The 49,561-nt window shown below is 68.2% G+C and carries 46 protein-coding genes and 1 riboswitch; of the genes, 13 read left to right on the plus strand and 33 right to left on the minus strand.

Going from position 1 to position 49,561, the window contains the following annotated elements:
* Positions 1–98: 98 nt before the first annotated feature.
* From AC5WS7_RS39450 to ftsH, 16 genes are all read right to left on the minus strand, one after another.
* A complete protein-coding gene (locus AC5WS7_RS39450; RefSeq protein WP_495959770.1) occupies positions 99–722 on the minus strand; it encodes an FHA domain-containing protein in 624 nt (207 codons plus the stop codon).
* Between the two features lie 229 nt (positions 723–951).
* A complete protein-coding gene (locus tag AC5WS7_RS39455; RefSeq protein WP_067898947.1) occupies positions 952–1,317 on the minus strand; it encodes a histone-like nucleoid-structuring protein Lsr2 in 366 nt (121 codons plus the stop codon).
* 115 nt (positions 1,318–1,432) lie between these two features.
* Positions 1,433–2,899 carry a lysine--tRNA ligase gene (gene lysS, locus AC5WS7_RS39460; RefSeq protein WP_495959806.1) on the minus strand — a complete coding sequence of 489 codons (1,467 nt, stop codon included), beginning with the start codon at positions 2,897–2,899 and terminating at the stop codon, positions 1,433–1,435.
* A 295-nt stretch (positions 2,900–3,194) separates the two neighbouring features.
* On the minus strand, positions 3,195–3,617 hold the full coding sequence (locus AC5WS7_RS39465; protein WP_495959807.1) for a rhodanese-like domain-containing protein: 423 nt from the start codon (positions 3,615–3,617) through the stop codon (positions 3,195–3,197).
* Between the two features lie 10 nt (positions 3,618–3,627).
* Entirely contained in the window at positions 3,628–4,320 is a 693-nt protein-coding gene (locus AC5WS7_RS39470; protein ID WP_495959771.1) for a cysteine dioxygenase, read from the minus strand.
* 185 nt (positions 4,321–4,505) lie between these two features.
* Complete coding sequence (locus tag AC5WS7_RS39475) at positions 4,506–5,327, minus strand: type III pantothenate kinase (RefSeq protein WP_495959772.1); 822 nt, start codon at positions 5,325–5,327, stop codon at positions 4,506–4,508.
* Positions 5,328–5,577: 250 nt separating this feature from the next.
* Positions 5,578–5,997: an aspartate 1-decarboxylase gene (panD, locus tag AC5WS7_RS39480; RefSeq protein ID WP_495959773.1), complete on the minus strand. Its 420-nt coding sequence runs from the start codon at positions 5,995–5,997 to the stop codon at positions 5,578–5,580.
* Positions 5,998–6,010: 13 nt separating this feature from the next.
* The gene (gene panC, locus AC5WS7_RS39485) at positions 6,011–6,967 is read right to left on the minus strand and encodes a pantoate--beta-alanine ligase (protein WP_495959774.1); all 957 of its coding nucleotides are present in this window, start codon (positions 6,965–6,967) and stop codon (positions 6,011–6,013) included.
* Positions 6,967–7,947 carry a Rossmann-like and DUF2520 domain-containing protein gene (locus tag AC5WS7_RS39490; RefSeq protein WP_495959775.1) on the minus strand — a complete coding sequence of 327 codons (981 nt, stop codon included), beginning with the start codon at positions 7,945–7,947 and terminating at the stop codon, positions 6,967–6,969. The genes panC and AC5WS7_RS39490 overlap by 1 nt, the downstream gene beginning before the upstream one ends.
* Positions 7,948–8,654: 707 nt before the next feature.
* Positions 8,655–9,524 (minus strand): DUF6779 domain-containing protein, encoded by an 870-nt coding sequence (locus AC5WS7_RS39495; protein ID WP_495959776.1) that lies wholly within the window; start codon positions 9,522–9,524, stop codon positions 8,655–8,657.
* Positions 9,525–9,597: 73 nt separating this feature from the next.
* Positions 9,598–10,065, minus strand: a complete 468-nt coding sequence (locus tag AC5WS7_RS39500; protein ID WP_495959808.1) for a DUF3180 domain-containing protein — start codon at positions 10,063–10,065, stop codon at positions 9,598–9,600.
* Between the two features lie 136 nt (positions 10,066–10,201).
* On the minus strand, positions 10,202–10,738 hold the full coding sequence (folK, locus tag AC5WS7_RS39505; protein ID WP_495959777.1) for a 2-amino-4-hydroxy-6-hydroxymethyldihydropteridine diphosphokinase: 537 nt from the start codon (positions 10,736–10,738) through the stop codon (positions 10,202–10,204).
* On the minus strand, positions 10,735–11,112 hold the full coding sequence (gene folB, locus AC5WS7_RS39510) for a dihydroneopterin aldolase (RefSeq protein WP_495959809.1): 378 nt from the start codon (positions 11,110–11,112) through the stop codon (positions 10,735–10,737). The genes folK and folB overlap by 4 nt, the downstream gene beginning before the upstream one ends.
* 536 nt (positions 11,113–11,648) lie before the next feature.
* Positions 11,649–12,485: a dihydropteroate synthase gene (gene folP / locus AC5WS7_RS39515; protein ID WP_495959778.1), complete on the minus strand. Its 837-nt coding sequence runs from the start codon at positions 12,483–12,485 to the stop codon at positions 11,649–11,651.
* A 335-nt stretch (positions 12,486–12,820) separates the two neighbouring features.
* Positions 12,821–13,453, minus strand: a complete 633-nt coding sequence (gene folE, locus AC5WS7_RS39520) for a GTP cyclohydrolase I FolE (RefSeq protein WP_495959779.1) — start codon at positions 13,451–13,453, stop codon at positions 12,821–12,823.
* A gap of 77 nt (positions 13,454–13,530) precedes the next feature.
* A complete protein-coding gene (gene ftsH / locus AC5WS7_RS39525) occupies positions 13,531–15,861 on the minus strand; it encodes an ATP-dependent zinc metalloprotease FtsH (RefSeq protein ID WP_495959780.1) in 2,331 nt (776 codons plus the stop codon).
* A 384-nt stretch (positions 15,862–16,245) separates the two neighbouring features.
* Here ftsH and AC5WS7_RS39530 point away from each other — a divergent pair, with 384 nt between their 5' ends.
* The gene (locus AC5WS7_RS39530; RefSeq protein ID WP_495959781.1) at positions 16,246–17,181 is read left to right on the plus strand and encodes a hypothetical protein; all 936 of its coding nucleotides are present in this window, start codon (positions 16,246–16,248) and stop codon (positions 17,179–17,181) included.
* 1,015 nt (positions 17,182–18,196) lie between these two features.
* On the opposite strand, the gene AC5WS7_RS39535 is transcribed toward AC5WS7_RS39530, so the two are convergent.
* A complete protein-coding gene (locus AC5WS7_RS39535) occupies positions 18,197–19,018 on the minus strand; it encodes a DUF1266 domain-containing protein (RefSeq protein ID WP_495959782.1) in 822 nt (273 codons plus the stop codon).
* Between the two features lie 329 nt (positions 19,019–19,347).
* Here AC5WS7_RS39535 and AC5WS7_RS39540 point away from each other — a divergent pair, with 329 nt between their 5' ends.
* Entirely contained in the window at positions 19,348–19,599 is a 252-nt protein-coding gene (locus AC5WS7_RS39540; RefSeq protein ID WP_495959783.1) for a DUF2277 domain-containing protein, read from the plus strand.
* 116 nt (positions 19,600–19,715) lie between these two features.
* On the opposite strand, the gene AC5WS7_RS39545 is transcribed toward AC5WS7_RS39540, so the two are convergent.
* Both AC5WS7_RS39545 and AC5WS7_RS39550 read right to left on the minus strand, forming a co-directional pair.
* Entirely contained in the window at positions 19,716–21,044 is a 1,329-nt protein-coding gene (locus tag AC5WS7_RS39545) for a PucR family transcriptional regulator (RefSeq protein ID WP_495959784.1), read from the minus strand.
* A gap of 91 nt (positions 21,045–21,135) precedes the next feature.
* Positions 21,136–21,963, minus strand: a complete 828-nt coding sequence (locus AC5WS7_RS39550; protein ID WP_495959814.1) for a hypothetical protein — start codon at positions 21,961–21,963, stop codon at positions 21,136–21,138.
* A 67-nt stretch (positions 21,964–22,030) separates the two neighbouring features.
* Between AC5WS7_RS39550 and AC5WS7_RS39555 the strand changes: the two genes are divergently transcribed.
* From AC5WS7_RS39555 to AC5WS7_RS39565, 3 genes are read left to right on the plus strand one after another with little or no spacing between them, the layout of a single operon-like run.
* Positions 22,031–23,557: an aldehyde dehydrogenase family protein gene (locus tag AC5WS7_RS39555; RefSeq protein ID WP_495959810.1), complete on the plus strand. Its 1,527-nt coding sequence runs from the start codon at positions 22,031–22,033 to the stop codon at positions 23,555–23,557.
* A complete protein-coding gene (locus tag AC5WS7_RS39560; protein ID WP_495959785.1) occupies positions 23,554–24,393 on the plus strand; it encodes an SDR family oxidoreductase in 840 nt (279 codons plus the stop codon). Before AC5WS7_RS39555 ends, AC5WS7_RS39560 begins: the two co-directional genes overlap by 4 nt.
* Before the next feature lie 25 nt (positions 24,394–24,418).
* Positions 24,419–25,294 (plus strand): PfkB family carbohydrate kinase, encoded by an 876-nt coding sequence (locus tag AC5WS7_RS39565; protein ID WP_495959786.1) that lies wholly within the window; start codon positions 24,419–24,421, stop codon positions 25,292–25,294.
* Here AC5WS7_RS39565 and AC5WS7_RS39570 read toward each other — a convergent pair.
* The gene (locus AC5WS7_RS39570; RefSeq protein ID WP_495959787.1) at positions 25,279–25,962 is read right to left on the minus strand and encodes a nucleoside/nucleotide kinase family protein; all 684 of its coding nucleotides are present in this window, start codon (positions 25,960–25,962) and stop codon (positions 25,279–25,281) included. The two genes, AC5WS7_RS39565 and AC5WS7_RS39570, sit on opposite strands and share 16 nt — an antisense overlap.
* A gap of 46 nt (positions 25,963–26,008) precedes the next feature.
* A complete protein-coding gene (locus AC5WS7_RS39575; protein ID WP_495959811.1) occupies positions 26,009–28,372 on the minus strand; it encodes a serine/threonine-protein kinase in 2,364 nt (787 codons plus the stop codon).
* A 190-nt stretch (positions 28,373–28,562) separates the two neighbouring features.
* On the opposite strand from AC5WS7_RS39575, the gene AC5WS7_RS39580 reads away from it, so the two are divergent.
* A complete protein-coding gene (locus AC5WS7_RS39580; protein WP_495959788.1) occupies positions 28,563–29,996 on the plus strand; it encodes an amidase in 1,434 nt (477 codons plus the stop codon).
* A 190-nt stretch (positions 29,997–30,186) separates the two neighbouring features.
* Here AC5WS7_RS39580 and AC5WS7_RS39585 read toward each other — a convergent pair whose 3' ends face one another.
* From AC5WS7_RS39585 to AC5WS7_RS39605, 5 genes are all read right to left on the minus strand, one after another.
* Entirely contained in the window at positions 30,187–31,047 is an 861-nt protein-coding gene (locus AC5WS7_RS39585; protein ID WP_495959789.1) for a LysR substrate-binding domain-containing protein, read from the minus strand.
* A gap of 641 nt (positions 31,048–31,688) precedes the next feature.
* On the minus strand, positions 31,689–32,246 hold the full coding sequence (hpt, locus tag AC5WS7_RS39590; RefSeq protein WP_495959790.1) for a hypoxanthine phosphoribosyltransferase: 558 nt from the start codon (positions 32,244–32,246) through the stop codon (positions 31,689–31,691).
* 50 nt (positions 32,247–32,296) lie between these two features.
* On the minus strand, positions 32,297–33,271 hold the full coding sequence (gene tilS, locus AC5WS7_RS39595; RefSeq protein WP_495959812.1) for a tRNA lysidine(34) synthetase TilS: 975 nt from the start codon (positions 33,269–33,271) through the stop codon (positions 32,297–32,299).
* A gap of 8 nt (positions 33,272–33,279) precedes the next feature.
* Positions 33,280–34,377 carry a zinc-dependent metalloprotease gene (locus AC5WS7_RS39600; protein WP_495959791.1) on the minus strand — a complete coding sequence of 366 codons (1,098 nt, stop codon included), beginning with the start codon at positions 34,375–34,377 and terminating at the stop codon, positions 33,280–33,282.
* Positions 34,378–34,392: 15 nt separating this feature from the next.
* The gene (locus tag AC5WS7_RS39605) at positions 34,393–35,877 is read right to left on the minus strand and encodes a D-alanyl-D-alanine carboxypeptidase/D-alanyl-D-alanine-endopeptidase (RefSeq protein WP_495959792.1); all 1,485 of its coding nucleotides are present in this window, start codon (positions 35,875–35,877) and stop codon (positions 34,393–34,395) included.
* A gap of 203 nt (positions 35,878–36,080) precedes the next feature.
* Between AC5WS7_RS39605 and ppa the strand changes: the two genes are divergently transcribed.
* Positions 36,081–36,572, plus strand: coding sequence for an inorganic diphosphatase (ppa, locus tag AC5WS7_RS39610; protein WP_495959793.1), 492 nt, complete (start codon positions 36,081–36,083; stop codon positions 36,570–36,572).
* A 286-nt stretch (positions 36,573–36,858) separates the two neighbouring features.
* Here the strand turns inward: ppa and AC5WS7_RS39615 are convergent, their stop codons facing one another.
* The gene (locus tag AC5WS7_RS39615; protein ID WP_495959794.1) at positions 36,859–39,807 is read right to left on the minus strand and encodes an AfsR/SARP family transcriptional regulator; all 2,949 of its coding nucleotides are present in this window, start codon (positions 39,805–39,807) and stop codon (positions 36,859–36,861) included.
* Between the two features lie 35 nt (positions 39,808–39,842).
* On the minus strand, positions 39,843–40,664 hold the full coding sequence (locus AC5WS7_RS39620) for a crotonase/enoyl-CoA hydratase family protein (protein ID WP_495959795.1): 822 nt from the start codon (positions 40,662–40,664) through the stop codon (positions 39,843–39,845).
* A gap of 174 nt (positions 40,665–40,838) precedes the next feature.
* Between AC5WS7_RS39620 and AC5WS7_RS39625 the strand changes: the two genes are divergently transcribed.
* From AC5WS7_RS39625 to AC5WS7_RS39635, 3 genes are all read left to right on the plus strand, one after another.
* Positions 40,839–41,171, plus strand: coding sequence for a 2-oxo-4-hydroxy-4-carboxy-5-ureidoimidazoline decarboxylase (locus AC5WS7_RS39625; protein WP_495959796.1), 333 nt, complete (start codon positions 40,839–40,841; stop codon positions 41,169–41,171).
* A gap of 40 nt (positions 41,172–41,211) precedes the next feature.
* On the plus strand, positions 41,212–41,685 hold the full coding sequence (locus AC5WS7_RS39630) for a YbaK/EbsC family protein (protein WP_495959797.1): 474 nt from the start codon (positions 41,212–41,214) through the stop codon (positions 41,683–41,685).
* Between the two features lie 128 nt (positions 41,686–41,813).
* Positions 41,814–42,377 (plus strand): flavin reductase family protein, encoded by a 564-nt coding sequence (locus AC5WS7_RS39635; protein WP_495959813.1) that lies wholly within the window; start codon positions 41,814–41,816, stop codon positions 42,375–42,377.
* A gap of 48 nt (positions 42,378–42,425) precedes the next feature.
* Here AC5WS7_RS39635 and AC5WS7_RS39640 read toward each other — a convergent pair whose 3' ends face one another.
* Complete coding sequence (locus tag AC5WS7_RS39640) at positions 42,426–43,064, minus strand: LysE family translocator (RefSeq protein ID WP_495959798.1); 639 nt, start codon at positions 43,062–43,064, stop codon at positions 42,426–42,428.
* 90 nt (positions 43,065–43,154) lie between these two features.
* Positions 43,155–43,268: riboswitch (SAM riboswitch) on the plus strand.
* A 47-nt stretch (positions 43,269–43,315) separates the two neighbouring features.
* Between AC5WS7_RS39640 and AC5WS7_RS39645 the strand changes: the two genes are divergently transcribed.
* Positions 43,316–44,629 (plus strand): aminotransferase class V-fold PLP-dependent enzyme, encoded by a 1,314-nt coding sequence (locus AC5WS7_RS39645; protein ID WP_495959799.1) that lies wholly within the window; start codon positions 43,316–43,318, stop codon positions 44,627–44,629.
* Between the two features lie 8 nt (positions 44,630–44,637).
* Here AC5WS7_RS39645 and AC5WS7_RS39650 read toward each other — a convergent pair whose 3' ends face one another.
* The 4 genes from AC5WS7_RS39650 to AC5WS7_RS39665 all read right to left on the minus strand — a co-directional run bounded on the left by AC5WS7_RS39650 (position 44,638) and on the right by AC5WS7_RS39665 (position 46,584).
* Positions 44,638–44,826 carry a hypothetical protein gene (locus AC5WS7_RS39650; protein WP_495959800.1) on the minus strand — a complete coding sequence of 63 codons (189 nt, stop codon included), beginning with the start codon at positions 44,824–44,826 and terminating at the stop codon, positions 44,638–44,640.
* Between the two features lie 38 nt (positions 44,827–44,864).
* Positions 44,865–45,302 (minus strand): DUF2752 domain-containing protein, encoded by a 438-nt coding sequence (locus tag AC5WS7_RS39655; RefSeq protein ID WP_495959801.1) that lies wholly within the window; start codon positions 45,300–45,302, stop codon positions 44,865–44,867.
* 250 nt (positions 45,303–45,552) lie between these two features.
* Entirely contained in the window at positions 45,553–45,927 is a 375-nt protein-coding gene (locus AC5WS7_RS39660) for a glyoxalase superfamily protein (RefSeq protein WP_495959802.1), read from the minus strand.
* Between the two features lie 9 nt (positions 45,928–45,936).
* Positions 45,937–46,584 (minus strand): TetR/AcrR family transcriptional regulator, encoded by a 648-nt coding sequence (locus AC5WS7_RS39665; protein ID WP_495959803.1) that lies wholly within the window; start codon positions 46,582–46,584, stop codon positions 45,937–45,939.
* 174 nt (positions 46,585–46,758) lie between these two features.
* On the opposite strand from AC5WS7_RS39665, the gene AC5WS7_RS39670 reads away from it, so the two are divergent.
* Positions 46,759–47,547 carry an SDR family oxidoreductase gene (locus tag AC5WS7_RS39670; protein ID WP_495959804.1) on the plus strand — a complete coding sequence of 263 codons (789 nt, stop codon included), beginning with the start codon at positions 46,759–46,761 and terminating at the stop codon, positions 47,545–47,547.
* 9 nt (positions 47,548–47,556) lie between these two features.
* Complete coding sequence (locus AC5WS7_RS39675; protein ID WP_495959805.1) at positions 47,557–48,621, plus strand: NAD(P)H-dependent amine dehydrogenase family protein; 1,065 nt, start codon at positions 47,557–47,559, stop codon at positions 48,619–48,621.
* Positions 48,622–49,561 lie beyond the last annotated feature (940 nt).

The raw sequence follows: 49,561 nt of genomic DNA on the forward strand, positions 1-49,561 counted from the left end.
CGCATGGCCGAAGGCCGAGTCTCGAGGGCTGAACGACGAGCCTTACAGCGCCGAAAACCCGCCGCAGCGAAGCGGAGACCAAAAATACAGCTACCAAGTTACAGATCGCGGTCGGCGATGATTCCGCTCTGGAGCGCCAGGCCCGCCAAGCGGACTCGCTTCTGGTTCTGCGGGAGGTCTTCCACGCCGAACTTCGAAAACAGCGTGCGCAGATGGGTTTTGATGGCATCGACGCTCAGGAACAGTTCGTCGGCGATCTGCTGATTCGATGCGGGCGTGGCGAATCCGGCGTTGTTCTTGTACGGGCGGCACAGCGCGATGAGCACGGAGCGTTGGGTATCGGTCAGCGTGCGCAGCGTGGGGAACGTGCCGGAGGAGATGCGCGTCGCGTCGTCCGCGGTACCGCTGTAGTCGTGGAAGGAGACCAGCGAGGTACCCACCCGGATCCGGTCGCCCGCGGTCAGGCGGCGGCGGCCCGCCAGGCGCTCGCCGTTCACGAAAGTGCCGTTGCGAGAAAGACCGTCGTCGACGATCGTCCACTGCGCCCCCAGATACTCCACGGCCGCGTGCACCCGCGAGACTTCGGCATCCCAGGACAGCGTCAGATCCGCCTGCGGGGAGCGGCCGATGGTGATGCGCTGTTGTTCGGGATCGAGTGTCAACTCCTGCTGACGGCCCGTGTCGTCGGCGAAGCGCAGGAACGATCCCCGGAAATCGCTCACCGCGGGGACACCTCGATCATCGGAACCAACGACGTATTCTGCACAGTTTCCATGGTGCCGCGCCCTCCCAACACGAGCAAGATCGTAAAGTTGATACCCCCCACAAGTTGGGGGTATCGGTTATATCCGATATGCATGAAAACGCCGCCGCTGTCCGGATGTCGCACGATTCCTCCGGACCGCGGCGGCACAATGGGAACAACCCCTCGGCCCCCCGGCGGCCGATCTACTAGCTGGCGCGGCCGACTTCCTTGTTGTACGCGTCGGTAATTTCCGCGGAGATACGTCCGCGGGCGGAGACCTTGTGGCCCTTGCGGCGCGCCCATTCACGAATTGCCGCACTCTGCTCACGATCCATCGACACGCGGCTCTTCGGCGCGCCGGTGTTCACGCCCGCGGCCTTACCGCGCCGACGACCGCTCACCCGACGCGCGCTGGCGACCCAGGTTTCCAGGCCGTCACGCAGCTTCGCCGCGTTTGTCGTGGACAAGTCGATCTCGTACGAAACACCGTCGATCGCGAACTCGATGGTCTCATCCGCGATGGACTCCCCATCGACATCATCGATCAGGCTAACGGTGACCTTCTTTGCCATGAGATGAACGTCCTCTCGAAATCGTGCGACCCGCATACTAGGCCGATACCCGAGTCGAGAATACCTCGAATTCGGAAATTTCCAAGCCGGGGTCAGTGGAATGAATCGGTACCACTCAGCGCGCCGCGGGACGCACAATTGGGAACAGTATCGTTTCCCGGATTCCGAGACCCGTCAACGCCATCAGCAAGCGATCGATTCCCATACCCGTTCCGGTGGTCGGCGGCATACCGTGTTCCATCGCGGTGAGGAAGTCCTCGTCGAGCCGCATCGCCTCGTCATCACCGGCCGCGGCCAATCTCGCCTGATCGATGAACCGATCGCGCTGAATGACCGGATCCACGAGTTCGGAATAGCCCGTAGCCAACTCGAAGCCGCGGACGTACAGATCCCACTTCTCGGTCACGCCCGCCTGGCTGCGATGCTGCCGGGTCAGCGGTGAGGTCTCCACCGGGAAGTCACGCACGAATGTCGGCGCGTACAGCTTGTCGCCATAGACGTGCTCCCACAGTTCCTCGACGAGTTTGCCGTGTCCGTAGCCCTTGCCCGGCGGAATTTCCAGACCGACCTGTTCGGCCAGCGCCAGCAATTCGGGTACGGTCGTTTCCGGAGTGACCGGCACACCCAACGAGTCGGACAGCGACGGGTACATCTCCACGGTGTTCCACTCGCCGCTCAGATCGTATTCCGTGCCGTCGGCCAAGGTCACCACCTGCGTGCCGAAGACCTCCTGCGCGACCTCCTGGATCAATTCCCGCATCATCAGCGCGGAATCGTCGTAGGTACCGTACGCCTCGTAGGTTTCCAGCATCGCGAACTCGGGGGAATGCGTGGAATCCGCGCCCTCGTTACGGAAGTTGCGGTTGACCTCGAAGACCTTCTCGATACCGCCGACCACGCACCGCTTGAGGAACAGCTCCGGCGCAATGCGCAGGTACAGATCGATATCGAGGGCATTGGAATGGGTGATGAACGGCCGCGCCGCCGCACCGCCGTGCAGAGTCTGCAACATCGGCGTCTCGACCTCGAGGAAACCCCTGCGCTCCAACGCATTTCGCACCGCGCGAACAACTTTTACCCGAGTGCGCGCCATTTCCCGTGCCTCCGGGCGCACGATCAGGTCCACATAACGCTGCCGGACCCGGGACTCCTCGCCCATCTCCTTGTGCGCGACCGGGAGCGGACGCAGCGACTTGGCCGCCATCGACCAGGAATCGGCCATGACGCTCAATTCACCGGTGCGCGAGGAGATCACCTCACCACGTACGAATACGAAGTCGCCGAGGTCCACATCGGCCTTCCAGGCCGCCAGCGCGTCGGCGCCGACGCCGTTCAGGCTGATCATCGCCTGCAGCTTGGTTCCGTCGCCCTCCTGGAGCGTGGCGAAGCACAACTTGCCGGTATTGCGCACGAATATGACGCGGCCGGCGATACCGACCGTGAGGCCGGTGGTGGTGTCGGGTTCCAGGTCGGGATACGCCGCCCGGATTTCCGCGAGGGTATGCGTGCGCGGAACAACCACCGGATACGGCTGCACTCCCTGCTCGAGCAGCCGCTCCCGCTTGTCCCGGCGAATCCGCATCTGCTCGGGGACATCGACTTCCGCTGCGGCAGGACGGCTTTGCCCCGCGGGTTTCGAGTCCGCGGCGCGGCCGGATGACGGGGTGTTCGGCGTGCTCACAGCACATACCCTAGCCTGCGCGGGAAATGGTTCGGCGCGCCGCCCGAACACTACCGGGGCGTAACCCGCGTGGACGCATTCCGGGTACGCCGGCCGGCATATCCGGGCACGACGAACCGGGCCGGAATCACGATATTCCGGACACCTGACCGAAATCTATTGCGCCGGTCCGCCGTTCGTCCAGGGAACGGGAGAATTACAGGGAGACCAGCGCGCCGACCTCACGGCTGAAGTGCGTGGCGCCCGCCGCCACCGACAGCAGCCCGGCCGCCTTCAGCGCCTGATATCCACCCACCAGATCGGTGGCCCGGCGCAATCCGAGCCGCTGCAGCGAGGCCGCGGCCAGGCTCGAGGTATAGCCCTCCGAGCACACGATGATCCATTCCACGTCGTGATCCGCGGCCAGGGCCAGGCGTGCGGAACTGGTCGGGTCCAGCCGCCATTCCAGCACGTTGCGTTCGATCACCAGCGCGCCCGGCAGGGTGCCTTCCTTACCGCGCTGCGCCTGCGGCCGGATATCGACCAGCAGCGCACCACGCTCGATCGCCTGCGGCAATTCGAATGCGTAGATCCGCGTCAGCTGGGCGCGAGCCTCGTCCAGCATGCCGTCGATCGTCATATGGGTCATTTCACATCGCCTTCGGGGTATGTGCGGCCGGGCCCGGATTCGACGGCAGGACGCCGCTGGTGACCGTGTCGGGCTCGGGCTCGTCGGTGAGTACGGTCCGGCTCCGGCGCAGCGTGCCGTGACCGGTGACCTCGTAGTAGGACATGGCGGTGAGCGGTGGGGAGTACGCGTGCACGGACAACGTCGGATCCAACGGCCCCAGTTCGGGTTTCGCGCCGAGCGCGAGGTCCGGAGCACGCACGACGTCGTGCACCCAGCCGAGCGGGAACGACGCCTGATCGCCCGCGGTCAGCGTGCGCTCGCGTAATTCCCTTCCGTTCCAACGGAATTCCGATAACGCGCCGCTGAGCACGGTGAGCGCGCCCAGCGACCCGGCATGATCGTGCAGTTCGGTCGAGTGGTCCGGCACCCAGCTGATCAACCAGACGTCGACCTCGTCGTCGGCGAGCAGCCTTGTGGCCCAGCGGTTCTCGGTCGGCCACACGCCGCCTGCCGGAAACAGGTGATCGTACCGGCCGGCCAGCACGTCCTCGGCGCCCTCATCGGTCAGGCGCAGCAGATCGGCCGGGCGCAGCCGGGTCGGCAGTGCCGAGGCCACGGCGCGGTCGGTGATATCGGCGGACAGCCGGGAACTCGGTGCCTGGAAACGCGGCGAGACGACGCGTGCGGGACGAGTGATACCTGCGGAACGCATGAGGGAGGCTCCAGGAGAAGTGGCGGTCGGGGGCGGATACGAAGCCCCGACATCGGCCGAGGCGAATCAGCCTCGACAACACTCCTGGATGCTCACGCGGTGCGACACGAGCGCAATAGTAGCAGCGGATCGCGGAGGCGCACACCACCGTGTGGCCGACGCAACAACCACGGCGCGACCACCCGCTACTTGGCCGGTCGGGTCCGCGCCGAACCGCTCGCCCGCTGCTGATTGCGCTCGTAGACCAGACGCAGGCCCTCGTGCGTCAGATGCGGCTCATGATGATCGATGGTCTCCGATTCGGGCACGATCAGCGGCGCGCTGGGCCCGGTGGCGACGATCGCGACGTCATCTCCCGCGAAGGCGTCCAGCTCGTCCCGAATCCGGTCGATCAGGCCGTCCACCAGGCCCGCGAAACCGAAGATCGCACCGGACTGCATGCATTCCATGCTGTTCTTGCCGACCACCGAGCGCGGACGGGCGAGTTCCGCGCGCCGCAGAGCCGTGCGCGCGACCAGCGCCTCGGTGGAGATCTCCACCCCGGGCGCGATGCTGCCGCCGAGGAACTCCCCCTTCGCCGAGACCAGATCCACGCAGACCGCGCTGCCGAAATCGACCACGATCGCGGGGGAATTACCGAAACGGTGATATGCCGCAAGGCAATTCACGATCCGGTCAGCGCCGACCTCCTTGGGGTTGTCGACCAGCAGCGGAATTCCGGTCCGTACGCCCGGCTCGACCAGCACGTGCGGGAGATGACCCCAGTACCGGCTCATCATCTCGCGCAGTTCGCGTAGCACCGGCGGCACCGTCGAGAGCGCCGACACCCCCACGACCTGCTCGATCTGCTCACCGACCAACCCGCGCACCTGCATCGCGAACTCGTCCGCGGTCAGCAGCGGATTGGTATGTGTGCGCCAGGTCCGCACGAGGTTGGCGTGGTCCCCGCTACCGGAGAACAGGCCGACCTCGATACTCGTATTGCGCACATCGATCGTCAGCAGCATCGGATGGCCGATCCCTTCTGTATTTCTGCCTCCGCTTCGCTCCGGCGGGCCGCGGCCCCCGAAGGGCCGATTCTTCCCTCCTGGCGCTCCTCCGCTCCGTCAGTCCAGAATCGATCCGGGCCGCGGCCTTGGGAGTTGGGTTGTTCGGTGTAGGCGGAACCGGGCGAAAGCACTTCGGCGGTTGGTGTTCCGAAGTCGTGTTGCGAGGGGAACCATGCCCGGGAACGAGCATTCAGCCCTCGACCGAAACTCAGGCCGGAGTCAGCGAACGCGGGGACGTCAGGCCCGACCCCTCCGGGGCGTGCGCCGGATCGGCGCCGAGATGAACCTGGCGGTTGTGTTCGTCGACGAAGACAACGCGCGGGGCGTACTCGCGCACTTCGGCCTCGTCCATCATGCCGTACGCGATGAGGATTACCAGATCGCCCGGATGTACGAGATGCGCTGCGGCGCCGTTGATTCCGATCACTCCGGAGCCGCGTTCACCGGCGATCACATAGGTCTCGAGCCGGGCGCCGTTATCGATGTCGACGATGCAGACCTGCTCGCCCTCGAGCAGATCCGCGGCGTCCATCAGATCCGGGTCCACGGTCACCGAACCGACGTAGTGCAGGTCGGCGTGAGTCACCGTGGCGCGGTGGATCTTCGACTTCATCATGGTGCGCAACATCGTGGTGGTCTTCCTATGCGGTCGCCGGAGCGTGGTCGGGAGTGGTCGGATGGCCGTCGATCGGGACACCGATCGTGAGCGGCATGTTGTCGATCAGGCGCGTCGCGCCGAGGCGGGCGGCGACGAGCAGGCGGGCGTTACCGTTCCATGCGGTATTCCCCTGTGCCGCACCGGGTTCCGGAATCGGGCGCAGATCCGCGGTGCGCAGTTCCAGATAGTCGACCTCGACACCGGAGACGCTGTCCAGCACCGCGTGCGCGGCCGCGAGCACCGCGTCGGCGCCCAGGCCCGCGGCGTGCCGTCCGGCGGCCAGCGCCGCGGACAGCGTCACCGCCAGATCGCGCTGCACCGGATCCAGATAGCGATTGCGCGAGGACATCGCCAGCCCGTCCGATTCGCGGACCGTGGCCACCGGAACGATCTTCACGTCGAAATTCAGATCCCGCACCAGCTGGCGGATCAGCGTGAGCTGCTGATAATCCTTCTCGCCGAAGAACGCCTCGTGCGGTCGGGTGATCTGCAGCAGTTTACTCACCACGGTCAGCACGCCCGCGAAATGCGTTGGGCGGCTTGCACCTTCGAGTTCCGCGCCGAGCGGGCCGGGATGCACCGAGGTGCGCGGGCCGTCCGGGTACATATCCGCGGCGCTGGGCGCGAAGACCAGTTCCACCCCCTCGCCGCGCAGCAGTTCCACATCGGCGTCGAGGGTGCGGGGATACTTGTCCAGATCCTCGTTCGCGCCGAATTGCAGCGGATTGACGAAGATCGAGACGATCACGACCTGATTGGTGCGCCTGGCCTGCCGAACCAGCTCGAGGTGCCCGTCATGCAGCGCGCCCATGGTCGGCACCAGCGCGACCTTGCGGCCCACCGAACGCAGCGCGTTGGACACCGCGGTCACCGTCGCCGGATCGTGCAGGACGGTCAGCTCCCCAGGGGCGTACGCGCCGCGCAGTTCGGGATCGAACATCAGCTGTGCCTTTCTTCCGCCTGATCGGTTCCCTCGGTGGTCGCGTGATGCGGCCCACTAGGTTCGCAATCTTTCAGCAAATCGATCATGACCTGGTCCGATCGCACTCGTTCGGCCGTGCGCAACGACAGTGCGCGGTAGCCCTCGGCCACGCGGGGATCGGTTTCGCGCAGCGCTGTCAGGTGGGCGGCCACCGCGTCGGCGTCACCGCGCGCCACCGGACCGGTCAGTGCGGCCTGCCCCCGGCGCAGTGCGTTGTCCAGCGCGGCCGACGCCAGCGGTGCGAGCATGCGCTCGGCAAGCCCGTTGGGCTCCTCGCCGACCAATTCCTGACCGAGCAGTCCCGGACCGGCGAGTGCGGCACGCAGGGCCGATACCGCGTCGAGGACCAGGGTGAGCAGATGATTGCTGCCGTGCGCGAGCGCCGCGTGGTAGAGGGTGCGATGTTCCTCGGCCACCCGGACCGGTTCGCCGCCCATCTCGATCACCAGCGACTGCGCGATCGCGTAACCGATCTCGTCGGCCGCGGTGATCCCGAAACAGGCGTTGGCCAGGCGGGTGAGATCCTCGTCGTGGCCGGTGAACGTCATCGCGGGGTGGATCGCCAGCGGTAGCGCACCGCGCTCGGCCAGCGGCCCGAGCACGCCGACGCCGGTGGCGCCCGAGGTGTGCGCGACGATCGTGCCCGCCCGCACCGCCTGCGCGGCCGCGAGCCCGGCCACCAGACCGGGCAGCTCGCTGTCCGGCACCGACAGGATCAGCAGCTCACTGCGCCCGGCCACCTCCTCGGCGGGCATGATCCGCGAATCCGGCAACCGGGTGCGGGCACGCTGGATCGAGGCATCCGAAATCGCGGATACCCCGAAAACGATGTGACCGGCACGTTCGAGTGCCGCACCCACCGCCGAACCAACGCGTCCCGCCGAGACGATTCCCACCGTCAACCGTGCGGGCGCAGGGTCGGCCCCTGAGACAGGCATGTCCGAGGTCACCATTGTCCTCTCGAAGTCGTTCCAGTCCCGCGACTGCGGCGGGTACCGGACGTTACGTTCCCGAGAATAGAACCCCGCTGCTCACGCGACCAGATCCACACCCGGTGACATTCGCCGCACTATTTCCCGATCGGCGCGGCTCGCGCCGCGGCCCGCCCAGCTGAACCACCCCTCGTAGCCAACCAGACCGCTGACGCGAAACAACCGAGGCCCGCCGCAGAACCCGGTGATTCGGCGAGGGCGGCCGGTCACCCACCAATCCAGCCCGAATCGGCTCAACCTCCGGCCAGCCCGGCTCGACCACCCCCTCACAGCCAACCGACCTGCGACTCACAACGCCCGAATCGCCGCGCAGACGACCGAGATCGCCCCATGCGGATCAGCGCGGCCGGCGGCATACCAACCGAACACGCGCCGACCCAACCCGAATCGGCTCACGCTGCGGCCAGCCCCCTCACAGCCAACCCACAGCGACCGAATCTCGACGCAGCCGACCGAGATGGCCCCATGCGGATCGGCGCGGCGGCCGCGCACCAACCGAGCCACAATCGGCCCACTCTCCGGCCAGCCCGGCCCGACCACCCCTCACAGCCAACCGACCTGCGAACCCACAACGACCGAATCTCGACGCGGGCGACCGGGGTGCGGATCGGCGCTGCCGGGCGGGAAGGCCGAGCACTTGCCGACCGGGCGGGTCAGCTGGCGCCGCGCTCGGACTGCAAATTGGCCATGATCTCGGCGACGGAGAGCTTGCGGCCGTCGCCGGATTCGGCGCGGCGCCGGCGGCGGCTGGCGGTGGTGCCGATGGGGGTCGGGCCGGGCGGGGTGTCCGCGGCGTGGGCGGAATGCTCGTGGGACGTGTCGGCATCGCCCTCGGCGGCTTCGGCGGCGGCCAGGTCCTCGGCGGTCACCACCGAGGTCTCCGCGGTGACGGGATCGTCGTACGGGCTCGCGAAGGAGGGGGGTTCGGGGTGGTCGGGTTCGAAGACCGGAGTCACCGGATAGCGGGCGACGACCGGGGAACTCCAGGCATCCCAGGTATCGGTTTCCTCGGGGTTATCGTTCGCTCGGTGGTCCGCCGCGTCGAATGCGCCGGGCAGTTCCTGCAACCGGATCGCGTCCGCGCGCAACGCCGGGCGCTCCGCGAGCAGATCGCCGTCGAAAAGCCGCTGCAGACTCTCGCGCAACACGGTCAGTTCCGCGCGCAGAGCGGCCATCTCACCGGCCTCGGCGGCGACCTCCTGCCGCACCCGGGCCTCGACGCCGAGTTCGTACTCACGCCGGGCGGTGATCTCGCGCTCGAGTTGCAGTTTGTAGACCGTCTGCAGATTGCGCACCTTGGCCTGGTCGACCGCGGCCTCACGGCGGTAGCGGGACGCGGCGAGCGCGCCGACGACCGCGGCCCACAACGCCACGACGAGACCGACGCGGATCAACTGCACACTGCTGCTGAAAACCAGGAAAGCGCTGGCGATCAGTCCGAGCAGAACCAGACCGCCGATGATCAATTTTCCCGCGTCACCCCGTCGACGGCGGGAAGTACTGCTTCGGGCGGGTGGCACCATGCCCGACAGGGTAGCTCGCGCGCGGAGTTCCGGCTCGCAGCTCAGGGGGTGATTCCACCTGGTAAGTTTGCTGTCAAGTTGCCGGTTCATCGGGTGGTTCACTGGGCGCTCGGCAGCAATACTCCAGCCACAGAGCCGCCGCGACGAGCACCACTCCGGCGATCAATCCGACGATCGCACCCGGGGTATCCGAGCCCGCCGCGCGCAACGTCGAACGCTGCGGCAGCGTCCAGATCAGGAACCCCAGCCATACCCCGGCGGCCAGCGAGCCCACCTGCGCCGAGGCCTTCGCCAGCGCCACAGCCCGCGCAGCGGTGATCGGATGCAACTGCTTGGGCCCGTCACCGATCCGCTGATCGCCGACCCGTGCCCGAATCACGAAGGCCAGCACCGCATCCAGCGCGGCCACCGGATACAGCGAGGCGCCCGCGATCACCGTGATCGGCGGGAAGCTCGAATACGCCCAGCGCGTCGCGATCCAGGCGACCACCGCGGCGACGAAGACGTTCGCGAGCAGATCGAGGATCTTGGTCGGCTTCATGACGTTCATGCCGCGGCCTCACTCACCACTCGCCGCGCACCCGCCGTCGCCCCGCTCACCACTCCACCTCGCCGGCGCTCGCCTCCGTCGGGCGCGATACCGCATTGTGTCCATGGTTCGCTCCGCTGTGCTCCGCTCACGACACCGCCCGCCGCAGCGTCAGCTCGGTCGGTCGCACCCCGTCGCGCTCGGCGGGGTCCAGCGCCGCCAGCAGGTCGCGCACCGGAGCCGGGCGACCCTGCACCTCGAGGATCGCGTCGGGTTCGATTTCCACCCAGGGCACCAGGACGAAGGCACGGTTGTGCGCCTGCGGATGCGGCAGCGTCAGGGTCGGGTCCAGGCTGCGGCACACGCGCAGCCCCTCTAGTCGGTGCTCCGCGCACCAGATCATGTCGACGTCCAGAGTCCTTGCACCCCAACGTACTTCGCGAACTCGCTGCGCGGCTTGTTCGAGCTTCTGCCCGCGCCGCAACCATTCTCGCGCATCTGCGGCCGGATCTTCTACCAGCACAATGGCATTCAGATAGTTATCCTGCGGAACACCGCCCCAGGGCGCGGTCGAGTACACCGAGGACACCTCGACCAGCCAGGGCGCGAAGGCGTCCACCACGCTGCGCAGATGAGCAAGCCGATCGCCCAGATTCGAGCCGATCGACAACACCGCCCGGCTCATGCCGCCCCCGTCCCGGCGGATATGTCCGCACGAGTCCGGGTGGCGACCACGCGAACGTCGGCGAAGGTGTGCGGGATCGGCGCGGACGGCTTGTGCACCACCACTTCGGTCGCGGTGACCCGCGGATCGGTCATCACGTCGTCGGCGATCTCGCAGACGACCGTCTCGATCAGATTGCGCGGCGGCCCCTGCACGATCGCGACCGCCCGCTCGGCCAGCTCGCCGTAGTGCACAGTGCGCGAAAGATCGTCCGTCGCAGCGGCTTCGGTGAAATCCAGCCACAACGTGATGTCCACCAGGAACTCCTGCCCCTCACGTCGCTCGAACTCGAAGACCCCGTGATACCCGAACGCCCGCAACCCCCGTAGCTCGATGCGGTGTTCTCTGGCCTCCGCTTCGCTGCGGCGGGGTGTGGCGTTATCTCGGGTGAATGCCCCGGGTGACCGATCCCCGGCCTGCCCTCGTTCAGCCCCTTGCCAGGCCGGCGTGCTCAACCCGGAATCGACCCAGGCCCCAACCTCGGAGGCGGCGTTGTCCGGGGTGAGAAAGCCGGGTGACCGACCGGAGTCCCGTTCGGGCCCCCGCTCATTGTCCTGATCCGACTTGTTCGCCCCAGCATCAACTCCGGCGCCGACCTCGAAGCCGGCGTCATCTGGAGTGGACGAGCCGGATGACCGACCGGGGACACGCTCTTCTCCGAGCCGAGCCGCCGTGATCGCTTCGGAATCGCCCCGGGCCCTGGCTCGGAAACCGGCGTTATCCGGAGTAGGCGAGCCGGATGACCGACCCGGGTCACGCTCGTCCCCCCGCTGAGCCGTGTTCACCCCGGAATCGACCCGGGCCGCGGCATCGACACTGCTCGAGGTGGGCGAATCGACTGGGCGCCTTGGGTTTCCATCGATTTCTCGCGTCATGGGGTGGGTGCTCCATCCGTGGTACCGGGACGATCGGCGGCGCGGGACCAGGCGTCGGTCACGGCGATGGCGTCCAGGGAGGCGCGCACATCGTGGACCCGGACGCCCCAGGCGCCGTGTTCGGCGGCCAGCGCGGAAATGGTGGCGGTCGCGACCTCGCGGCCGTCGGGAGGACGGAGGTCGTCGCCCTCGGCCAGCAACGCGCCGAGGAAACGCTTGCGGGAGGCGCCGATCAGGATCGGCAGTCCGGCGGCGGCGTAGCGCGGCAGGGCGGCGAGCAGGGCCCAATTGTGGGCCGCGTTCTTGGCGAAACCCAGTCCGGGATCCAGCACCAGACGGCCGGTGTCCACACCCGCCGCCACCGCGAGATCCACCTGGGTGCGCAGTTCGTCCCAGACCTCGGCGACCACGTCGTCGTAGTGATCGGCCGGACCGGTGTGCCGGTAGTCCGCGCCCGCTCGCCAGTGCATCAGGATCCACGGCACCCCCGCCGCGGCGACCACCTTCGCCATATCCGGATCGGCGCGTCCGCCCGACACGTCGTTGACGATCCACACCCCCGCCTCGATCGCGGCCTCGGCGACCCGCGCGCGCATGGTGTCCACACTCGTCGGCACACCCGCCGCGGTCAGTTCCCGGATCACCGGCACCACCCGTTCGGCCTCGGCGGCCGGATCGACGCGCACCGCACCGGGACGGGTGGACTCACCGCCCACGTCGATGATGTCCGCGCCCATCTCGTGCAGCGCCAGACCGTGCGCCACCGCCAAACCCGGATCGAGATAGCGCCCCCCGTCGGAGAACGAATCACTCGTCACGTTGACGACGCCCATCACCACACACGATCGCCCGTTCCGCGGTAGCACCGTGTCCAGTTGCCTCCGCTTCGCAACGGCGGGCCGCACTTCCCCGAGGACCGGTTCTGCCCTCCTGCGCTCACCCGCCCGCTCCGTCGATCCGGAATCGTCCCGGGCCGCGCTCTCGGAACTTGCGTCATCCGTCGCGGGCGGAACCGGAAGCGGCTCTGCTTCACTTCGACGCCGGGCCCCCTCGGGGGCAGCGGCCTCGCGGCCGGCGGCGACCGCGAACCCGGCGCCGGTCTCGGCACGTGGTGTGACCCGGTCCTGCCGCACGCCCCGGGCGGGCTCGCGATGTGTGGCCAAGGCGCTCACTTCCGGAGTATCAGATCCAGTGCCTCGGCGCGCGAGCTGGCGCTGCTCTGCAACAGCCCGCGCACCGCCGATGTGGTGGTGCTGGCGCCGGGCTTGCGGATGCCGCGCATCGCCATGCACAGATGTTCGGCCTCGACGACCACGATCGCGCCGCGCGGGTCCAGCTTGCGCATCACCGCGTCCACGATCTGACTGGTCAGCCGCTCCTGCACCTGCGGGCGTTTCGCGTACAGATCCACCAGCCGGGCCAGCTTCGACAGTCCGGTCACCCGGCCGTGCGGGCCCGGGATGTACCCGACGTGCGCGACCCCGTGAAAGGAGACCAGATGGTGTTCACAGGTCGAATACATCGGAATGTCGCGCACCAGAACCAATTCCTGATGTCCCTCGTCGAACGTCGTGTTCAACACCGAGTCGGGCTCGATGTAAAGGCCCGCGAACATCTCCTTGTAAGCCCGTGCGACCCGAGCCGGGGTATCGAGCAGCCCGGGACGATCGGGATCCTCGCCGACCGCGAGCAACAACTCCCGCACCGCGTTCTCGGCCCGTGCCTGATCGAAACCACGTCCGGTGCCGATTGCGATCGGTTCGGTACTTACCCCGGAGAACCCATTGTTATCGGCCGACACTCGAGGACACCTCCACAAAATCCTTGGGTACCGGGCAAACTTCCGGTACCCCGACCGTCGAGCCTAACGACCACCGGTCAGTTCCGGCCGTTCGGTCCGTCCCATTCGCCGCCCTCGCCCTCGCGCGGGATGGTGTACCCGGCGTCCTCGGGATCGCCCTGCTGATGCTGCGGCCGCCCATAGCGCTGTCCGCCCGCGGGAGCCCAGCCGCGGTTCTGCTCACCGCCGTAGCCCGGCTGCTGCTGGCCCTCCTCCTGCGGCGGCCAGCCCGGAGCCGACCAACCCGCCGGAGCGCCGTAATCGGGCCGCGAGCCGTGTGTGCCGCCCTGGTTGGGATATCCAGCCGGCGGGCCCTGGTAGCCCGGCTGCGGCACGGGATGCCCCGGCTGCTGATCGCGGTACGCCTCCTGCGGATATCCGTTGGCCGGAACCGGCTGCGGCGCAACGGGTTTCAGCGCCTCGTCCGGCCACGGCTCGCCGCGCTCGGCGGCCAGCTCGCGCGGAGTCTTCACCGGCGGACGATCCGAGGGCACGCGCTCGCCGAAATCGTTGAACGCGGTGATCCGCGGCCGCTTGATGACGGTCGTGAGCACCTGCTCGAGTTCCTTGCGGTGCAACGTCTCCCGCTCGAGCAGCGCGGTGGCCAGCGAATCCAGCTCGTCGCGGTACTCGTTGAGAATCGCCCAAGCCTCGGTGTGCGCGGCCTCGATGAGATTGCGCACCTCCTCGTCGATTTCGCGGGCGACCTCGTGCGAGTAGTCCGAATTGGTTCCCATCGACCGGCCCAGGAACGGATCGCCCTGCTCCTGGCCGTAGCGCACCGCGCCAAGCCGGGCGCTCATGCCGTATTCGGTGACCATCGCGCGGGCGATCTTGGTCGCCTGGTCGATATCCGAGGACGCGCCCGTGGTCGGCTCGTGGAACACCAGTTCCTCGGCCGCGCGGCCGCCCATCGCCATCACCAGACGCGCGATCATCTCCGAACGGGTCATCAGGCCCTTGTCGTCCTCGGGCACGGTCATGGCGTGACCGCCGGTGCGGCCGCGGGCCAGGATGGTGACCTTGTAGACCGGCTCGATATCGGGCATCGCCCAGGCGGCCAGGGTGTGCCCGCCCTCGTGGTACGCGGTGATCTTCTTCTCGTGCTCGCTGATGATGCGGCTCTTGCGGCGCGGGCCGCCGATGACGCGGTCCACCGACTCCTCGAGCGACGGCCCGGTGATGACGTTCCCGTGCTCACGCGCGGTCAGCAGCGCGGCCTCGTTGATCACATTGGCCAGATCCGCGCCGGACATGCCGACGGTGCGCTTGGCCAGGCCGTCCAGATCGGCGTCGGGCGCGATCGGCTTGCCCTGCGAGTGCACCCGCAGAATCGCCCGGCGACCGGCCAGATCCGGATTGCTGACCGGGATCTGCCGGTCGAACCGGCCCGGTCGCAACAGCGCCGGGTCCAGGATGTCGGGCCGGTTGGTGGCCGCGATGATGATGACGCCGGTGCGGTCGCCGAAACCGTCCATCTCGACCAGCAGCTGGTTCAGCGTCTGCTCGCGCTCGTCGTGGCCACCGCCGAGGCCCGCGCCGCGCTGGCGGCCGACCGCGTCGATCTCGTCCACGAAGATGATGCAGGGGCTGTTCTGTTTGGCCTGGTCGAACAGGTCGCGCACACGCGAGGCGCCGACACCGACGAACATCTCGACGAAGTCCGAACCGGAAATGGTGAAGAACGGCACACCCGCCTCGCCCGCGACCGCGCGCGCCAGCAGCGTCTTACCGGTGCCGGGCGGGCCGTACAGCAGCACGCCCTTGGGGATCTTGGCGCCCAGCGCCTGATAGCGCGCCGGATTCTGCAGGAAGTCCTTGATCTCGTACAGCTCTTCGACAGCCTCGTCGGCGCCGGCCACATCAGCGAACGTGGTCTTCGGCATATCCTTCGACAGCTGTTTGGCCTTGGATTTGCCGAAGCCCATCATGCCGCCGCGGCCACCGCCCTGCATGCGGGCCATCACGAAGACGAACACGATCAGCAGCGCGACCATCGGCAGCACGAACAGCAGCACCTGGGTGAGCCAGCTGTCCTGTTTGACCGTCGTGTTGTACGGCGCGCCGGATGCCTGCACATCCCGCAGGATCTGCGCGGACACCTCGCTGCCGCCCGGATATTTCGCGATGATCTGGGTCTGGTTGCCGGTCGCGTCGTTGCCCTTGTTCAGGGTGATGCGCAGCTGCTGCTCTTTGTCGTCGATCTGGACCTGATGGACGTTGGACTTGTCGGCGAGCTGAGTGAGCGCCACCGATGTGTCGACGTTCTTCCAGCCGCGCGTGTCGTTGCTGAAATAGCTGACCAGATAGATCACGAGCAGGATGCCCGCGACTATGGCCAGGTTGCGAAACACTGTCTTGCGGTTCATAGAGCGTCGGCCGGCGGGCCAGTCCTTTCCGGTGATTCCGGTATGTGCCTGCGTGCGCGCGGTGCCTCCGCACCACCAACCCGCCCCGGTCGGAGCGAACGGATGCGGACACGCCACGTTACCGCGTACGGTCTAACCGATACATCGCGCAGTTCGGCAGCTAATGCAGTTCAACAAGTAAACGGTCGGAGAACGCAACTGGTTCCCCGGCTCGCACTCGGGCAGACACCCCGCGGCGTCTGCCCAAGCAGTCACAATCATGGCATGCACCACCTATTGTGAGCGACAACACAACCCTGTGGTGTGAGCGATGGCTCCGGCGGTAGCTTGACCTCCCGCCACCGGGACCCGCGAGCACCGCAAGTCAGACAGAGCGCAGGGGGTATGGACATAGTCGAGCTACGGACACCCACAGCGATACTGCGCCACGGCGCCGGGCGGCTTCAGGTCCTGCGACCGGGCGCCGAAGGCGAGCGCGTGCTCGATGTTCCGGTCTCCGACCTGCTCAAGGTCCGGCTCAACCGGCGTGTCGACGACGCGGTCGTCATCGAGATCTACCTCCGGTATCCCAGCCCGGTCCTGACCGGCGTACCAGCCGACCGGACCCCGCTACCGGTACTCATCGCCGAACACGACATGCCGACCGCGATCGTCATCGTGGAGCGGATCAACAACCAGATCCTGGAGACCCAGCGCATCGACATGTCGGTGCCCGATCTCACACCGCCGGCCCCGGCCTGGGGCAAATCCGGCCCGACCCGCGCCGATGTGGACCGCGCGGTCCGCCGGATGGCGCCCCGCCGCGAGGCCAAGCCGGCGATCGGCGCGTTGCACCAGATGGTCGGACCCGACGAGTTCGCGCTGGAAACCGCATTGGTCGCCGCGACACCACCTGCCGGGCGCGGACGCGGCCTGCTCGTGGTCACGACCGAGCGGCTGCTGTTCCTGTCCGTCGGATCGACCGACCGCTACGCCCACGAGGTGCCGGTTTCGGCCCTGCTCTCGGCGCGTCAGGTGGACCATCAGGCGGATGAGGACGGCGGTGACCCGACGGCCGAATTCGGCATGGCCGTCCACGACGGCAATCAGACCATGTACTTCACCGGCGTGGACCGGGCCGATACCGATCGCGTCATCGGGGCGCTCAACTTCGCCATCCAGCGCGAAGCCGCGGACGGTGCGGTCGCCCCGCCCGATCCCGGTGTGGCGCAACTGTATTCGGAGTGGGAACTGCTGGTCGAGCGGCATTCGCTCGGTATGGTCGACGATGCGCAGTTCCAGCGGTACGGCCGAGGAATCCTCCGCTCCCTACCGGACTGAGCTGTGTTTTTGGTCTCCGCTTCGCTCCGACGGGGTTTTCGGCGCTTTAAGGCTCGTCGTTCAGCCCTCGAGACTCGGCCTTCGGCCATGCGCTTCGAGGGCTGAACGACGAGCCCGCGCCGAAAACCCTTGGAGCTGGCGTTGCTGAACCTATCGCTTCGCGGGCGACTCCCAGCGGGACGGAGACGCTTCGCCGCTGGGCACGTCAGCCTTTCGGCCTCGCTTCGCTTCGGCGGGCATCGGGTGCGGTGCGCGCGGAAACCCTTTGTGGCTGGGGTTGCTGAACCTATCGCATCGCGGGCGAGTACCAGCCGGAACGGAGACACTTCGCCGCTGGACACGTCAGCCTTTCGCCTCGCTTCGCTTCGGCGGGCATCGGGTGCGATGCGCGCCGAAACCTTCGTGGCTGGGGTTGCTGAACCTATCGCATCGCGGGCGAGTACCAGCCGGAACGGAGACACTTCGCCGCTGAGCGCGTCAGCTTTCGGCTTGCTTCGCTTCGGTGGAAGTGGCGTCTGCTTTCGGCTCGCTTCGCACCGGTGGAAGTTCGGCGGGATCCGCGACGAAAGCCATTGAAGCTGGCGTTATCGACCTCTCGCTTCGCGGCGCTCGCAGCCGGACCGAGACGCAGTTCGGTAAAGTTTCCGGCGCAACCCGCACCGCAGGCCCGTGGGGCTGTCTGGTCTTGCTGTACCTCTCGCTCTGCATGCGACTTCCCGTGAGGTTCGCAACCGCGCCGAACGCCATTGAGGCTGGTCTTGCTGCGCTTCTGCGCTCCGCAGTCAACTTCCCGCAGACGGAGCGCAACCCGCACCGGAGGCCGTTCGGGCTGGTCTTGTCGCACCTGTCGTTTCGCCGGCGGCTTCCTGCGGGCGAGGACGGTTTCGCCATCGAGGGTGTCGGTGGCGGCCTGGGCTGGGTTTCGTTGATGCGGGTTACGAGAATTGGTCGCGAGTCGGCTGTCCGGGCGGGTGTAGCCGGTGGGGATTCACACGGATTGGGCGTAAATCGCGGCTCACTCCGATTGCAGGGTGACGCGGCGCCAGGGCGAGGTTTGCCGCCGCCACAGGCGGATGAGTTCCAGGCGGCGGTCCACGCCGCCGGATTTGAGTTCGGCCAGGTCTTCGCAGGCTTGCCAGTACGTCCAGCCGGTCAGGTAGGCGTCGCCGAACTGACGCCAATTGCGGTAGCGGCGTTGGGCGGGGGTCAGGGCGCGCATCACGTATTCCCAGGCGACGTCCGCGTCGAGGTATCCGGCGGTGAAGGCCATTCTGGCTACCGCGACGACGCGGGCCAGATCCCATGCCTGGATATCCGCGGGCAGCGGCTGCACCAGGTGGTCGACCAGGTCCAATTTGATCGCCTGTGACCAGATGTCGTAGTCGCGCACGAGCGCCTCGGGGTTGTCCATCCCCCGAAACGCACCGACCTGACGCAGGAACGCTCGCTGCCGGTCGGCCCGCTCACCGAAACGGTCCCGCTCGGGCGAGTTGAGACCGGCCATGACCAGCGGATGCACCATCGCGTACAGCGGGGAGTGCATACCGTCCAGCAGCTGTTCCATCGAGGCCATCGCCTCGGCTCCGTCGGTGATGCCCCACGCGCCGGTCAGCGTGTCGATCGCCAGCTCGCGGCGATCGCCGAGGGGGTGCTCGCGCTCGGGCCCGAGCAGCAGCGCGTCGTGGAAGGCGTCCCAACGCGCCGAGTAGAACGCGCCCAGTGACAGGGCCCGCAGCTCGTCGTCGGAGATCTGCGCGCCGGACCAATGATCGTCCTCGCGCCGATCTAGTTCTTCGTACGGGAATGTGGTCAGTGTCGGCAGGTCGCGGGCAGCCATATCTCCGATTGTGTCCCATCGATCTCGGCGCGGCCCGTTATTTGCCGGACAGTCTCCGATTGCCTCGGATTCGCTTCTGTCACAAATGCGCCTTCGAGCAAACTGTGCCCGCCTGGTGACACCGAGAGCAGCCGGCCGGGCCCATTCGAACGACATCGCTCCGGAAAAACACGCAGGCCCGTTCAGCCTGGACAACACCGACTGCGAGTCTGCGGTCCGGTCCGATTTCGGACCGGCGGAACTGCCGCCGAAGATCAGCAACACAGAGTTTTCACATTGGCCGCTCGTTGCGCTGTCATGCGGGCTGAGCGAGGGCTAGTCTCGGCGCCATGTGTAGGAACATCACCGTCCTGCGTGGGCTGGAACCTGCCGCGACCGATCAGGAGATCTACGCGGCGGCACAGCAGTACGTGCGGAAGGTCGGTGGGCTGACGGGGCTGTCCTCGACCACGAAACCGGCCTTCGACAAGGCGGTCGCGGCAGTCGCGGCGGCGACGACCACGCTGCTGGCCGAACTGCCCGAGCGGCGGGTGGCCCCGACGACCGAACCGCCGCTGCGCCGCCTCGCCGCCACCGACTGACGCCGCCGCCGGCGAACCGGGCACGCCGCACCCGCTGTGTCGCGGGCCGCTGTCGTATGCCCGCACACCCCGTTGCCGAACGGCGTCGCGGCCCGGCCGGGTCGCGCGATCCGCGTTCAACCATATCCCCGGACCCCGTACACCGCCGCGCAGTCCAGGGCGATCTCCAGGTGCAGGCCGCGCTCCTCGATCGGCCGCCCGAGTAGTTCGGTGATCCGCTGCAGCCGATAGCGCACCGTATTCCGGTGCACGCCAAGCTCTTTCGCCGCGGCGTCCGGGCTCCGGCGACAGCGCAGATAGGCGTGCAGCGTCTCGCGCAGGCGGGCGGCGTTCCCGCCCGGCCGGGCCAGCGCCCCCAGTTCCCGGTCGATCAGCGCGCGCATCGCGGCCTCGTCGGCGCCGGCCAGATAGGCCACCTCGACCTGCGGATACCGCAGTATCCTGCCGAGATCGGCGACCGCGCGCTCGGCGACCTGACGCGCGGCCATCGCCTCGCGGTGACTTTCCCGGAACCCCGCGATATGCGCGGCGGGACCGCCGACCGCTACCCGCACGGGGGGTTCGACCGCATCGGGCAGCAGGTCGAGACCCACCTCCGACTCGACACCGATCCACGCCCACAGCGCGCTCGCGCCGGAGGGAATGGTGAGCGCGCCGCCGCCCAGTGCCGCGGCCAACCGCGCGACCACCCGGTCGAGGGTTCCGAAGGTCTCGGTGTCACCGGGGTCGGCCGAAGACGCGTCGGCGTCGCCGACGAGCCGGCCGACCTCGCCGCCGGGTACGAGAGCCCCGCTGCCGGGTGAAAAGATCTGCGGCTGACGCTCATCGGTCCACAGCACACAGGCGATATGCCGTCCGGAGAGGCGGTAGCCGAGCCGCGCGGAGGTGGCGTCGACGTCCGGGTCCGCGCCGGCCAGCAGAGCACGCACGATTTCGGTGCGCTGATTCAGTGCGGCGCGCAGACCGCACTCGCGCTCCTGCATATAGGTTCCGGTGAGCGCTTCGACCGAACTGCTCACCCACAGACTGGACCGCTCGAACAGTCGCAGCAGCACGGCACGTTCGATATCCGGTGGGGGATGGCGTTTTTCGAGCGTCTCGGTCAGGTAATCCAGCACGGCTTCCTGCCCGAGGTGGTAGACACGAAGCAGCAGTCGCAGATCGTGACCGCGGCGGGCGACCGTGCGCGCGAAGGCGTGCGCCTCGGGCGGTACCGGATAGTCCATCCGATCCTGGGTCAGACCGCCCAGCATCACCAGCGCGTGCGCGCGGGTACTGGCGGCCAGATCGTGGCGCATATCCCGATCGGCGAGTTCGGGCAGCCGGCCGATGATCGCGGCGTCCAGCCGGTGCACGACCTGATCGAGGGTTTCGGTGCGCAGCGTTTCGGCGACGAAATCGGCGATCCACTGCCGGACCACCACGGCGGTCTGCGCACTTATCACGACGCATCCTCCGATTTTGTCCGCGATGCACAAAAACGCCGGTAATAGTTGACCGTAACTGCCAAGAACTCCGCAGTCGATTGTGCCACGATCATAGGCCAGTGAACTGATTCACATTTGCCCTGAAGTAGCCCACCTGGGAGAACCGAATCGTGTCCGAATCCGAACCGCGCAAGTCCGCGGCCCGCAAGTCCACCGGCAGCACACCGGCGCGGAAAACCACCAAAGCCACAACCGCCAAGAAGACCGCCGCCAAAGCCACCCAACCCAAGTCCGCGGTCGCCAAGCGCGCACCGGCGAAGAAGGCCGCGACGAAGCGCACGGCCGAAAAAGTAACGGCCACAACAAGTAATGAAGAAAAGGCAGTCACAGACATCGAAACCACCGCTGCCACAGCCACAACCGGCTCGACGGACGACATCGCATCCGGCACCACAGCGAAAGCAGAGTCGGCATCCGCGATAGCCGATGCGAATGATGCGTCCCCCGAGACCGCAACGGCCGCAGATATTTCCGCGGACTCCTCGGCAGGCGCGAAGACCGGATCCGACAGCGAGCGAGCCGCCGCGTCCGCCTCGCAAGCCGGCGCGACCGTCGAGAAAACAGCGGCCGCCGGAGAGTCGGCATCCCCAGCAGGGACTGTTACCGGCGATGACGCTGCAACCGAGAAGGCAACGACCGCTCCCGGGGAAGCTTCCACCGCTGCGACCTCGGATGCCCCAGCCCCAGAAGCGATCGCAACCCGCGAACCGGCGAGCCAGGGAACTGCCGCCGAGAAGATCGCAGCGGACGAAATCCCCACTGTCGATGGCGACTCCCGACCCGACAGCGCCGACGCGAGCAGCCCAACCGAGGCCGGGCCCGCCGTCGATGAGCAGACTGCCGCACCAACCACGCAGGATGCGAGCGAGAAGGCCACCGCCACAAGCGAATCGAGCGCGGACGCCGCTGCGGACGGGCCAGCCGCTGACGGGGAGCGGGACGAGATCGCGGTACACAATCCGGCTACCGGGGAGGTCGTGGGAGCTGTTCCGGCGCAATCGGCGGGTGAGGTCGCGGCGGCGGTTCGGGAGCTGCGGCTGTATCAGGCCGAGTGGGAGGCGCTCGGCGCCTCGGGGCGTAAGAAGTGGCTGCTGAAGCTGCAGGATTGGCTGATCGACCACACCGACCGGCTTGCCGACGTGGTGCAGTCCGAGACGGGTAAGCCGCGGGTGGACGCGCTCATCGACTCGAGTTTCGCGGTGGATCTGCTGGGCTACTACGCCCGCCGGGCCGGGAAGTTCCTGGCCGACGAGCATCCTTCGCCACACAGTCCGCTCGCCCGGGTCAAGCGGCTGACCACGGCGTATCGCCCGTATCCGGTGGTCGGAGTGATCACGCCGTGGAACTTCCCGCTGGCCATGCCCGCGCTGGACGTGATTCCCGCGCTGGCGGCCGGAGCCGCGGTGCTGCTCAAGCCCTCGGAGGTGACACCGCTGTCGGCGCTCGAGCTGGCGCGCGGCTGGGCCGAGATCGGCGCTCCGCCGGTCTTCACCGTGGTCACCGGAGCCAGGGAAACCGGTGCGGCCGTGGTGGATTCGGTCGATTACGTGCAGTTCACCGGATCCACCGCGACGGGTAAGCGGATCGCCGCGGCGTGCGTCGAGCGGCTCGTGCCCTACAGCCTCGAGCTGGGCGGCAAGGATCCGGCGATCGTGCTCGCCGACGCCGATATCGACCGCGCCGCATACGGAGTCGCGTTCGGCGGACTGTTCAACTCCGGTCAGGTGTGCATCTCGGTGGAGCGGGTGTACGTCGAGGCTCCGATCTACGACGAATTCGTCGAGAAGCTCACCGCCCACGTGCGCGAGCTACGTCAGGGCGCGGACGGCCGCGAGCCGGAGAACGAACTGGGCGCGATGGCGAACGAGGCGCAGAAGGCCATCGTCGCCCGGCACATCCAGGACGCGATCACCAAGGGCGCCAAGGTTTTGACCGGCGGCAAGGCAACCGGGGTCGGCACATTCTTCGAACCCACCGTACTGGTCGAAGTCGATCACGAGATGGCGTGCATGACCGAGGAGACCTTCGGCCCCACGCTGCCGGTGATGAAGGTCGCGGACGAGGCCGAAGCCATTGCGCTGGCGAATGATTCGATCTACGGCCTGTCCGCGTCGGTGTGGACCGGGGACAAATCGCGCGGGGAACGCATTGCGCGGCAGTTGAATGCGGGCGCGGTCAACATCAACGACGTCTTCGCCAACCTGTTCAACTTCGCCCTGCCGATGGGCGGCTGGCAGCAGTCCGGCGTCGGCGCGCGCTGGGGCGGTGCGGAGGGCCTGCGCAAATACTGTCGCAAACAGGCGATTACCACGCCGATGCTGCCGACCCAGCAGAAGGAACCGTTCTGGTTCCCGTACAGCCCGGGCAAACTCGCCTTCGCGCTGTCCGCCATGCGAGCGGCGGGTGCGCGCGGCATGCGCCGGCTGGGCGTGCTCGACGTGATCAATACCGTTGGAGGTAAGGGCAAATGACCGATGTGAGCATCATCCGCGGCAAGGTGGTGGTGATCACCGGCGGCGCGCGCGGCATCGGCCTGGCCACCGCGAAGGCGTTGCAGCAGCTCGGCGCGCGGATCGCCATCGGTGACATCGACGAGACGGCGGTCAAAGAGTCCGGCGCCGCATCGGATTTCGAGCACTACGGCCCGTTGGACGTGACCGATCAACGGTCCTTCGGCGACTTCCTGGACGAGGTCGAACGGCAACTGGGCCCGATCGACGTGCTGATCAACAATGCCGGAATCATGCCCACCGGCAAGTTGATCGACGAGCCGGACGCGCTGACCCGGCGCATCCTGGAGATCAACGTCTACGGCGTCATCCTCGGCTCCAAGCTCGCGCTGGCGCGCATGCTGCCCCGGCACAGCGGGCACATCATCAATATCGCCTCGCTGGCCGGTGAGACCCACATTCCGGGACTGGCCACCTACAACGCCAGCAAGCACGCGGTGCTCGGCTTCACCGATACGCTGCGCGAGGAATATCGCGGCAGCGGGGTCGCGATCTCCTCGGTGCTGCCGACGTTGACCAATACCGATCTGGGTTCGGGCGTCACCGCGCCGAAACTGCTGCGCGCGGCCGAGCCGGAGGAGATCGCGGCGGCCATCGTCCGAATGCTGGTCTCGCGGCGATCGAAGGTCCGGGTTACGACCGTGGCCGGGGTGATCTCGGGGATCGTGGGCATGCTCCCGCAATCGGTCGGTGACGCGATCGGCCGCTCGCTGGGTTCGCAGCGCGCGTTCCTCGACGATGTCGACGCGACGGCGCGCAAGAAGTACGAGGACCGGGTGCGCGGAACCGGGGAGTAACCGGTCCGCGCGCTAGGGTCGTGCCATGGCAACAGCGGTGTTCGTCGGGTTGTCCACACTCGATATCGCCTACTCGGTAGCGCGATATCCGGACGAGGACTCCAAGACCCGGGCCCAGGACCAGTTCCTGGGCGCCGGGGGGCCCGCCGCCAATGCGGCGGTCGCCTACGCGGCCCTGTCCGGGCGCACGCCGGCGCTGGTCACCGCGCTCGGCGAACATCAACTGGCGCAACTGATCCGGCACGATCTCGACGAGTTCGGCGTCGCCACGATCGATGCCACACCCGGCGCGCGACATCGCCCGCCGGTGTCCTCGATCGTGGTGGCGACCGAAACCGGCACTCGCACAGTGGTTTCCCTCGACGGGTCCCGGATAAGCGCGCCCTTCGATCCGGCCCACGCGGGTCCGGTCAACGACGCGTCGGTCGTTCTGATCGACGGCCACTACCCAGAGCTGGCCTTGGGCTTCGCCGCGGCGGCCCACATCCGCGGCGGCACCGTGATCCTCGACGCCGGACGCTGGCGGGACACCCACGCCGAACTGCTGCCCCTGGTCGACATCGCCATCTGCTCGGCGGATTTCGCCCCGCCGGACAGCACCGGCGACCTGTTCGCCCACCTGCACGCACAAGGCGTCCGCTACGCCGCGGTGACCCGTGGTGGCGAGCCGATCGCCTATTCGATGCCGGGTGAGCGCGGCACCGTCGAGGTGCCATCGGCCGCGGCGGTCGACACCCTCGGCGCCGGAGACATCCTGCACGGCGCCTTCTGTCACTATCACATTGCGGGCCAACCTTTTCCGCAGGCACTGCGCAGTGCTGCCGCGATCGCCAGCCTGTCCTGCGCGTACCTGGGCACGCGCGAATGGATTCGCGCCGTTCCCGATCACGCGAAGTGGTAGTGCTGCCCTTCGCCGTAGAGGACCAGATCCGCGCGGTCGCGAGTCGCGGCGACCAGCTCGGCATTCACCAGATCGCTGCGGTCGACCTTGGCCGCGGCGTGCCCGGCGCTCTTGCCGCCGCTGATATGCCTGCGTAACAACCGCTTTCGTAGCGTCTCGGCCGGAACGTCCAGATACCAGACCTCGTCGAGGCAGTCCCGCACCGCCGACCAGCGCGCCGGTCCGACGTCGTCGAGCAGCAGGTAGTTTCCCTCGGTGATGACGATCCGCTGCCGGTCGAACACCACCCCGCCGGGCACCGGATCATGCCGCTTCCGGTCGTACAGCGGCCACGAAACCGGTTGTCCCGGAGGCGTTTCCCGCAACCTGCGCAGGCCCGCTAGATATCCGGCGACATCGAACGTATCCGGCTCCCCCTTGCGCGCCACGGCCCCCGCGCTCCGCAGTTCGGCATTGCTCAGATGGAATCCGTCCATCGGTGCGACCTCGGCAACCGAATCCCCGGCCAGCGCGTTCACCGCATCCCGCAGCGCGCCGGCGAGCGTGGACTTACCGGCCCCCGGCGGCCCCGCGATCCCGAGCACGAACCGCCCGCCACACTCCTGGGCCCGCCCCCGCAACCGCCGCGCCAGGCCGTCGAGTGATATCTCGGCACCGTCGCGGGTCATACCGCCCGACCCTACCGGCCTTTCCGGAGCCGAGCGCCGAGCACTGTCACCGCTGATCGGAGGCCGGCGCCGAGGGCCCCGGCGCACACGTCGCCACGGCCGGGTCCACCACGCGCTGCAACGCCTGCAGGTCGGCCTCCAGCGCGCGGAACAGCACGTAGGCGATCAGGAAGGCGATGATCGCGCCGACGCACAGCACGCGCACGGTCGGAATCACCGATTGCATGTCCTGGGAGGACAGGAAGGTCAGGCCCGCGACGGCCAGCAGCGGGATCGACGCGGCCACCGCCAGGAAGGCGGCGCAGCGCCGGCCGAGTCGACGCAGATGGTCGGCTTCCCCGGTGGCGATATCGCCGTGCCGCAGGAACATCGGATAGATGGAACGAACCGTGTAGAAGTTGACCAGGAGATACGGATAGGCCACGGCCATCGCGCCGCAGATGAGCACCGAGGCCAGGAAGTGCACCACCACCGAGGTGGTGACCTCGCCGGTCGCCAACTGCAACGTGATCGGGAAAGTTATCGCGGCCAGCGCCCACAGCGAAAAGCACACCAGCACAGCACGATCCCCCAGTAACAGGGCCGCGGATCTGGCCTCGGCCAGAACCTTCGGATCCACATCACGCCCCTTGCGCAACTTGCGCGGGACCGAGAACAACCGCCGCGACAGGTACACCACCACCACGATTCCGACCGGGAAGAGTATCGAGTTGACGATGGTGGTCAACCCGATGAAGTAGTGCTGCACCGGAAGGCTGAGCCGATCGATGATGAGCATCCGGTTGTGCTGAATATTGAAGACCGAGGCGACCACGTTCGGCACCCCGATGGCCAGCACCACCACGGGTACCAGCCAGGCCCGCAGCCGTCGCCGCCAGCTCGCCGGCGGCGGGTCGACCAGATCCCGGCCGCGCTTGTCCAGGCAAAGTTCGAACTGCTGGGCCAGTTCCGCGCCGTCGTTCCAGCGCCGCTCGCGATCGGGTTCCAGGCAGGTCAGCAGGACGCGGCGCAGCGCCGCCGGGCAGTCCGGCGGAATCCGGTCGATGGCCGGGCCGCCCACTCCGGCGCGGCGGCGCTCCAGCATCGCCGACAACGTGGTCGCATCGCCCGCTTCCCCGGGCGTGGTATCATCGAAAGGCTTTGCGCCGGTGAGCAATTCCCACAGCACCACGCCGAGGGAGTAGATGTCCGAGCGGGTGTCCAGGTCCGCGGCCGTGCGCGCACGCTCCGGATGACACGCCTCGAGCTGCTCGGGCGACATGTACGCCAGCGAGCCGCCGAAGTAGGCGACCGGACTGTCCCCGGCGAGCGTGCGGCTGAAACTGATGTTGAAGTCCGCCAATTTGGGCACGGCCTCCGCGGTCAGCAGCACGTTGGCGGGTTTCACGTCCCGGTGCAGCACACCCTGCGCATTGGCATAGCACAGCGCCTCGGCGAGCCGGCGACCGAGCCATGCCACCGTCTCCGGCCAGGACAGCTTCGAGATCTGCGCGCGCACAGACGAATCCGCGGGCCGGATCTCACCCTTCTCCTCCATCGCCGCGTCCACCGCGTCCAGCAGCAACTGCCCGGTCCGCTGTTCGGGCGGGGTGGCCCGGACCCAGCGCAGCACGCCCAGCAGCGTCCCGCCGGGCAGGAACTGCATGTAGAGCAACCGCAGGCGCCGCGAGGCCGGATCGCCGATGCCGGGATCCTCCAGCAGCCGCTGGTCGAAGACCCGAACGATGTAATCGTGGTCCAGCTGAGCCAGGGTCTGCGGTTCGGTACCGCGATCGGCGGAGATCTTGACCGCGACCAGACGTTGCATGGTGCGCTGCCTGGCCAGGAAGACGCGCGCGAACGCCCCGCTGCCCAATCCGGTCAGCAGATCGAAATCGTCCACCCGCTGGCCGATTTCGAAACGATCCAGGACGTCTCCGGAGGCGGCGGGCGGCGCGGCGGTGAGGCCGGCGGTGGTGCGGGTCGCCGCGTCGTCCTGGAAACCGGTGGCCGTCAGCTCGGGGCTCGCCCGGCGGGTGCTGCGATCCTCGTCGTCGGCATTGAGCAATTCCCGGAGCTCGGCGGCCTGATCGGGATATTCGCGCAGGCATTGCCGGGGATCCACCCGATCACCGCTGTGCCGCCGGATGACGAACTCCTCGTACACCAGACCGGCCGGAATGGCACGCGGCGCGAGTTCGGGGAATTCGGAACAGTAGTCGCGCAGCCGCTTGGGCGCGGCCTGCGGAGTTTCGCCGTTCCGGCCGCCCGGCGGAGTGCGCAGCCAGCGCTGCCGCAGATCGACGCGGATCAGTTCGATCAGTGCGACCAAGCGCAACGTCTGCGCGTCGGGCAGATAGTCCGCGATGCGCGGCGGCTGCTCGGCGGATTCCCAGGCCTCGGCGAAGTCGGCCACGGTGGTGAATTCCATCGCGGCTGCGACCGGACCGAACCGGTCGGCGGCGTCGGAACTGTTACTCATCTGTACACCTAACACCCGGACCGAAGCGAGATTCCGCCACACCCCACATCATCATCCCCCTACCGCCGCCGAAATGATAATTTGCGCATCAGCACCGAATCAGCCCATACCGACCACGACGCGACGGGGGCTCGACAGTATGCACAACGAGGGCTCCGCGATAGCGGACGCTACCCCGGCCACATCGGTGTCCCCCGCCTCGCGGGCGGGATCGACCGATCTTCCGCAAACCGCCACCGACATCGCGGCGGCCATTCGCGACGGCGCCGCCGAACCCGAGCAGGTCGTCGCGACGGCCCTCGAACGCATTCGCGGCGCGGATCCGAAGATCAACGCTTTCACTGTGGTCCGGACCGAACAGGCCGCCGCCGAGGCTCGCGCAGTGGCCGAACATGCCGAACTGGACGCGCTACCGCTGGCAGGTGTGCCGATCGCGGTGAAGAACAATATCGACGTCGCCGGTGAGGTGACCCGGAGTGGTTCGCTGGCCGCCGGCGAGCGTCCGGCCGCGGCCGATCATCCGGTGGTGCATCGGCTGCGCGCGGCGGGCGCGGTGGTCGTCGGCTTGACCGAAATGTGCGAGTTCGGCTTGTTCGGCACGACCGACGCACCGGAGCGCATCACCCGCTCTCCCTGGAACACCCGTTACAGCGCGGGCGGTTCGTCGGGCGGAGCCGCGGCGGCGGTGGCGGCCGGGCTGGTCCCGGTGGCGCACGGGAACGACGGGCTGGGTTCGGTCCGCATCCCCGCCGCGGCCTGCGGAGTGCTCGGGGTGAAGCCCGGCCGGGGCGTGGTGCCGGCCGAGATCGGTCTCGACTCCTGGGGCGGTATGACCGAGAACGGCGTCCTCGCGACGACCGTCGCCGATGCCGCGCTGGTGCTGTCGGTACTGGCCGATCAGCCCGCGCTGGCTGATCTGGAACCGCCAACCGGACTGCGGGTCGCGCTGGCCACGGGTTCGCCCTCGCCGCTGATCAGGGTCGACGAACAGTGGGTGCGAGCCGCCTGCGATGCCGCGCTGACCGCTCGGGCGGCCGGGCACACCGTGCAGGAGGTGCGGCTGCCCTATTCCGGTGCCGCGCTCGCGCTGGCGTTGCGCTGGGTCGGCAATGCCGCCCGGGAGGCGGCCGCGATCCCTCATCCGGAGCGACTACAACGGCGCACCCGCACACATGCTGCCGTGGGCCGTGCGGTGTTGCGCGCAGGATTGATCCGTCCCGGTCAGGTCGATCGCATCGAAGCCCGGCTGGTCGATTTCTTCGACCAACACGATGTGGTGATCACCCCGACGCTCGCCACCCGGCCGCCGCGCGCGGCCGCCTGGCATCGCCGCGGCTGGTTGCGCAATACCCTTGCGAACGTTCGGTTCTCGCCGTTCACGCCGCTGTGGAATCTGGTCGGCTGGCCCGCGTTGAGCGTCCCGATGGGACTGCATCCGCGTACCGGCACCCCGGTGGCCGCGCAGCTGGCGGGCCCACCGGGCAGTGAATCCACCCTGCTCCGCCTGGCCGCCCAACTCGAGGCCGAACACCCCTGGCAGCGCCTGGCGCCGCAACCCGCCGCAACCAAATAACGCCGCACCGAGTTCGCGCAACTCTTCAACCTCGTTCCGCCGGCGTCGAACCACGCCGATACCAGTTCGCGGCCCGTTTCGCCGGTCGGACGCATAGCGGGCGCGAGGAACGAGTGCCCGACACGACGCCGAACGGTGAAACCGCAGGGCGCCGCCCCGCCGGAGCGAAAGCGGACGCCGCGAATACAGCTCAGAAGCCGCCGGCCAGTACGCGATTGGCGAAGTCGAGGATGGTGGCGCGATCGTCGTCGGCGCGCCAGGCCACGGCCAGCTCACACGGCGGGAGGCCGGCGACCGGACGTGCGGTCAGCCCGGGCCAGCGGTACATCGGCACGTTGCTCTCGGCCAGCAGGCACACGCCCAGGCCCAGGCTGACCGCCTCGAGCCGCTCCTCAGCGGTCGCGGCCTCACCGCCGACCTTGGGCGGGCGACCGCCGCGCGCATCGCTGCCCAGCCAGAAGTCGCGGGCTGCGCCGGCCTCGGGCGGCATCGCGACGAACGTCTCCTCGGCCAGTTCGGCGAATTCGATGGCGTCGCGCTCGGCCAGCGGATGGTTCTCCGGCAGCAGCACCCAGCGCGATTCGGTGCGCAGTACCCGCCAGCGGTACCGGCCGATATCGGGGACCGGAAGCCACATCAAGGCCAGGTCCGCCTGCCGGCCGGCCAGCCCGCTGGACGGATCGGTCCAGGACGCGGAGTGCAGCGCGAGCCGATGCCCACTCGCGCTCTCCAGATCGGCGATGAGCCCCCGCCCGATCGAACTCTCGATGCCGATGCGCAGCACCTCGCCGGCCTCCTGCAGCGCGACGTTGGTGACCTCCCACAGGTCGAGGATCTTGCGCGCCCCCTCGAGCAGTTCCTTACCCGCGACGGTGAGCGCCACGCTGCGCTGATTGCGATCGAACAGCACCACGTCGAGCTGGCGTTCGAGCTGGCGGATCTGCCGCGACAGGGTGGGTTGAGCGATGTGCAGCCGCTGAGCGGCATTGGTGAAGTGCAGTTCCTCAGCGACGGCGACGAAATACCGCAGGTCGCGCAAATGCGGGTCCATAGCACCTTGCTATCAGAATCGGTGTTGAAAATCCAGCCGTATCGAGCCCCGGAGTCCGATTAAAGCGTCGGAAACAGCCGTCAGGTTTGTTAAGGACAGCATATGGCGCGACGGAAGCGCATGTGCACCCACCTCAGCGAACAGCTGGACAACTGTCGAGGAAACAGATCTCGCCGTCGGCGAAACCCGCCGAACAGCAATGACTCTCACATGTTCCGCCGCAAATCCCCGACCCCGGCGAATGACTCACCCCGCCCCGAACCTCAGCAACCCCACCGGAAAACAGTCCGACAGGTACCGTTGTCAAACGGTGATTTCAGTCACATCTGCGCAGGCCAGCGGCATCGAGCCTCCGACCGGAGATCCGCGACGCACCCGGCGAAACGTCACACGGCGGTGTCACCGCGCTCAGCCCCGAAAACCGCACCCCGAGATCGGTACTCCCGCAAGGCATTGCGCGATGACGCCGCCCCACCGGGCAACTGGTTCATCGCCGATGCGAAATACCCACCGGCACAACCGAACAGGACATGCGAGCCGCCGGCTCGGCGCGTCCGGAGAAAAGACCACGCCGAGTGCGGGGCGTCATCGGCGACGCCGGAGCCGTGAACACCCCGCAGCGCAGCACAAATCGCGGCAAATCAGGCGCTCGCGTAGACCTTCGGGGCCAGGGTGCCGATGTAGGGCAGGTCGCGGTAGCGCTCGGCGTAATCGAGGCCGTAGCCGACGACGAATTCGTTGGGGATGTCGAAGCCGACGTGGGCGACCTCGACGTGGGTGCGCAACGCGTCCGGTTTGCGCAGCAGGGTGACGACCTCGAGCGAGGCCGGGTTGCGGCTGGACAGATTGCGCTTGAGCCAGGACAGCGTCAGGCCCGAGTCGATGATGTCCTCGACGATGAGCACGTTGCGGCCCGCGATGTCCTTGTCCAGGTCCTTGAGGATCCGCACCACGCCCGAGGAGGAGGTGGACGAACCGTACGAGGACACGGCCATGAATTCCATCTGGGTGGGAATCTGCAGTGCCTGCGCCAGGTCGGTCATGAAGAAGATCGCCCCCTTGAGCACCCCGACCAGGAGGAGATCGCCCTCCGGCGCGTCCGGGGGATACCTCTTGGCGATCAGTTCGGCGAGTTCGTCGACCTTCGCCTTGATCTGCTCCTCGGTGATCAATACCGACGCGATGTCGTCCCCATACACGTGCGCGGGTCTCCTTCGATGATGATCCCGGACGACCCCGGTCACCCGGATCAATATGGTGTAAACGCCATCGTCAGCTTCCCATGTTCGCGTCTGGCAACCAACCTCGTCCCCGGTTTCGCGCCACCGACCGCCACCTCGCCCTGACCGCGCCAGCTCGTGACCAATGCGTCGACCGCACGTAAATGCTTCTCCGTCAACGCTTTTGCACCGCCTGCCAGCAGCCAGGCGCGGATGACACGTCGACGAATCGCCACCGGAGCAGTGGCAATTGTCTCGATCGAAAGCGACCCGCCATCGCTCGCGGAGATCAGCAACTCTTCAGCAATTGCGTCCAGCGCGGCGCCGTCCGCGCGCAGCTGCGCGGCCGTGCGGGCCAGCGCGGGAGCGACCGCACCGCCGAGCACCTCCTCCAGCAGCGGCAGCACCTCGGTCCGCAACCGGACCCGGGTGAAGGCGGGCGAAGTGTTGTGCGGGTCCTCGTGTGGCCGCAGCCCCAGGTCGGCGCACAGCTGCCGGGTCTGCGTGCGCCGCACCTCCAGCAACGGACGGCCCCACGGATCGGCGAATTCGGCCATGCCCTGGATGGATCGCCCGCCGGATCCGCGCGCCAGGCCCAGCAGCACCGTCTCGGCCTGGTCGTCCAGGGTGTGCCCGAGCAGCACCGGCAACCCCGCCCGCGCCTCGTCCAGCGCCTGGTACCGGGCACGCCGGGCCGCGGCCTCGAGTCCGCCCTCGCCGTCCACCCGGACGGTGAGCACGCGCGCCGACCGCACCCCCAATCCGGCCGCCGTCCGCGCGGCCGCCTCGGCCACCTGCGCCGACCCCTCCTGTAGACCGTGGTCCACGATCAGAGCGTCCACCACCGCCGCCTCGGCCACCGCCGCCGCGGTCAGCGCCAAGGAATCCGCACCGCCGGACAACCCGACCGCGACCACGCCCGCCGAGGCATACCGGTTCAACCACCCGCGCACCGCGTGACGCAGCGCCAACGCCGCCGGAGTCTCCGGAAACCCTTGCGGCAGTACGGTATTCAGCCCAGAACCCGATCGATCCAGCGCTGCGGCACCGTGATCTCGTCGGTACGCGGCAACGTATCGCCGTCGGTCCACACCGTGTTGAACCGCGTCATGCCGACCTTGCCGACCACCTCGTCCACGAATGCCTTACCGCGCACGTACTGGGCGACCTTCGCGTCCACACCGAGCAGGGCGCGCATCAGCCGCTGCACCGGATTCGCCGGACGACGCCGCCGCTGATCGAAGGCCCGGCGGATCTGCTCCACCGTCGGCACCACCGCGGGTCCGACCGCGTCCATCACGTGATCCGCGTGTCCCTCGAGCAGGGTGCCGAGCATCAGCAGCCGGTCCAGCGCCTCACGCTGCGGCGGGGCCTGGGTGGCCCGCAGCAAGCCGAGTACGCCACGGTCGGCCGGATCGTCGGAATCGGGCCTCGAACGCCGCTCACGCACCTCGTCCAGCAGCCGCGAGAGCATCTCGTTGACCGGCTCGTCACCGACATTCCCGAGCACCTCGACATTGTGCTTCATGTAATCGGCCAGCCAGGGCGCGGAGGAGAACTGCACCCGATGGGTCACCTCGTGCAGGCACACCCACAGCCGGAAATCGCGCGGCACCACGCCAAGCGCCCGCTCGACCATCACGATATTCGGCGCGACCAGCAGCAACGTGCCGTCCGCACCGCTGAACGGGTCGTACTGCCCGAGAATGGCCGTGGACAGGAATGCCAGCATCGCCCCCGCCTGCACCCCGGCGGGTTTACCGCTGAACCGGCCCGATTCGACCTCGCCGGTGATCGAGGACATCGACTGCGCCGCCGCGTGAATCCAGCCGGGGCGGTCCACGATTCGCGCCGCGGGCACCGCACGGTCGTCCAGAAGTTCGCTGACCTCGCGGACCGGGCCTTCGGCTCGCGCGGAGGATTCGGCGAGTTCGGCGACGACCTGTTCGGCCGAGTAGCGCGATGTGCGCGGCCCGGCCGGGACGACGGCCGCGCCGGTTCGCGCGGCCAGCCGCCAGTCGACCGCACCGGCCAGCGCCGAATGCTTGGACGTGGCCGAGGGTTCGGATGGGCCGGGGGCTTCCCCGACCACGCCGTCACGTCCGGTCATAACTCACTCCGCCCGTCAGGAGCAACCACAGTTGCGCAACGTGGCAACGACGGCATCCAGCGCGGGCCGACTCGCCTCCGGTGGCCGGTCGTTCGACATCAACGCGAATGTCAGCACCCGGCCGTCGTTGTCCAGGACATACCCTGCCAACGCACTCGAAACCGACAGAGTTCCGGTCTTGGCCCGCACCCAGCCCGCGGCCATGTGGTCCTTGGGCGTGGTGAAGCGGTAGGCCAGCGAGCCGGTGCCCGCACCGACCGGCAGATAGTCCAGCAGCGGGGCCAGCGGATCGGAACTGGAATCCGCGGTGCCGGCGACGGAGGCACTCTGCGTTCCGGTGGTCTGCGTGCTGGTGGTCCGGGCGGCGCCCGGCGATCCGGCCGCCTCGGTGATGAGCTTGTTCAGCAGCCGGGCCGGGACGCGATCGTCGGTGGACAGGCCGCTGTTGTCGCGCAGCACCACCCCGGTGGTGTCGAATCCGGCCGCGTTCAGCGCCGTCAGCGTGGCCTTCGCCGCACCCGAGAACGACGGTTCGCTACCGGCGGCCACGGCGATCTCGCGACCGATCGTCTCGGCCAGCACGTCATCGGAGTGGGTCATCATCTGGGTCAGCCGATCGTGCAGCGGAGCCGAGTCCACCTTGGCGACCGTCGCCGCACCGGGCGCGGCCTTGCCCGCGCGGACCGAGGCGGGGTCCATACCCAACGCCAACGCCAGCCGACGTCCGGCGTCCAGCGCCGGGGTCGGCGTGCGCGGGGAGTATTCGACCAGCGGGTTCACCCGGCCGCCGTCGAGCATGACCGATTCGATCGGGGCCCAGGAACCGCCCGCGACGTCGGCCGGATCCCAGCCGGGCGCCTGCGCCGGGCCGGTGTACGCGGAGTTGTCGACCAGGAGGCCGGTGAAGGTCCGGCCGGTCGCGCGGATCTGCGCGACCAGATCCGAGAGTTGGGGTCCGTCCGTGTAGTAGCCCTTGCCGTCGGCCTGCGCGGTCAGCGTCGGATCACCCCCGCCGACCAGGACCAGCGTGTTCGAGCCGGGCGCGGCCACGACCTTCGTGGTGACCCGGTGATCGGAGGGCAGCACCAGCAACGCGGCCGCGGCGGTGAGGATCTTCGCGGTCGAGGCCGGGATGACCGGCTTGTCCGGATCCTTGCTCCACAGCACGTCACCGGTCGCCGCATCGGTCACCGAACCGCTGAACGAGCCCAGATCCGGGCTGGCCGCGACCCCGGCGAGGGCGCTGCTCAGCCCTTGCTTCGACGGGGCGGGCGCGGTCGCCGACGCGGCGGACAACTGCGGGGCAGGCGCCTGCGGCGACGGCGCGGCCTCGATCTTCAGCCCGCCGTGCCGGAACTCCTCGGTCCACGGCCGCACGGTGACCACCACCGCCGCCGCCACGCCCAGCACCACGACCACGGCCGCACTCACCCAGATCCAGATGTTGCGCCGCCGCCGAGCGGCCAGACCACCGATGTTCTTGCTACTTCGACCTGCCACCTGACCGTAGTCTCCCTAATAACACTTGCGACACCGCCGTATCGCGCAGACTTTCCGTCCCTGCCGCACCAGTGCGCCCACCGACCACACTATCCTCACCTCGCCGGCGTTCCGCCGACCAAGCTGGCGAGTCGGAGCCCCCACCCGGGGCCGCGATACGAGTCGCGGCCAGTCGAATACGAGCAGCAGACGAAGGAGATGACGTGGAGTTCGACGTCACCATCGAGATCCCCAAGGGTCAGCGCAACAAGTACGAGGTCGACCACGAGACCGGCCGGGTGCGGCTGGACCGGTACCTGTACACACCGATGGTCTATCCGGCCGACTACGGCTACGTCGAGAACAGCCTGGGCTCGGACGGCGATCCGCTGGACTGCCTGGTGCTGTTGCCCGAATCGGTGTTCCCGGGCGTACTGGTCGAGTCCCGGCCTGTCGGCGTGCTGCTGATGAGCGACGAGGCGGGCGGCGACGAGAAGGTCGTCGCGGTTCCGGCCGGCGACAAGCGCTGGAACCACATCCAGGACGTCTCGGACATCCCGGAGTTCGACCGCAAGGCCATCGAGCACTTCTTCGAGCACTACAAGGACCTCGAGCCCGGCAAGTGGGTCAAGGTCGACGGCTGGGGCGACCGGGCCAAGGCCGAGAAACTGGTCGAGGAGGCGTTCGCGCGGCTGAAGGAGCAGGGCGGGCACTGAGCCCGAATCCGAACCGCTCCAGCGGTTTGCGGCGCGGCTTGCGGCGCCGCAAACCTGCCGGAGCGGAGGCCGAGGATTCGGCCGTCACCGCCGACCCCCCGTGCGACGATGTCGGCCTCGGTACACGGCCGCAACGGAATTCATGGGCTCTCGGCCGAATTCCGCTGCCTGGAACGCTAACCTGCGGCACCCGGCGGCCGCATCTCGATGGACACAGGATTTTCACAGGTCAGCGCATCGATGAGCCGGAAATGATCGGAAAATGATGTGACAACCGCGTGTCCGGCTATCGAGTGGCCGGTGCGGTGTCCGCCAGACGTGCGCGCAGAATCGCCACGACGGGCGCCTCGAGTTCGGCGTCCACGCGCTCGTGCACCAGGTGGGTGTCCTCGAGTTCCGACACGATCTCCGCGGTGGCGCGCAACACCCGCTGTTCGTCCGCAGCGCGCCCCAGCGCGCCCAGGACCGTCGCGTGCAACAGCATGATCCGGGCGCGATGCAGCGGTCCGGCCGCGCGGGTCACGGTCTCCACCGCCTCGACCGCGATCGATTCGGCCCGATCCGGCGCGCCCGCGAGCAGATATACCTGCGCATGACGGGCCAGTGCGAAACCCACCCGCAGCTGCGATCCACTCCTGCGGGCCGATTCCACTGCCCGCGTACACATTTCGGCACCCTGCTCGAATTCGCCCTGGAAGGCCAGCGCCGCGCCCCATTCGTGCAGGGCCATGCCGGCGACCGCTACGTTGCCGATCTGATCGGCCAATTCCCATCCGGCCCTTGCTTGTTCGGCGGATTCGCGATAGCGCCCGGCATCGGACAACGTCTTGGCGGCGTGCACCAGCGCGGCGCATTCGATGGCCGGATCGCCGACCCGGCGCGCGATCCGGCGCGCACGTTCGGCATGGGCCAGCGAGGCCGCCGATTCGTGGCCCTGCCGGGTCGATCCGGCCAGCAACTGAGCGGCGAAGGCGGTCAGCCGGGCGTCGCCCGGATCGTCGTTACCCAGGGACAGGGCGATGCGCTCGTGGTCACGCCCGACGCGCATCCGGGCCAGCGAATAGGTGAGCACCGAGCCCAGTGCGACCCGCACCCGGCATTCCAGCCTGCGATCCCCGGCCCGCAGCGCGGCATCGAGCAGTTTCTCGAGGGCGCGGGCGAGTTCCTGCGCGTTGGGCCCGCCGTCGATCAGTTCCGCCATGGCCCAGGCCAGATCGGCGCACAACGCCAGTTCCGCGCAGACGCCGGGCGAGTCCGGGCTCGCGCCGCGCCGCGCGACCTGACCGAACAGCCGGACCAGATTCGGCCGCTCGGCGTTGACCCACGCCTGCGCACCGACACCGTCGCCGAACGAAATCCCGCGCACCCGGGTACGAACCAGGTGCTCGGGCAGCCGGGTCCCTGGATTACACACGGCCACAACATTTTTCATCGTCGCCAGATAGAATTCGAGCAGCCTGCGCAAGGCGTCGGGTTCATCGGCGGGGTCCACCAGTTCCCGGGCGAACAACCGCAGCAGATCGTGATAGGTGTACCGGCCGGGCGCGGGCGCGTCGAGCAGGCTCAGATCGACCAGCGTCTCGCACAGCAGCTCGGCCTCGTCGCGGCCCATATCCAGCACCGCGGCCGCGCCGGGCAGCGACAGATCCTCCACCTCCGGCACCGACAACATCCGCACCGCCTCGGCCTGCGCCGGCTCGAGCTGGTCGTAGTCGACCCGGAACACCGAACCGACCGCCAGATCCCCGGTCCGCAGCACCGCGAGCCGCTGCTGTTCGTCGGCGAGCCGCTCGGCGATCGAGGCGATACTCCAGCGCGGCCGGGTGGCCAGGCGCGCGCCGATGATCCGCACCGCCAACGGCAGCCGACCGCACGCGCGCACCACCGCTTCGGCAGAATCCGGTTCGGCGGCAACACGTTCGGGCCCGATGACAGCGCCGAGCAGGGCCAGCGCCTCGGGCTCGCTCATCTCGTCGAGCCGCACGGTCGACGCACCGGCCAGTTCGGGCATCGCCGCGCGGCTGGTGATCAGCACCGCCGACCCGGCGGTACCGGGAATCAGCGGAACCACCTGGTCGGCGTCGCGTGCGTTGTCCAGCAGCACCAGCACCCGACGGCCGTCGAGCAGGCTGCGGAACTGCGCGGCGCGCTGATGCGGCGTCGCGGCGATCTTGCCCTCGGGCACGCCCAGCGCGCGCAGGAAGTCACCCAGGATGTCCCCCGGCTGCGCGGCGCCGTGCAGATCGATGTGCAGCTGACCGTCCGGGAAGTGCTCGCGCACCCGATGCGCGACGTGCACCGCGAGCGTGCTCTTACCGACCCCGCCCATCCCCGCGATCGCGCACACGGCCACCGCGCCCGTCACGTCGCTGAGCCGTTCGGTCAGCCGCCGCACCTGCTCCGCCCGGCCGGTGAAGTCGGCGATATCGGCGGGCAACTGCGCGACCCGGGACACCGGTTCGGCCACCGCGACGGGTGCGCGAACCGGTGCGAGATCCGCGCGCAGGATGCGCTCGTGCAGATCGGTCAGCAGCGGACCCGGTTCGATGCCCAGCGAATCGATCAGGGTGCGCCGGGTGTCGGCGAACACCTCGAGCGCCTCGGCCTGCCTGCCCGCGTGATACAGCGCGGTCATCAGAAGTTCCCGAAGCTTCTCGCGCAGTGGATGTTCCGACGACAACGGGCGCAACTCACCGATCGCCGCGGCGAAGCGGCCCAGCCGCAGATCGGTCTCCAGACGACGCTCGAGCAGACTCAGCCGGCGTTCGGACAACTGCGCGCGCAGCCGTTCGGCCAGCGGGCCGGGAACCCCCGCCAGCGGCGGGCCCGACCACAGCGCGAGCGCGGCCTGCAGGCGCTCGCGGGCCCGTTCGGCCTCGGCGGCGCGTTCGGCCTCGGCGGCGTACCGATCGGCCAGTTCGGTATCGACCGCGCCGGGCGGCAACCGCAGGGCGTAACCGCCGTCGAAACCGACCAGCACCGTCGGCGGACTACCGGCCGCGCGCTCGGGTTCGAGCGCCTTGCGCAGATGCAGCACGTGATTGCGCAGCGCGCCGACCGCGCTGGCCGTGGCCTGCTCACCCCAGACGTCGGCCACCAGATCCCGCACCGTCGCCGAGCGCCCGCACCGCAGCAGCAGCGCGGCCAGTACGGCCCGGCGCTGTTTGGGGCCCAGGTCCAGCGGATGATCGCCGCGCCACGCGCGGACCTCACCCAGCACGGCGAAGGTGAGCACTACATGTTCTCCTCGCGGCGCCTAGCCCGCCCGCTTCATCGGCCCTTGAACTCGGGCGGACGCTTCTCGAACACCGCCTGCATGGCCTCGGTCAGATCCTCCGAGGGCAGGAAGGCCGAATTCCAGGCCGAGACGTATCGCAACCCATCGGCGACCCGGCCGGCGCGCGGCCGGTCGAGCACATCCTTGATGCCCTGCACGACCAGCGGCGGATTCGCGGCGATCTCGCGGGCCAGCGCGTGCGCCGCTTCCAGCACCGCCTCCTGATCCGGGTAGACGTCGTTGACCAAGCCGATCTTCTCCGCGCGTGCGGCGTCGATATCCTTGCCGGTCAGCGCGAGTTCGCGCAGATGCCCGTCGCCGATGACGCCGGGCAGCCGCTGCAGCGAGCCGACGTCCGCGACGATGGCGACCTTCGCCTCGCGCAGACTGAACTTCGCCTCGGCGCTGGCCAGCCGAATGTCGACCGCGGCGATCAGATCCAAGCCGCCGCCGATGCACCAGCCGCTGACCGCGGCGATGACGGGCTTGCGGCAATCGGCGACCGCGGTGACCGCGGCCTGCATGCGCCGGACCTCGTTCAGGAAGTCGGTGCGCGGCGCGGCCAGGGCGCGATCGGCCAGCAGCGTACCGAATGTCGAGGCCATCGCGGGCAGATCCAGGCCATAGGAGAAGTGCTTGCCCGCGCCGGTCACCACGACCGCGCGCACCCCGGGGTCGGTGTCGAGCTCGGCGAAGATCTGCGGCAGCTCACGCCAGAAGTCCGGGCCCATGGCATTGCCCTTGCCGGGGCCGGTCAACGTAACCGTGGCGACGTTGTCCGCGCGCTCGACTGTGAAAGCCTTCCAATCGGTCATCCGCCCAGCGTAGCGGCAGTGTGAGCAACCCCGGCGAAGTGTGTAAAAGCTGCGCTAAATATGGTGGGGCACAGTATCTCCCCAGCTCGATACGGTGAAGTATGGGGCAGATCACAATCCACGACCTCCTCCGGCTTCGTTCCGGCGAATCCGGGGGCCGGCTGAGGCGAACAGGTGAGGCCCCGCACAGTGATGCACACCGGCATCGGTTTGGACCGATTCAACGAACTCCCGCGTGCGCGCGCCGTGCACGCGCTGTTCGAATGTTGCTCGAATGTCACCTGGGCGGAGAAGCTCGCCGATCTACGCCCGTACGCGGATCATCCGGCGCTGATCACCGCGGCCGAGGCCGAGCTGTCCGCGCTGTCCGCCGCGGACCTCGAACGCGCCTTCGAACCGCTTGCGCCCGAGCCGTTCTCCGAGCGGACCCTCGCGGAGCTGCGCCGGATCACCAGCGAGCGGATCGACCGCATGCTCGGTCCCGCAGCGGGATTCCCCGAATACTGAACTCCCGGCGGCACTCCGGTTTCGGTTCTACTCTGGTGCCATGTCCAGGTCGTTGCCCACCGTCGCTTCCCGGGTATCGGACACGCTCATCGCTCGTGGTCATCACGGCGTCATCGTCACCCAGGCCCAACCCACCCACACCGCCGCCGAGGCCGCGCAGGCGCTCGGCGTCGACGTGGGCGCCATCACCAAATCGCTGCTGTTCATGCTCGACGACGAGCCGGTCCTCCTGCTCGTTTCCGGCGCGCACCAGGTCGATCTCGCACGTACCGGCGAGCGGCTGCAGGGCACGCTGACCCCGGCGCCCGCCCGGATGGTGCGCAAATTCACAGGTCAGCCGGTCGGCGGAGTCGCACCCGTCGGACATCCGGCGAATCTGTCCACATATGTGGACAACGCGCTGTCCCGGCATCGCGAATTGTGGGCGGCGGGTGGACATCCCAATACGGTGTTCCGGACGTCGTTCGCCGAACTGGTGCGCATCACCGCGGGCCTGGCGATCGACGTGGACTGAGGCGCCGAGTCGGACACACCGGACCACTCGCCGCGCCGCGCGACGTAGGTTGGAAGTGTGAGCGAGCCAGTGAGAAGCATCCGTCCCGGCTGCGAGGCGGTGTGATGAGCAATTCCCGGCAGTCGGAGATGTCCGAGGCCGACCGCCCGGAATCGTCCGGATCGTCGGCACCGGCGCAGCCTCGGGACGAGGCCGGCGGGATCACGGCGGCGCAATTCCGCGGCGCGATGCGACATTATCCGGCCGGAGTGACCATTGTCACACTCGATGACGGCGGGCGTCCGGTGGGCTTCACCGCGACCTCGTTCGCCTCGCTGTCCGCCGAACCGCCGCTGATCTCGTTCAACATCGCGGAGACCTCGTCGAGTATCGAGGCGATGCTCGCGGCCGAGTCGGTGGTCGTGCACTTCCTCGGCGATCATCAGTTGCATCTGGCCCAACGGTTTTCGCGCGCCGCCGAGGAGCGGTTCGCCGACAATTCGCTGTGGGCGTCACTGGACACCGGCGAGCCGGTTCTGCACGACACCCCGATCTGGGTGCGCGCCACCGTCCACCAGCTCATTCCGATCGGCGATCACACGCTGGTCATCGGGCTCGTCACCCGGGTGCACGACACCACCGATGACGAACCGATCGCCGCGCCGCTGCTGTACTACAACGGCTCCTATCACCGCCCGCGCGGACTGGGGTGAGATCGTCGGCGGAAAGCGTTGTGAGGCAACATTTTCGACAGTCGGCGCTCAGGCCGCGGAGGCGATCGTCCCGATTCCCAGCGCGGCGAGCACCCCGGCGCTGATCTGCTCCAGGCGATCTCGTACCCGAGGACGCCGCAACAGCCGCACCGCACCCGCGGCCGCCACCGCGAGTATCACCATTTCCGTTGCCGCGACGCACGATTCGATCGCTCCGAGGGTCAGCGTCGCACCGAACGTGACATGGGTCAGGAACTGCGGGAGCACCGCGAGGTAGAACAGGCCGACCTTCGGATTCGACAGGCACGACAACACCCCGGCCAGGGCCGCGGATCGGGTCGATACCGCACGAGCCGGGACCGTCGCGGCGGCCGGGTCGGCCCGCGATGCGGCGGCGCGAGCCCGGCGACGGTCGTACACGGTGCGAAAACCCAAGTACACCAAGTAGATTCCACCGGCGATCTTCAGCACGCGATAGGCGGTCGCCGACTGTTCCAGCAGCGCCGCGACACCGGCCGCCACCACCACCGCCCATACGACGCCGCCCAGCGCCGACCCCAGCGCGGCGGCCACGGCGGGCCGACGCCCGGCGATCGCGTAGCGCAACACCAGGAACGTATCCGGCCCCGGCGTGAGGGCCAGCAGAACGCACAGGCCGAGGAAGCCCAGCAGCAACGAAATACTCACCGGATCACACAAGCCCGGTTCGGAGGCGAGATCAAGCGGATTTTCCGCCAAGGTTGACAAGGTCGGGCGGTGTCTGCCAACCTCGATTCAGGTCATGAGTACCAGCGTCAAGCCCCGGCTCGCTGGTCGGCAACCCTCCTCCGCGGCGGGGTGCTCCGGGTGACGACCGGGCCGTAGCCCGACCGGGTACGGCAAGCGCGGGCTCCCCTGCATCTTTCCCGGGGTCCCCTTTGTCCCGAAGGGATCGTGTGATGACTGCCGTACTCGACCAGACCTGTGCTCCGATCGCCCGTGTTTCCGGATGCGATCTGCGAGTTCCGTTGGTGCAGGGCGGAACTCGTACATATGCCAATTTCGACTACGCGGCCAGCGCCCCGGCCCTGGCACAGGTCTGCGACCGGGTGAACGAACTGCTGCCCTACTACGCCAGCGTGCACCGGGGCGCGGGTTACGCCTCGCGGATCAGCACCGACTGCTACGAGAACGCCCGGACCTCGGTGTCCCGCTTCCTGAACTGCGCCGATGACCAGGTGGTCGTATTCACCCGCAACACAACCGATTCGCTGAATCTGCTGGCGAGCTGCGTTCCCGGGGAAACCGTCGTCCTGGATATCGAGCATCACGCCAACTTTCTGCCCTGGACCCGGCACGGCCGCCGAGTGGTGACCGCCGCCGACACGATCGAGGAGACCATCCGCCGCCTGGTCGCCGAGCTGTGCGCCAAACCCGCTGCGCTGCTTGCGATTACCGGGGCGTCGAATGTGACCGGCGAGGTGCTGCCGCTGCGGCGGCTGGCCGAGGTCGCCCATCAGTGCGGCGCCCGGATTCTCGTGGATGCCGCGCAGTTGGCTCCGCACCGGCGAATCGACCTGTGCGACATCGAGATCGACTATCTGGCGTTGTCCGGCCACAAGCTCTACGCGCCGTTCGGCGCGGGCGTGCTGGCCGGCCGACGCGACTGGCTGGACGCGGCCGGACCGTATCTGGCCGGGGGCGGGGCGGTCCGCGAGGTGAGCACGACCGAGGCCCAGTGGGCCCCCGCGCCGCAACGTCACGAGGCCGGATCCCCGAACGTGCTGGGCGCGGCCGCGGTGGCCGCCGCCTGCGACACGCTCGGATCGATCGATGCGCGGGCCGCCGCCGAACACGAGCGCGCACTCACCGAGCGACTGCGTGACGGCCTGAAAGCCGTTGCGGGAGTGAACTTCCTGCGCATCTGGTCGGACAGCGCCGACAGCGTGGGCATCCTCGCCTTCACCATCGATGGCTTCCCGCCGGGCCGGATCGCGGCGTATCTGTCCGCCGAGCACGGCATCGGCGTACGCGACGGCCGATTCTGCGCCCACCCCCTGCTCGCCCGACTCGGCGTCGACGGCGCGATCCGCGCGAGCGTCGGCCTGGGCACCCGGGTCGCGGACGTGGACCGCCTGATCGAGGCCGTCGCCGCGCTCACCGCACACGGTCCGAACTGGAACTACACCTGCACCGACGGTCAGTGGAATCCGAGCCCGGAAACCCGCCCGGGTCTGTCCGGAACGTCCGGCGCCGCACCCTGCACCGTGTGAACGCCCGTTCAGGGCACGAGATAGCGAGCTGCCAGCACTTCCAGTAGCGGATCGTCCTCGGCGACCGCGTCGAGCGCCTCGAGGTCGGCCTCCACCGCGATCTGCCGAGGGTCGTCGTGCTCGGGGTCGGGCACGCCGTCCTCGTTCAGCTGGCGCGTGAGCTTGTCCCGGATGCGCGCCTTCAGAGAATCAGCCATCCCCCCAGCATGCCGAAGACAGCACGTCGACGCCACGACTACACCGGCGCGAGCCAGCTACCCCAGGGCGTATTGCGCACGACGGTGAACACCGTGAGCAGCACGAGGATCACGCACAGGGTCGTCCGGCTCATCGCCCACGACCGGCCCGGCACCCCGCGCCAACGCCGCACGACCCACTCACACCACCACAGCGAGAAACCCACGACCAGCGGCAGCAGGAACACATTGCTGTGCACCGCGTCCAGCACATGCCCCTCGGTCAGGTCGTGCATTCCGCGCAGGCCCCCGCACCCCGGACACCACCACCCGGTCAGGGCATAGAACGGACAGATCCCGTAGGACCCGGTCACATGCGGATCGTAGAAATGCACCAGCGCGGCCGCGGCCACCGCCGCACCCCCGATCACCGCCGGCGTCCCCAGCCCCTGCCACCCGGACGGAACCGCGATCGGCAGCACACGTGCGTTATCCACAACCATTCACGGTAATCGCTCCTCATCCACATCCGCCAGATTCCTCGGGACCGGCCGATCCCCACCCTCCGCGGTCGCCCACCCCGGCACATCTGCGACCGGCACCACGCCCGCCCCGCCCCGAGCCGCGGTACGAACCCGTGCCGGCGCGCTCGACGCCACCGGCGTCACGCTGCGGCAGGCCGGGCGGGCGCGGCGGCGCAGGGTCGTGGCGCGGTCGTTCACCGCGAACCCCGCATCCAACCGAACGTCAGGACTGCTGGGCGAAGCGCAGAGTGTTGCCGAAGGGGTCGGTTACCGCGAATCCGAGGCCGCCCGGGCCCTCCTCCGGCGGGCCGGGCCGGGCGAATCCGTACTTCTTGGCGGCGAGTTCGGTGTGCCAGCTGTGGATGTCGTCGACCGTTATCCACAGCACCGTGCCGGGAGTGCCGTCACCGTGATGTTCACTCACATGGACGACCGCGCCGGAGCGGGACAGCTGTGTATAGACCGGCAGACCGGGTTCGAAGCGGTGTTCCCAGTCGACGGCGAAACCCAGGTAGTCGCAATAGAACTGGTACGCCTTGGCCAGGTCGTAGATGCGCAGGATGGCGATCGGGGCGGCGAAGCTGATCGAGTCGGCCATGCGCCGATCCTATGACCGCCGGCCGTGCTGCGCGGTGATTCGTTCGCTGACCGGCGCGGTGAGCGCACCTGCGAGGATGTCGATGAGTTCGGTCCAGGCCGAGGTGTCGTCGGCAGCGACCACACCGTCCTGGACGGCGCGTTCATGATCTGCCAGCAGGGAGAACAGGACCGTGGGCAGGGCCCGTAGTCGGCGCATTCGCAGGGCGGCGGGCAGTTCCGGGAGGCCGCGGTCGAGGCGGTGCATGATCACCCGGACCGAGGTGCGGCGGGTGCCGTGCAGATTGGCCTCGTCGGTCACCGCCGGGTGGGTGCGGATCTGTTCCAGAAACCTTGCGTAATAACCGATTCCGTGTCGCGAACCGAGCTCGAACATGGGCACGACCAGCACCTCGAGCAGTTCGTGCACCCCGTCCGGCTCGTCCGCGGCGGCGCGTTCGGCGAGCAGTTCCAGCCGGCGCACCTCGAGGGTGGCCATCCGCTGTGCGACGACGGCCTCGATCAGCCCGTCCCGGGAACCGAAGTGGTACTGCACCGCGGAGTTGTTCCGCTGCCCGGCCGCGGCCGCGATATCGCGCAGCGGCACCAGCTGTCCACGCTCGGCAATCAGCCTTTCTGCCGCGAGAAGGATCCGCTCGCGAGCTGTTATCTCTACCACAGGCAGCAGAATAACCACTCACCAGGACGAACGGAACAATCGCTTGACAATTAAGCAACTTCCCTTAAAGACTTTGTGACCGGAACCACACTATCGGTGTCGCCCCGCATATCCGGTGCGGCATCCCACCACGCCGGATACGCCGCACGGCGATCCACGAAGGAGGAGAACTCGATGATTCTGGACACCTTCCGGCTCGACGGCCGCGTCGCGGTCGTCACCGGCGCCGGGCGCGGCATCGGCGCGGCGACCGCGCTCGCCCTCGCCGAGGCCGGCGCCGATGTCGCGATCGCGGCTCGCACCGCCGGCCAGCTCGACGACGTGGCGGGCAAGATCCACGCCCTGGGCCGCAGGGCGATCACCGTCCCCTGCGATCTGTCCGACCTCACGGCGGTCACCGCACTGGCCGAAACCGCCGCGGCGGAATTGGGCCGGATCGATATCGTGGTCAACAATGTCGGCGGCACCATGCCGAACACCTTCATGACCACCACGCCGGAATTCCTCGAGGAGGCATTCCGCTTCAACGTCAGCACCGCACACGTGCTCACCCAGGCCGCGGTCCCGCACATGCTGCGCGGCGACGGCGGTTCGGTGGTCAATATCAGCTCGATGATGGGCCGTTCCCCCGGCCGCGGGTTCCTCGCCTACGGAACCGCGAAAGCCGCACTGGCGCACTGGACTCGGCTCGCCGCGACCGACCTGTCGCCCCGGATCCGGGTCAACGCCATCGCGGTCGGCTCGGTGCTCACCTCCGCCCTGGAGGTCGTCGCCCAGCAGCCGGAGGTCAAGAAGACCATGGAGGACGCCACGCCGCTGGGCCGGTTGGGCGAACCGTGGGAGATCGCCGCGGCGATCGTCTATCTGAGTTCTCGCGCGGGCGGTTACGTCACCGGCAAGGTGCTCGAGGTCGACGGCGGTATCGAGGCGCCGAATCTCGCACTGGGCCTTCCGGATCTGTGAGGAATTGCGATGACCTATCGCGTAGTGCAGTGGAGCACGGGCAATGTCGGACACTGGGCGCTGCGGTCCATCATCGCCCGGCCCGAGCTGGAACTGGTCGGGGTCTGGGTGTCGAGCGAGGCCAAGAACGGTAGGGACGCCGCCGAACTCGCCGGGCTCGACACCCCGACCGGCATCACGGCCACCACCGACGCCGAGGCGCTGCTCGCGCTCGAGCCCGATTGCATCGTGCACACCGCCATGGCCGACGACCGGCTGATGGAGGCGGTCGAGGATCTGAAGAGATTCCTGCGGGCCGGGATCAACGTCGTGTCGAGCAGTCCGGTATTCCTGCAATTCCCTTACGGCACATTACCTTCGGAAGTCATAGATCCGATCGTGGCGGCGGCCGAAGAGGGCGGGGCGTCGCTGTGGGTCAACGGAATAGATCCCGGCTGGGCCAACGACTGGCTGCCGCTACTGCTGACCAGCGGCAGTGAACGCATCGATCGCGTCGTCTGCTCGGAACTCATGGACTACTCCACCTACGACAATCCCAAGGTGCTGTTCGAGATCATGGGTTTCGGCAGTGCACTGGACGATCTGCCGCTGCTGTTGCAGCCCGGGGTGCTCACTCTGGCCTGGGGCAGTGTGGTGCGTCAGCTCGCCGCCGCGCTGGATGTGGAATTGGACGAGGTGACACAGGATTTCGAGCGGATCGCGGCGCCGGATCCGATCGAGGTGGCCGGGCGGACCGTCGCGGCCGGAACCGCCGCGGCCCTGCGCTTCCGGGTCAGCGGAATCCGCTCGGGACGTGAGGTTTTCGTCCTCGAGCACATCACCAGGCTGCATCCCGGCCTCGCGCCGCAGTGGCCGCAGCCGGCCGGAAAGGGTTGTTACCGAGTCGAAGTCGAGGGCGAGCCCGATTACCGACTGGATCTGCAGCTCTACAGCGACGGTGACCACGCCCGCGCGGGCCTGGTCGGCACGGCCGCCCGCTTGGTGAGTGCCGTGCCCGCGGTCGTCGCGGCCCGGCCGGGCCTGCTCACCGCCATCGATATCCCGCTGACCACCGGTCGCGGGTTGGTTTCCTAGTCCTTCTCGACGTACCCGAATCCGGACGCCGGTGGTTGTCAGCGGCTCATTGCGTTCATCCACCGGCGCCGGGTGTATCCGAGACAGTGCGCGCTGACCCCGAACTGCGCGGCCGTGCGTGCACCATCCCTGATTCGAAGCCGCCCGCGTTGTGTATGGGGCTTTACAGCAAATGTGAGCGACAGCACATTTCGTATGCACACCTCGGAGTCGCCCCGCCCTGAAGGGCTCCCCCCGGCCGGACCATCCGCTCGAGTCATCGATCAGCTATCGATACGGTCGGTATAGACCAAATGCCCAGCTAGGGCCCGGTGCCGCCGAGAATCCCCGCCGCGGAGAACGATTCGCGGCCCCGCCGAGGCGCGATGCGCCGCCTGTGAACGCAACACCCAGTTCATACTCACGTAACCTCACAAGCGGCATCCGGCGAATCGCAGCCATCACACAGACACCCCTCGCTGTAGCCGGCATCACAGGTACTGCGGCAGCGAAGCCGGCCCGGTCGGCCGATCGACCTGCCCCGTTCAGCGGCTGCGCCACCCGAATCAGCGCCTCCCACGGGCAAATCGGACGTTTCGACCAGCACCGTTGAGCCACAATGTTTTTCGGCTCTCACGCCAGCATCCGTTCGGCTCACGCACTCGGATGCCCTGCATTCCTACCGAATTGCGGTACCGTTTACCAGGAGTCCATGTTCGGATTCGGGCCGGTCAGGAGTACGCATCGTGGATGAGGGAGCAGGGTTCGACCCCACCGACTTACCGAGTTCGACGCGTGCGCGGGGGTGTTCGATCACCGAAGCACGTCGAATCGGGTTTGCTGTCGCATCGCCCGCAGGGCTGCGCTCGGCACGATGTTCGGCGCCTATCGGGCGCTGAGTTCATCTGGCGCGCACGAGGTCTGCTGATCGATGAGCATCGAAATCCCGCCCGGGTTGCAG

Source organism: Nocardia sp. PLKS1-43 (assembly GCF_059510335.1).

Coding starts and splice junctions, on each gene's coding strand:
- AC5WS7_RS39670 (WP_495959804.1), top strand. CDS start 46,759: ATGATTCTGGACACCTTCCGGCTCGACGGCCGCGTCGCGGTCGTCACC.
- AC5WS7_RS39645 (WP_495959799.1), top strand. CDS start 43,316: ATGACTGCCGTACTCGACCAGACCTGTGCTCCGATCGCCCGTGTTTCC.
- AC5WS7_RS39490 (WP_495959775.1), bottom strand. CDS start 7,947: ATGCCTGTCTCAGGGGCCGACCCTGCGCCCGCACGGTTGACGGTGGGA.
- AC5WS7_RS39465 (WP_495959807.1), bottom strand. CDS start 3,617: ATGACGATCGACGGCATGCTGGACGAGGCTCGCGCCCAGCTGACGCGG.
- AC5WS7_RS39570 (WP_495959787.1), bottom strand. CDS start 25,962: ATGACCCGCGACGGTGCCGAGATATCACTCGACGGCCTGGCGCGGCGG.
- folP (WP_495959778.1), bottom strand. CDS start 12,485: ATGGGCGTCGTCAACGTGACGAGTGATTCGTTCTCCGACGGGGGGCGC.
- AC5WS7_RS39565 (WP_495959786.1), top strand. CDS start 24,419: ATGGCAACAGCGGTGTTCGTCGGGTTGTCCACACTCGATATCGCCTAC.
- AC5WS7_RS39535 (WP_495959782.1), bottom strand. CDS start 19,018: ATGGCTGCCCGCGACCTGCCGACACTGACCACATTCCCGTACGAAGAA.
- AC5WS7_RS39600 (WP_495959791.1), bottom strand. CDS start 34,377: ATGACCGGACGTGACGGCGTGGTCGGGGAAGCCCCCGGCCCATCCGAA.
- AC5WS7_RS39620 (WP_495959795.1), bottom strand. CDS start 40,664: ATGACCGATTGGAAGGCTTTCACAGTCGAGCGCGCGGACAACGTCGCC.
- folK (WP_495959777.1), bottom strand. CDS start 10,738: ATGAGCCGGGCGGTGTTGTCGATCGGCTCGAATCTGGGCGATCGGCTT.
- AC5WS7_RS39530 (WP_495959781.1), top strand. CDS start 16,246: ATGGACATAGTCGAGCTACGGACACCCACAGCGATACTGCGCCACGGC.
- AC5WS7_RS39585 (WP_495959789.1), bottom strand. CDS start 31,047: ATGGACCCGCATTTGCGCGACCTGCGGTATTTCGTCGCCGTCGCTGAG.
- AC5WS7_RS39455 (WP_067898947.1), bottom strand. CDS start 1,317: ATGGCAAAGAAGGTCACCGTTAGCCTGATCGATGATGTCGATGGGGAG.
- ftsH (WP_495959780.1), bottom strand. CDS start 15,861: ATGAACCGCAAGACAGTGTTTCGCAACCTGGCCATAGTCGCGGGCATC.
- lysS (WP_495959806.1), bottom strand. CDS start 2,899: ATGCGGATTCGCCGGGACAAGCGGGAGCGGCTGCTCGAGCAGGGAGTG.
- panC (WP_495959774.1), bottom strand. CDS start 6,967: ATGTTCGATCCCGAACTGCGCGGCGCGTACGCCCCTGGGGAGCTGACC.
- AC5WS7_RS39660 (WP_495959802.1), bottom strand. CDS start 45,927: ATGGCCGACTCGATCAGCTTCGCCGCCCCGATCGCCATCCTGCGCATC.
- AC5WS7_RS39580 (WP_495959788.1), top strand. CDS start 28,563: ATGCACAACGAGGGCTCCGCGATAGCGGACGCTACCCCGGCCACATCG.
- AC5WS7_RS39470 (WP_495959771.1), bottom strand. CDS start 4,320: ATGCGTTCCGCAGGTATCACTCGTCCCGCACGCGTCGTCTCGCCGCGT.
- AC5WS7_RS39650 (WP_495959800.1), bottom strand. CDS start 44,826: ATGGCTGATTCTCTGAAGGCGCGCATCCGGGACAAGCTCACGCGCCAG.
- panD (WP_495959773.1), bottom strand. CDS start 5,997: ATGTTGCGCACCATGATGAAGTCGAAGATCCACCGCGCCACGGTGACT.
- AC5WS7_RS39560 (WP_495959785.1), top strand. CDS start 23,554: ATGACCGATGTGAGCATCATCCGCGGCAAGGTGGTGGTGATCACCGGC.
- AC5WS7_RS39630 (WP_495959797.1), top strand. CDS start 41,212: ATGTCCAGGTCGTTGCCCACCGTCGCTTCCCGGGTATCGGACACGCTC.
- AC5WS7_RS39495 (WP_495959776.1), bottom strand. CDS start 9,524: ATGGTGCCACCCGCCCGAAGCAGTACTTCCCGCCGTCGACGGGGTGAC.
- AC5WS7_RS39500 (WP_495959808.1), bottom strand. CDS start 10,065: ATGAAGCCGACCAAGATCCTCGATCTGCTCGCGAACGTCTTCGTCGCC.
- AC5WS7_RS39675 (WP_495959805.1), top strand. CDS start 47,557: ATGACCTATCGCGTAGTGCAGTGGAGCACGGGCAATGTCGGACACTGG.
- AC5WS7_RS39540 (WP_495959783.1), top strand. CDS start 19,348: ATGTGTAGGAACATCACCGTCCTGCGTGGGCTGGAACCTGCCGCGACC.
- AC5WS7_RS39635 (WP_495959813.1), top strand. CDS start 41,814: ATGTCCGAGGCCGACCGCCCGGAATCGTCCGGATCGTCGGCACCGGCG.
- AC5WS7_RS39575 (WP_495959811.1), bottom strand. CDS start 28,372: ATGGAATTCACCACCGTGGCCGACTTCGCCGAGGCCTGGGAATCCGCC.
- AC5WS7_RS39475 (WP_495959772.1), bottom strand. CDS start 5,327: ATGCTGCTGACGATCGATGTGCGCAATACGAGTATCGAGGTCGGCCTG.